The organism is Streptomyces sp. NPDC051913, from assembly GCF_044593635.1.
Classification (GTDB): Bacteria; Actinomycetota; Actinomycetes; order Streptomycetales; family Streptomycetaceae; genus Streptomyces.
On record NZ_JBIUCI010000004.1, the window covers coordinates 424,974 to 482,204 of the forward strand.

Consider the following 57,231-nt stretch of genomic DNA (forward strand, 5'->3'; position numbering starts at 1 on the left):
CGTGCCGAGCGCCTGGACGACGTCGTCGTGTGCTGTCCCGTCTTCCTCGGTCAGTACCCCCAACAAGGAGTCCATGGCCAGCGAGCCGTCGAGTTGTGCCAGCAGCAGCGACGCCTCGCGCCGGACGTCTGCGTGCCGGTGTCGGCTCGCCCGGACGACGGGCTCCAGAGTCTGGGGAAACAAGGCAAGGTACTTCTTGCCGATCTCCAGCCGGGCATCCCGGTCGGCCGAGGTGTAGGCGTCCATCATGGCCGGGGCCATCTCGTCGCGCCGTGGCACCTGGATGTGGTCGAAGCACCACAACAGAAACACGACGGCCTGGGGAGGAAGCCGTTTCGAGGCCACGGCATCGGCCAGATCCACGAGTTCGCCGGTCGTCGGCTCCCACGCCGAGGACTTCTTGCCCCACCCAAGGGCCCACGCTGCCGCAATGGCCTCGCAAGGGCCCCTGGACAGGGTGGACGTGAGTTTCGAGGTCAGATCGGGGACCAGGACGAGTCTTCGGGTGTAGGCGATCTCCATGAGGGCCAGCGAGGCTTCGACGACCACCTCGGGCTCGGGCTCATCGAGGAGTGCGACCTGGTTCCGGACCCAGCCGTGCAGAGCCTCCTCGTCGATCGGTGCCGACTGGCCCAGGACCGTCGCGGCGGGGCCGGCGAGGCGGTGGTGCTGGGAGGGATCACGCAACCACTCGGCGACGATCCTCCGGCTGAGAACGGCGGCCCAACTGGAGCCCCCCACCTCTTCGAGAGTGAGGTCGGCAACGGTGTCCGCGGGGCCGGTTCCGTCATGCTCGGTCAGCTCGGCGACGAACCGGGTGAAGATGTCGGCCGCGACCTCCTCGCTGACATTGGGCTCATCGGCGAGGCACGCGCACGCGAGCGCGGCCCGCGCCCGTGCCGTCCTGGCCGCGTCCTCCCCGGGCAGCGGCGTCGCGATGGCCCGCAGAACGCCGTCCACGTCGTCGTCGTTGCAGATCATCACGGTCAGCCGGATGGCCTCCCGCCAGTTCTCCGCGATCGCGGCCTCCATGTGATCCATCGACGTCTCGACGGGGGAGGTCTCCGCGGTGAGCGCGCCGATCTGCTCCGCGAGGGACACCTGCCGATCGCGTCCCGGATATCTCCGCGCGACAAGGGCCAGGCCCGCCAGATACTCCTGAAAGGTCAGATGCCGGAACTCGTAGACAGGGATCAGATCGCCGTCATGGCCGACGTGCCCGGATTCGACGAGGATTCCGGTCTGCCGTTCCAGCCGGCGCAGGAACTCGACCGCGGAACGCCGCTGGACCGGGCGAACGGCGGGGAACTCCCTGCGCATCCGCTCCAGGATCTCGATGACCTTGTCCTGCCGGATCTGCTGGCTTCCGGACGCGCACATGGAATACGCGAGGTACTGCAACTGCGGGAGCGCCTCATGGGGATCCATGCGCTCGTCCACGTCACTGCGCCAGTGCAGCAGCACGTCGACGGCCTCCCGGTAGAGGTCCGCCCGGCGGCTCGGCAGCTTCCCGACCTTCTTCTTCACCAGCGCCATGGTCGTGAGCAGCATGGGGCTGCCGGTCAGGCGCTCGATCCGGTCGGTGCTGTGGATGTCGCTGATGAGTTCCCGGGCCGCGGACTCACGCCGGGCCGGCGGCTCTGTCACCACACACCAACGGCGGGCGAAGTCGTCCTTGTCCTGGGGCGTCAGCTCCTGGACCGTGACGTGCTCGAAGCCCCGGGTGATCCGCAGCCTCATCTCCCGGTATCCGACGATCCTGGAAGTGACGACGACGGGGGCCTCGGGGAAGGCGAGGTGTATTTTCTCGACCTTGCGGCAGAACCGGGCCCGCAGACCGGGTTCCGAGATCTCGTCCAGGCCGTCGATGAGCAGCAGCACCCTGCCCTCCCGCATGCGGCGCAGCAGCAGCGGGGTCAGTTCGGCGGCCTCCTCGCTGGAGAACTCCGCGTCGCACAGGTGATGCTGGATCATTTCCTCCAGCGACCCCGTGATCCTCCTCGTGTCGAGGTCGCGGCAGCGGATGAGAAGGGGGAGCCAGTCGGCGTCGGGCAGGGTGTCGACGTCCGGGAGCTGGCTCCAGTCGGGATCGGCCTTCATACGCAGCAGATACGCCGTCGCGATCCACCGCAGCATGGTGCTCTTCCCGGCGCCCGGGTCGCCCAGGACCACCAGGTGCTTGGACTGGGCGAGCCGCTCCCCGACCGAGAAGCGCGATCCGGTTTCCTGTTCCTCCTCGTCGAGGTCCTCGTCCTGTGCCTCGCCCTGCTCCTTGCGCCGCGCTTCGAGATCCTGGAGCTTCCGGTCGAGGTCGTGCGCGTCCATGCCCGGCGGAATGTCGACCGTGACGCGCAGGGACACGTACAGACTGCGCAGCAGCAGATCCCTGGTGATGAGTTCGCGGTCCCCGATGGGGAAGTTCGCCAGATCGACGATGTCGCAGGTTTCCAGGGCGAGTTCTCGATAACGCTGTTCGAGCTCGTCCAGCCGCTGTTCGGCGCCGGTCGGTTTCCGGGTCGGGTAGTGCTCCGACAGCGCCGCCAGGAGTTCGGTGATCGCTCTGGCGGGATCCTGCCAGTACCGGGCGATCCGGCCGTCGAGCGTCAGAAAGTCGAGATAGGCGTTCTCTTCCATCTGGAGCGCGAAGACGCGCGCCTCCTGATGTCGTCTGGCCGCGTTGACGAGGAAGTTGGCCCAGCCGGTTCCGATCGCCCTGACGGTCCCGCACAGCACCACCGGGCTGCCCTGCGCGATCGCCTGTGACGCCTTCTGCACGAGGGAGTCGCCGACGAACAGGCTGCCGTGATGCACGACTTCGTACCCGGCGTCCTCCAGCGGCTTCGCGACCTCGGCGGCCACCGCCTCGTCGCCGTCGGCGTGTGCGAGCAGGATCTGGACCATCGAGCCCCCCGAAGCGTTCAGCGAATGGCCTTCAAGAGCTGCCCGAATCCCGTGTCCCAGTCCTGAGAGAGATCCGCGTAGCGGAGATCGGCCAGAATCGCCGGGGCGGAGCCACCGAACTTCACCGGCAGGATGCGGACCCCGCAGCCGTCCAACTGGCGGTGGAGGGCCGACATCCATTCCCGGGAGATCCACGGGCTCATGACGCCGGCCGCCGAATAGCAGAGCACCAGATAGGACGTTCCTTCGAGCCCGGTGGTGATGCGGTCCACGATGGAATCCCCGATTCCGATCTCCCACTCGTCGAACCACACCTGGTGCCCGGCGGCGGAGACGCCCTCGGCGAGTCGCTCGGCTTCGGACACATCGACCTTGCGATGACTGATGAAGACGTTCGCCATTGCCATCCCAGGTCGACGGTCGCGTGCGATGAGATCCCGCGAACAGCGTTGATTCCCACGGCTCATGTGATGCCGTCACATGCTACCCGGCGGGTGGTCGTGACGGGCCGCCGCCTTCAGTCGGCGGCCGGAGCCCAGCCGGCGGCGGCGATCCGAGCGGAGTCACCCGGTCGTGACCCGTCGAAGAGGACGACGTCGGCGGTCCCGACGCGCAGACCGTCGACGTACGCTCCGCGTCCCACGTACAGCCGGTCCGTGGTGTAGCGCCAGCGCAGGGTCAGCTGCCGGTGAGCGGGGAGCGCGGCCGTCAGGCGGTGCCATGTCCGGCCCGACCAGCCGGTGACCGTACCCGCGGGGTGGTCCTCGTCGCCGGTGGTGAACGGCACCGGCTGCCACGTCGTACCGCCGTCCGTCGTGGCCTCCAGGGCCAGGACGTCCGCCTGTGGTTCGGTGTCCCACCACAGGGCGCAGCGCAGACGGGAGGCGCCGGTGGAGGTGTCGAGGGCGGGGAGCGTGAGGGTGGCCGTCGTGGCGCTCGCCATGCCGGAGAACCAGGCGGTACGGCCGTGACGGGGGCGGACCGGAACGGCACGGGCCAGGTTGTTGGCGGCGGCGACCCTGGGTGCGGAGCCCGATCGCCAACTACGCACCGGGTGGACCGAGTTGCCAAGGACGACGAGGAAGGAGTCGGTCGTCGGGTCGAGGACCAGTGAGGTGCCGGTGAATCCGGTGTGGCCCGCGGTGCGCGGGGTCGCCATCGCGCCCATGTACCAGTGCTGGTACAGCTCGAAGCCGAGGCCGTGTTCGTCACCGGGGAAGGCGGAGTTGAAGTCGGTGAACATCAGCTCCACGGAGTCGGGCCGCAGGATCCGACTCCGGCCGTACGCGCCGCCGTTCAGCAGGGTCCTGCCGAGCACCGCCAGGTCCCACGCGCAGGAGAAGACCCCCGCGTGGCCCGCGACACCACCCAGGCTGTACGCGTTCTCGTCGTGCACCTCGCCCCACACCAGACCCCGGTCCAGACCCGACCAGGGCTTACGGGCGTCCTCCGTCGCCGCGATCCCCGGCTTCCAGGCGGCGGGCGGGTTGTAGCGGGTGCGGTGCAGACCGAGCGGGGCGGTGATCTCCTCGTGGAGCAGGACGTCCAGGGTGCGACCGGTCAGCTTCTCCAGGACGAGCTGGAGCGAGATCAGATTGAGGTCGGAGTAGAGGTACTTGGTGCCCGGCGGATCGAGCGGCGCCTCGTTCCAGATGAGCCGGAGCTTCTCCTCGTACGTCGGCGCGTTGTACAGCGGGATCCAGGACCGGAAGCCCGAGGTGTGGGTGAGGAGTTGGCGGATCGTCACGTCCTGCTTGCCCGCGGCGCCGAACTCCGGGAGGTAGGAGGCGACGGTCGCCTCCAGCTCAAGGCCGCCCCGCTCGATCTGCTGCACGGCGAGGATCGAGGTGAACAGCTTGGAGACCGACGCCAGGTCGAAGACGGTGTCCTCGTTCATCGGGATCTGCTCGGCGGGCGGGAACTCGACGCCCGTGTCGGTCTTCTCGTCGTACGCCGAGTAGCGCACCGCCGTCCCGATCGGCTGGTGCAGGGCCACCGTGTCGCCCCGTCCGGCGAGGAGGACGGCGCCCGCGTACCAGGGGTGCTTGGGGGAGGGGCCGAGGAACGCCTGGGCATCGGTGACGAGTTGGGCGAGGTGTGCTGGGAGGAGGCCGGCGCGTTCCGGGGAGCCGTGGCGGAGTGTACGGCTCCCGCCGGCCTCGGTCGCCGCGGCGGGGCCGGCGGGGAACGGGGCGATCGCGAGAGCGCCCCCGAGCGCGAGGGCTCTTCGGGTGAGCTGACGGCGGGACAGTCCGGTGTGCGCCTCATCAGTCATCGGGAAACTCTAACCGCGTGCCGAAACTCCGGACCCGGACCTGAATCTGACGGAGCATCAGAAAACCCCTTCCGTCCTCCGGAGGACTGCGGCATCCTGCGCCCATGCAGACGGAGCTGAGCAAGAAACTGGGAGTCGAGCACGCCATCTTCGGCTTCACGCCGTTCCCCGCCGTCGCTGCCGCCATCAGCCGGGCCGGGGGGTTCGGGGTGCTCGGCGCGGTCCGCTACACCGCCCCCGACGACCTCAAACGCGACCTCGACTGGATCGAGGGGAATGTGGACGGCAAGCCGTACGGCCTGGACGTCGTCATGCCCGCCAAGAAGGTCGAAGGCGTCACCGAGGCCGACGTCGAGGCGATGATCCCCGAGGGACACCGGCAGTTCGTCCGGGACACCCTCGCCAAGTACGGGGTGCCCGAGCTGGCCGAGGGCGAGGCTTCGGGGTGGCGCATCACCGGGTGGATGGAGCAGGTCGCCCGCACCCAGCTCGACGTCGCCTTCGACTACCCGATCAAGCTGCTCGCCAACGCCCTCGGCTCACCGCCCGCCGACGTCGTGGCACGCGCCCACGAGAAGGGCGTGCTCGTCGCCGCGCTTGCCGGCAGTGCCCGGCACGCCGTGAAACACCAGGAGGGCGGCATCGACATCGTCGTCGCCCAGGGCTACGAGGCCGGCGGGCACACCGGCGAGATCGCGTCCATGGTGCTGACCCCGGAGGTCGTGGACGCCGTGGACCCGCTGCCGGTGCTGGCCGCGGGCGGCATCGGCAGCGGACAGCAGGTGGCGGCCGCGCTGGCCCTGGGCGCCCAGGGAGTGTGGCTGGGCTCGCTGTGGCTCACCTGCACCGAGGCCGACATGTCCTCGCCCGCGGTCACCCGCAAGCTCCTCGCCGCGGGCTCCTCCGACACCGTCCGCTCCCGTGCCCTGACCGGCAAGCCCGCCCGCCAGTTGCGCACCGAGTGGACCGACGCCTGGGACGACCCGAACGGCCCCGGCACGCTCCCCATGCCGCTCCAGGGACTCCTCGTCGCCGACGCCCTGACCCGCATCCAGAAGTACGAGGTCGAGCCCCTGCTCGGCACCCCCGTGGGACAGATCGTCGGCCGGATGAACCGCGAACGCAGCGTCCAGGACGTCTTCGACGACCTCACCCGCGGCTTCGAGCGAGCCGTCGACCGCGTCAACCGCATCGCCGGAAGGACCGGAGGCAGCGGCCAGTGATGAGCGCAACGAGCCAACCCCCCGTCGGAAGGAGCGGCCAGTGACCAGCACTACGAGTACACCCCCCGCCGGATTCTGGGCCCAGGCCGGCGTCGACCCCGAGCGGACCGTCCTCGTCGCTCCCGACGGCGAGGAGTGGACCGCGGGCCGGCTGCACGCCGCCGCCAACCGTCTCGTCCACGGGCTGCGCGCGGCCGGGCTGCGGCGCGGGGACGCCTTCGCCGTCGTCCTGCCCAACGGCGTCGAGTTCTTCACCGCCCATCTGGCCGCCACCCAGGCCGGGTTCTACCTCGTCCCGATCAACCACCACTTCGTGGGCCCCGAGATCGCCTGGATCGTCGCCGACTCCGGCGCCAAGGTCTTCCTCGCCCACGAGCGCTTCGCCGCCCCCGCCCGCCAGGCCGCCGACGAGGCCGGGCTCCCGGCCACCCACCGGTACTCCGTCGGCGAGGTCGAGGGTTTCCGGCCGTACGCCGAACTCCTCGAAGGACAACCGGAGTCGGTGCCCGCCGACCGTGAGCTCGGCTGGGTCATGAACTACACCTCGGGCACCACGGGCCGCCCCCGCGGCATCCGCCGCCCGCTGCCCGGCAAGCTCCCCGAAGAGGCCTACCTCGGCGGCTTCCTCGGCATCTTCGGCATCAAGCCGTACGACGACAACGTCCACCTCGTCTGCTCGCCGCTCTACCACACGGCCGTGCTCCAGTTCGCGAGCGCGTCCCTGCACATCGGCCACCGCCTGGTCCTGATGGACAAGTGGACACCGGAGGAGATGCTGCGCCTGATCGAGGCCCACCGGTGCACGCACACCCACATGGTCCCGACCCAGTTCCACCGTCTGCTGGCCCTGCCCGAGGACGTCCGCGCCCGGTACGACGTCTCCTCGATGCGGCACGCCATCCATGGCGCCGCCCCCTGCCCGGACCACGTCAAACGGGCGATGCTCGACTGGTGGGGGCCGTGCGTGGAGGAGTACTACGCGGCCAGCGAGGGCGGCGGCGCCTTCGCCACCGCGGAGGACTGGCTGAAGAAACCCGGCACGGTCGGAAAGGCCTGGCCCATCAGCGAGTTGGCGATCTTCGACGACGAGGGCAACCGACTGCCGGCGGGTGAACTCGGCACCGTCTACCTGAAGATGAACACCGGCGGCTTCTCGTACCACAAGGACGAGACCAAGACGCGGAAGAACCGCATCGGCGACTTCTTCACCGTCGGCGACCTCGGCTACCTCGACGAGGACGGCTATCTCTTCCTCCGCGACCGCAAGATCGACATGATCATCTCCGGCGGCGTCAACATCTACCCCGCAGAGACAGAGTCCGCCCTCCTCGCTCATCCCGCCGTCGCCGACGCCGCCGCCTTCGGCATCCCGCACGACGACTGGGGCGAGGAGGTCAAGGCCGTCGTCGAACCGGCCCCGGGTCAGGAACCCGGACCGGAACTGGCCGCCGCCCTCCTCGCCCACTGCGCCGAGCACCTGGCCGGCTACAAGTGCCCGAAGACCGTCGACTTCATCACCGAGATGCCCCGCGACCCCAACGGCAAGCTGTACAAGCGCCGTCTGCGGGACCCGTACTGGGAGGGGCGTACCCGGCCGGTCTGAGTCACGAGCGCACCCGCACCACCCGCAGCGAGGGCGACGACAGGATGTCCTTCTCGCAGAACCGGGACGTCACCCAGCGTTCCTGCGAGAAGAGGCGGGTCTGGTCGCTGTAGTGCGGCGAGTCGGGGTTGGAGGACTGGGAGTACGTCAGGAGGGTGCGGGCCACCGGGCAGCGGCTGCCGTCCCAGCCGACGGCCTGGATGTAGCTGGAGCCGGTAGAGACCTCGGTGTAGCCGCCCTTCGCGGCGTCCCACACGGGCTCGACCTTGTTCCAGACACCGAGGGACTCCGTGCCGCCCGGGACGGGGATGCGCTTGCCGTCGCGGACCACGAACTGATGCTCTCCCAGAGGTGAGTTGAGCGCGATGCCCGCCGCGCGCAGCTCGGTGACCGTGTCCGCGAGCGCGGTGGTGAACGCCGTGGTGCCGGTGTTGAGGGTGTTCGGGGTGCCGACCGGGTCGGACGCGGAGAACGGGACCTGCCACAGCTGGGCCGCGGGGAGGCGGCGCCACAACCGGTCGAAGAGCAGGGCGCCCCGACTGGCCGTGTTCGCCGTGCGGTCCCACGCCGCCAGTACGCCGCACGCCTCGGACACGTCAACGGCCTTGCCGTCAGCGCCGGTTGCCGTGCCGCCGGGCAGCGCGGCACAGGCCTTCGCCGCGTCGGCCGCGATCAGGTCGCCGGCCGGCACCCGGTTGGCGAACTGTTGCCGCTGAAGGTCCCGCACGGTGAGATCGCCGCGCCGCGCCAGCGCCGCCACGTCCTCGATCGCCCCGCGCGTCCGCATCGACCGCTGCGTGCCGGTCGTACCGAAGATCCGCTCGTACCCGGTCAGCGGCTGCTCGGCGTTGGCCAGCCAGGCGCTGTCGTTGGAGTTCTCCGCGTACGGCGCGTCCGTGAGGGTCGGCATCTTCGCCGGGCCGAAGATCCCGGGCTGTACGGCGTCGGCGTCGCTGCCGGGCGCGCAGTCGCCGCGCGAGCCGTCGAGGACCGCCAGACCGGCGGACGGGTAGGTGACCCTGCCGAGCGGGGTGGAGCAGCGCTGGGCCAGCTCGTCGGTGATGCGGGGGAGCACCTGGGACTGCGTGAACAGCGAGTGACCGGCCGCGTCGGCGGCGATCGTGTTCACCCATGGCAGCCCCTGCGTCCGCTGGAGGGACTTCAGCACGTCCGCCGTGCCGCGCGCCTTGCTGAAGCCGAGCGCGGTGTCCGAGGCGCGCAGGTTCGCCGCGTTGGGGTCGTTGAGGGCGTACGCCGTCGTGGTCGTCCAGGGCAGCGGGACGGACGCGCCGAGCGAGGTGACGACCGGGCCGTACCGGGTCCACCACTGGGTGCGGGTCACCGGGACGCCGTCCTTCACCTCGACCGTGACCGTGCGCTTGGTCATCCGCTCGGACGTGCCGTCCACGAGGTAGGCCGTCGGGTCGGCCGGGTCGAGGGTCAGCTGATGGAGGTTGAGGGGTACGCCGGTGGCGACGGTGTGACTCCACGCCACCCGGGCGTTGTGGCCTATGGAGACCGTCGCGGATCCCAGCAACGAGCCCCCGGAGACGTTCAGTTCACCCGGGATCGTCTGCTGCGACTGCCAGAAGCGGCGACCGCCCTGCCAGGGGTAGTGCGGGTTGCCCAGCAGCAGTCCACGGCCGTTCGCGGTCGTGGCGCCGCTGAAGGCGACGGCGTTGGAGCCCATGTCGGCGGAGTCGGCGGCGAGGAGCTCGTGGGCCGCGCGGGCGGTGTCCTGGGCGGAGGGAGTTTCGGGGGCGGCCGTCGTCGTAGGTGGCTGGGCGGCCGTGATGCCGTCCACGCCCCGCCCCTGGCCGCCGAGCACGGCGAGCGCGAAACCGCGGGCAGCCACGTCGAGTTCGGTCACCGGCCGGACCCAGGCGGCACCCTCGCAGGACGGGTCGGTGATCCGGTTCTGCCGCAGCCAGGCGTTGTATCCGGCCGCGAAGCCCCGCATCAGGTCCTTGGCCTGCCGGCTCGGCCCGGCCGGCGCCGGGGTCGCGAGCAGCTTCTCCACCGTGCCGGACTCCCTGACGCCCTTGAAATAGAGGTCGCTGGAGAGGTTCTTGGCAGCCGAGGAGAGCGAGCCGTCCGGAGCGGCGTCCGGCCCGAAGTAACGGGACCGCTCACCCCGCACGGTCACGAAACCGTCGGCGAGCGTGCACACCTGGTCGGCGGCCTGCGCCCAGCCGGTGCCGAAGCCGAGGTCCGCGTAGTTTTTGGCGACGATGTGCGGAATGCCGTACTCGGTATAGCGGATGGTGGCGGACAGACCGCCGTGCGAGGGGTGCTGCTGCCGGTCCCGGCCCTGAGCCGCGGCGGCCGGCAGGGCGGTGGTGGCGGTGAGCAGGGCGACGGCCGCGACGACGGCGCGTCTGAGGCGGGTGCGCATGGTGCCTCCCAACGTCATTGAGGGAAGGAGCGGTTGAGCGTACCAACGGGTAGGTTGTCCTGTATGACGTCTGGACACGGCAGCACGGTTGACGGGGTGCTGCGACGCACCGCCCGGCGCACCCCGGCGCGGGTCGCGGTGGAGTACGGCGACCGCTCCTGGACGTACGAGGAACTCGACGACGCCGTCTCGCGGGCGGCGAGCCTGCTGCTCGGTGAGGGACTCTCGCGCGGCGACCGGGTCGGCGCCTACGGCCACAACTCCGACGCCTACCTCATCGCCTTCCTCGCCTGCGCCCGCGCCGGCCTCGTACACGTCCCGGTCAACCAGAACCTGACCGGCGACGACCTCGCGTACATCGTCGGCCAGTCGGGCAGCACGCTGGTGCTCACGGATCCCGACCTCGCCGACCGACTCCCCGACGGGGTACGGCCGCTGCCCCTGCGCGACGCCGACGACTCCCTGCTCGCGCGCCTTCCCTCGTCCCCCGCGTACGACGGCCCGGAGCCGCGCAGCGAGGACCTCGTCCAACTGCTCTACACCTCGGGGACGACCGCCCTGCCCAAGGGCGCGATGATGACCCACCGCGCCCTGGTGCACGAGTACCTCAGCGCGATCACCGCCCTCGACCTGAGCGCCGGCGACCGCCCCGTGCACGCGCTCCCGCTCTACCACTCGGCCCAGATGCACGTGTTCCTGCTGCCCTACCTCGCGGTCGGCGCGACGAACATCATCCTCGACGCCCCCGACGGCGACCGCCTCCTCGACCTGATCGAGGCGGACCGCGCGGACAGTCTCTTCGCGCCACCCACCGTGTGGATCGCCCTGTCCAACCGCCCCGACTTCACCACCCGCGACCTCGGCGGACTCCGCAAGGCCTACTACGGCGCCTCGATCATGCCGGTGCCGGTCCTGGAGCGCCTGCGCGAACGCCTCCCGAAGCTCGCCTTCTACAACTGCTTCGGCCAGAGCGAGATCGGCCCGCTGGCGACCGTCCTCGCCCCCGACGAACACAAGGGCCGGATGGACTCCTGCGGCCGCCCGGTCCTCTTCGTGGACGCGCGGGTCGTGGACGAGGACGGCAAGGAGGTCCCCGACGGCACCCCCGGTGAGATCGTCTACAGATCACCGCAGTTGTGCGAGGGCTACTGGGACAAGCCCGAGGAGACGGCCGACGCCTTCCGCGACGGCTGGTTCCACTCCGGCGACCTCGCGGTCCGCGACGCGCACGGCTACTTCACCATCGTCGACCGGGTGAAGGACGTCATCAACTCCGGTGGCGTACTGGTCGCCTCACGCCAGGTCGAGGACGCGCTCTACAGCCACGAGGGCGTCGCCGAGGTCGCCGTCATCGGGTTGCCCGACGAGCGCTGGATCGAGGCGGTGACGGCGGTGGTCGTGCCGCGCGGCGAGGTCACGGAGGAGGCGCTGATCGCCCACGCCCGGGAGCGGCTCGCCCACTTCAAGGCGCCGAAGCGGGTGGTGTTCGTGGACGAGCTGCCGCGCAACGCGAGCGGGAAGATCCTGAAGCGGGAGCTGCGCGACAGGCTCGCCTAACGAGCGTCCCGGAGATCGACGATCCGCCGGATCTTGCCCACCGACCGCTCCAGCGACTCGGGTGCGACGACCTCGACGGTGACCGACACGCCGATGCCGTCCTTCACGGCGGCGGCGATGGACCGTACCGCGGCCTCCCGCTCCTCCGCAGTGGCGTCGGGCCGGGCCTCCGCCCGTACGGTGAGGGCGTCGAGCCGACCCTCCCGGGTCAGCCGCAGCTGGAAGTGGGGCGCGACACCCGGGGTGCGCAGCACGATCTCCTCGATCTGCGTGGGGAAGAGATTGACGCCCCGCAGGATCACCATGTCGTCACTGCGCCCGGTGACCTTCTCCATACGCCGGAAGACGCGAGCGGTACCCGGCAGCAGGCGGGTGAGGTCCCGGGTGCGGTAGCGGATGACGGGCATGGCCTCTTTGGTGAGCGAGGTGAACACCAGCTCCCCCTTCTCACCCTCGGGCAGCACCTCACCGGTGACCGGGTCGACGATCTCGGGGTAGAAGTGGTCCTCCCACACATGCAGCCCGTCCTTGGTCTCCACGCACTCCTGCGCCACGCCCGGGCCGATCACCTCCGACAGCCCGTAGATGTCGACCGCGTCGATCGCGAACCGCTCCTCGATCTCCCGGCGCATCTGCTCGGTCCACGGCTCGGCACCGAAGACGCCGACCTCCAGGGAGGTGCCGCGCGGGTCCACGCCCTGCCGCTCGAACTCGTCGAGGATCGTCAGCATGTACGACGGCGTCACCATGATCACGCGTGGTTCGAGGTCCTGGATCAGCTGGACCTGGCGGGCGGTCATGCCGCCGGACGCGGGGACGACCGTACAGCCGAGCCGTTCGGCACCGTAGTGCGCGCCGAGTCCGCCGGTGAACAGCCCGTATCCGTACGCCACATGGACCGTGTCGCCGGGCCGCGCGCCCGCGGCCCGGAGGGAGCGGGCCACCATGTCCGACCACAGGGAGAGGTCACCGTCGGTGTAGCCGACGACGGTCGGACGGCCGGTCGTCCCGCTGGAGGCGTGAACGCGCCGAACGCGATCCCGGGGCACGGCGAACATCCCGTACGGGTAGTTCTCGCGCAGGTCGCCCTTCGTGGTGAAGGGAAACCGGGCGAGGTCGGCGAGCGACCGGCAGTCATCCGGGTGGACGCCCGCCTTGTCGAAGGACTCCCGGTAGAACGGCACATGCTCATACGCCAGCCGCAGCGACACCCGCAGCCGCTCCAGCTGAAGCGCCCGCAGCGCCGCCCCGTCCAGCCGTTCCCCCGAGTCCAGCAGCTCCACCGCATCCGCCATCGGGACGCCTCCCTCACCAACCACACCAATCCGGGCGACCGATCATTCGGTCGATCTCTCCGGGATCAGTAATCCAGTCCGGGGCTGATCAAGCAAGAGGGGGTGAGACTTTTCGACGAAATCCGTTGCGCCGACGCCGGTCGATCATGAGGATCGGCGACATGCCCGCCTTGACCCCGTCCGACGGAACCACAGCTGGGGCTGGAGCGGATGGATGTGCTCGCGCACTCGGCCGGTGGCAGTCTCGCCATGCTGTACGCGGCCCGGTATCCGCAGCGGGTGCGGAGGCTGGTGCTGGTCACCGCCAACCCGTGGGCCCTTGGGACGACGGCCACGGTCGGGGACCGGCTGGCCGCGGCGCGGCTGCGGCAGCACGAACCGTGGTTCGCGGTGGCGTTCGCGGCGTACGAGGCGTGGCTGAGTGGGGCGGGCGATGACGACGCCGCCTTCGCGCCCTTCTTCTACGGCCGCTGGGACAAGGTCGCCGAGGAACATCACGCCCGCGGCGACGAGGAGTTCAACGACGCGGCCGGTGCGGTGTACGGCTCCGAGGGGGCCTACGATCCGCTCGCCACCCGCGCCGCGCTCACCCGGCTGCCCGCCCCCGTTCTCGTCCTCGCCGGTGAACTCGACGGAGCTCCCAGGCCCGAGCCGGCCCGCCGCACCGCCGACCTGTTCCCGCACGCCGAGTTCGCCGTCCAGCCCGGCGCCGCGCACTACCCGTGGCTCGACGGTCCGGAGTGGTTCGTACGACGGGTCGCCGCGTTCCTCGGGCAACCCCTGCCCTCGGCAGAGTAGGGCCTGGCCCACCGCGGCCCCGGATACCGTCCCCGGCACGGACTCCGTCAAACCAACGGCATCACCCTCGCGTACCGGGCCCCGACCTGCTCGACGCGCTCGGCACGCTACTTCGCGTACGCCGTCATGAAGCGGTCCCGGAACGTGTCCATCCCCCACACCGGCGCGTTCCCGGCCGGCTTGAGGCCCTCGTTCCAGCCCCAGTCGGAGATCCGGTCCAGCACCTTCGGGTCGCGGGCCACGATCGTGATCGGCACGTCCTTGTTGGTGTCGCCGCCGGTGACGGTCGGGACGGGCTGGTGGTCGCCCAGGAAGACGAGGACCGTGTTGTCGTCGCCGTAGCGTTCGACCCACTCGGTGAGGCTCTGCAGGGAGTACTCGATGGCCTTGCGGTACTCGGTGCGCACCCGCTTGGCGCTCTTCCAGACCTCCTTCGGGTCCGTCCCCTCCTTCTTGATCTGCTCGAAGACCGAGCCGTCGCCGAGCTGATCCCAGTCGATCATGTGGGCGATGGGCGACCAGGGGTTGTGGCTGGAGGCCAGGATGATCTCCGCCATGATCGGGTCGCGGTTCTCCTTGCCGTGCTCAAGCCGCTCGAAGGACTCCAGGCTGAACTGGTCGGGCACCGGAGTCCAGCTGAAGTAGGGGCCGTTGTAGCCGAGGTGGGTGGAGTCGTAGATGTGGTCGAGGCCGAAGTACTTGCCCTCGGGCCACGCCTTGCGCACCCCCGGCACGATCCCGACCGTCCGCCAGGCACCGGTCTTCTGGAAGTAGCTGGTGAGGGTCGCGCGGTCGCCGGTGGTCAGACTCCGGTACCGCTGCTGGTTCTTCACCCACAGACCGGACAGGAACGTGGAGTGCGCGAGCCAGCTGCCCGCGCCGGTGACGGGCGAGCGGAGCCAGCCGCTGCGGGACTGGAAACCGGCCGCCTTGAGGCGGTTGTCGCCGTCCTGGAGCGCCGCGTCGATCTGCGGGGCCATCGCCGGGTCGTCGATCGCGATCCGGCCGTAGCTCTCGATGAAGGTGAACAGGACGTCCTTGCCGCGCAGCCCGGTGAGCAGCTGGTCGGGCGGCGTCTTCGCGAAGGCGTCGACCTTGGCCTGCTTCTCGAAGACCTTGGCGTCGACGAGCCCGTCGTGCACCTGCTGGACCCGGTTGGCGACGAACGTGATGTTGCCCTTGGTGGCGAAGGTGAGCCCGCTGAACTGAACGCCCATGGTGAAGCACAGGATCCAGACGGTGCCGAGGACGAGCGTCGTCCGGGCGGCCACCGCGCGGTGCCGGGCCATGAGGTTCGACAGCCGCACCACGGAGAGCGTGCACAGGGCGAGCACGGACACGAACAGCACGATCACCGCGGCGATCGCGAGCAGCTCTCCCGAACGACCGTACGACTCCCGGACGAAGTCCGCCGCGTCGTCCAGCAGGATCCAGTCGAAGACCAGGTCGAAGGGCCGGGCCAGGGTCTGCCGGAAGCCCATGTCGAGGAACTTGACGACCGTGAACAGCCCCACGATCACACCCGAGACGACGGCCGTGATCCGGCGCGCCCGCCCGGGCAGCGCGAGGAGCAGCCCCGCGAGGAGGATCGCCTCGACGGGGAGCCGCAGGAAGGACTCGAACCTGATCCAGTCGAGGCGGTTGGGCACGAGCAGCGCCCCGAGGACCAGCAGGGCCGCCAGCACGGTCGTAGCGATGGTCACGCCGCGTGCGGTACGGGGGTAGCGGTGGCGCCAGCCGAACCAGCCGGGTTTTCCCGGCTGCGTCGGCTCCTGCGGCTCTTGTGTCGCTTCCGTCTCAGCCGGTTCCTCGCTCTCGGTGACGTCCGACGATGTGGTGCTGTCCGACGACTGACGAGAGCGAGGTGTGAAGAGCGACACCCGGCGGTCCTTCCGTACGGTCTTGCGATGGCATCACGAACAGAGCCCTATGAGCGAGCCTGCCATCACCAGTACGTCCGTGCGTCACCAACGGTTCAACGGAGGCGAGCGGAATTCACCCGTCCGCCCGCGCCGCGACCTCCCGCGCCCACCGGTAGTCCGCCTTGCCGCTCGGGGAGCGCCGGATGGCCTCCGCGATCACCAGCTGCCGGGGGATCTTGTATCCGGCGAGCTGGGTCCGGCAGTGGGTCTGGATGTCGTCGAGCGACGGCTGGGACGCGCCGTCCCGCAGTTGTACGACCGCCGCCACATGGTGGCCCCACTGCGCGTCCGGCACCCCCGCGACCAGCGCGTCGTACACGTCGGGATGGGACTTGAGCGCCTGCTCGACCTCCTCGGGGTACACCTTCTCGCCGCCGGTGTTGATGCACTGGGAGCCCCGCCCGAGGACGACGACGACTCCGTCCTCGTCGACGGTGGCCATGTCGCCGAGCAGCACCCAGCGCTCGCCGTCCTTCTCGAAGAAGGTCTCGGCCGTTTTCCGCGGGTCGTTGTAGTAGCCCAGCGGTACATGGCCGCACTGGGCGACGCGGCCCACCTCGCCCGGTGCGATCGGCTCGTGGGTGGCGGGATCGACCACCTGGGTACGGGAGTTGACCCGGACGCGGAAGCCCCGTTCGGGGCCGGAGTCGTCCGTGGCCGTGCCGTTGAAGCCGGACTCCGAGGAACCGAAGTTGTTGAGCAGCATCACGTTCGGGACGAGGGCCTGGAACTGCCGGCGCACCGTGTCCGACATGATCGCCCCCGACGACGACACGCTGAACATCGACGACATGTCCGTGCCCTTCATGGGCCCTTCGAGGGCGTCGATCAACGGGCGCAGCATCGCGTCGCCGACCAGGGACATGCTGGTGACGCGCTCCTTCTCGACGGTGCGCAGCACCTCCTCGGGCATGAACTTGCGGTGGATCACGATCCGTTGGCCGAAGTTGAAGCCGATGAAGGCGGTGAGGGTGGAGGTGCCGTGCATCAGCGGGGGAGTGGGGAAGAAGGTGATCCCCGAACCGCCCGCGGCGACCCGCTCGGCGAGTTCCTCGGGCTTCTTGACCGGCTCACCGGTCGGCGCGCCGCCGCCCATCCCCGAGAAGAACAGGTCCTCCTGACGCCACATCACCCCCTTCGGCATCCCCGTGGTGCCGCCGGTGTAGATGATGAACTGGTCGTCGGGCGAGCGCCGCGGGAAACCGCGCTCGGGCGACCCGGCGGCCTCGGCGTCCGCGAACGCCACGGCGTCCACCGCCGATGGATCCCCGTCACCGACCCGCACCAGATGCCGCAACTTCTCCGCCCTCGGAAGCGCCGCCGCGACCCGCTCGCCGAACTCGGCGTCGTAGAACAGCCCCACCAGGTCGGCGTCCCGGTACAGGTAGACCAACTCGTCCTCGACGTAGCGGTAGTTGACGTTCACCGGGACGGCCCGGGCCTTGAGACAGCCGAGCGCGGCCTGGAGGTACTCGACGCCGTTGTACATGTGCAGGCCGACGTGCTCGCCGGGCCGTATCCCGCTGTCGATCAGATGGTGACCGATGCGGTTGGCCGCCGCGTCCAGTTCCGCGTACGTCAGCCGGCGCTCCGCACCCGTTCCGGGGATGTCGATGTACACCAGCGCCTCGCGGTCCGGGACCACGTCGACGACCGACTCGAACAGGTCGGCAAGGTTGTACTCCACCGCTCCTCCTGACCTAGCTCCGCACCGGTTGCCGGTCATCAGAGCAAAGGGCGACCCAACTGTGAAGGCTCCGCGCGAATAAATCTGACTGTCTGTCAGAAAACTCTTGAAGAGCCCGGGCGGCTACTGCAACCTGTTCTCGTTCTTTCAGAGGGGAGACGGTTCATGGGTGGGACGGAACACCTCACCGTGCGGCGCGAGGGCGCCACACTGGTGCTCACGCTCAACCGGCCGGAGGCCAAGAACGCGCTCTCGCCGGCGATGCTCGTCGGCCTGTACGACGGCTGGCTGGAAGCCGACGCGGACGACACGATCCGCTCGATCGTGTTCACCGGCGCGGGCGGCTCGTTCTGCGCCGGCATGGACCTCAAGGCCCTGGCGGGAAAGGGCATGGAGGGCGAGCGGTACCGGGACCGCCTCAAAGCCGACCCCGACCTGCACTGGAAGGCGATGCTCCGCCACCACCGGCCCCGCAAGCCGGTGATCGCCGCCGTAGAGGGCTACTGCGTCGCCGGCGGCACCGAGATGCTCCAGGGCACCGACATCCGCGTCGCAGGGGAGTCCGCGACCTTCGGCCTGTTCGAGGTCAGACGCGGTCTTTTCCCGATCGGCGGCTCCACGGTCCGCCTCCAGCGACAGATCCCGCGCACCCACGCCCTGGAGATGCTCCTCACCGGCCGCCCCTACACCGCCCGCGAGGCCGCCGGCATCGGACTGATCGGCCATGTCGTCCCGGACGGCACGGCCCTGTCCAAGGCCCTGGAGATCGCCGAACAGATCAACTCCTGCGCCCCGCTGGCCGTCGAGGCCGTCAAGGCGTCCGTCTACGAGACCGCCGAACTCACCGAGACCGACGGCCTCGCCGCCGAACTCAAGCGCGGCTGGCCGGTGTTCGACACCGCCGACGCCAAGGAAGGCGCCCGCGCCTTCGCGGAGAAGCGCCCGCCCGTCTACAAGCGCCACTGAAGGAGGCCGGCGATGCCGGAAGTCCTGAAAGCCCCGCTGGTCGTCGAGTTCCCCTTCACCCGTTCCCTCGGCCCCGTCCAGAGCGCCTTCCTGACCGGCCTGCGCGACCGCGTCCTGCTCGGCGTACGCACCGGCGACGACCGCACCCTCGTCCCGCCCGTGGAGTACGACCCCGTGACCGCGGAGGAGATCCGCGACCTGGTCGAGGTGGCCCCCACCGGTACGGTCACCACCTGGGCCTGGAACCACGAGCCGCGCCGCGGCCAGCCGTTGGACACTCCCTTCGCCTGGGTCCTCGTCCGCCTCGACGGCGCCGACACCGCCCTCCTCCACGCCCTCGACGCTCCGGGCCCCGATGCCGTGCACACCGGCCTGCGGGTCCGCGTCCGCTGGGCCGAGGACCGCGTCGGCGCGATCACCGACATCGCCTGCTTCGAACCGTACGACGGAGAGGCGGCCCGACCGGCCGGCCACAGTGGCGAGTTCGAGGACCCGGTCACCGGCATCGTCGCCGCCGCCCGCCTCGACTACACCTACTCGCCCGGCCGCGCCCAGACCGACTACATCAACGCCCTCGCCGACCACCGGGCCGTGGGCGAACGCTGCCCGTCCTGCCGCAAGGTGTACGTGCCCCCGAGGGGCGCCTGCCCCACCTGCGGCGTCGCCACCTCGGAGCAGGTCGAGGTGGGGCCGGGCGGCACGGTCACCACCTTCTGCATCGTCAACATCAAGGCGAGGAACCTCGACATCGAAGTCCCCTACGTCTACGCCCACATCGCCCTCGACGGCGCCGACCTCGCCCTGCACGGACGCATCGGCGGCATCCCGTACGACCAGGTGCGGATGGGGCTCCGGGTCGAACCGGTGTGGACGCAAGGGGGCCGCTACCCCGACCACTACCGGCCCACCGGCGAACCCGACGCGGACTACGAGACCTACAAGGAGCTGCTGTGACAGCCGTGACCAGGGACATCGCCGTCGTCGCCTTCGCCCAGTCCGACGTCCTGCGCTCCACCGCGGAACAGTCCGAGGTGGAGATGCTCATGCCGGTGCTGCACGACGTCCTCGACCGGACCGGCCTGAAGACCGCCGACATCGGCTTCACCTGCTCCGGCTCCTGCGACTACCTCGCCGGCCGCGCCTTCTCCTTCACCCTCGCCCTCGACGGCGTGGGCGCCTGGCCGCCGATCTCCGAGTCGCACGTGGAGATGGACGGCGCGTGGGCGCTGTACGAGGCCTGGACCAAACTCCTTTCCGGGGACGCCGACACCGCGCTGGTGTACTCGTACGGAAAGTCCTCGCCCGGTTCCGTCCGCGACGTACTGACCCGGCAGCTCGACCCGTACTACGTGGCCCCCCTGTGGCCCGACTCCGTCGCCCTCGCCGCCCTCCAGGCGCAGGCGCTCATCGACGCGGGCGACACCGACGAGCCCGCGTTGGCGGGGATCAGCGCCCGCAGCCGCTCGGTGGACAACCCGCGCGCTCAACTCAAGGGGCCCGTGCCACAAGGGGATTACGTCGTACGACCCCTGCGCACCGGAGACTGCCCACCCGTCGGCGACGGCGCCGCCGCCGTGATCCTCGCGGCGGGGGAGCGAGCCCGCGACCTGTGCCCACGCCCCGCCTGGATCCGCGGCATCGACCACCGCATCGAGGCGCACGGCCTCGGTGTCCGCGATCTCACCGACTCACCCTCCACCCGGCTGGCCGCCGAGAAGGCGGGCGCCTTCGAACGGCCGGTCGACACAGCCGAGTTGCACGCACCGTTCAGCTCCCAGGAGGTCGTCCTGCGCAAGGCGCTCGGGCTGGACGAGAAGGTGCGGGTCAATCCGTCCGGCGGCGCCCTCGCCGCCAACCCCATGATGGCCGCGGGGCTGATCCGCGTCGGGGAGGCCGCCTCGCACATCCACCGCGGTGAGTCCGACCGGGCCCTCGCCCACGCCACCTCCGGCCCCTGTCTGCAACAGAACCTGGTCGCCGTACTCGAAGGGGATCCGCGATGAGCAAGGAGCCCGTGGCCGTCGTAGGCATCGGCCAGACCAAGCATGTCGCCGCGCGCCGGGACGTGTCGATCGCCGGGCTCGTCCGGGAAGCGGCCCGACGTGCCCTCGACGACGCCGAGTTGACCTGGGCCGACATCGACGCCGTCGTCATCGGCAAGGCGCCCGACTTCTTCGAGGGCGTCATGATGCCCGAGCTGTACCTCGCCGACGCGCTGGGCGCGGTGGGCAAGCCGATGCTGCGGGTGCACACGGCCGGCTCGGTCGGCGGCTCGACCGCGCTGGTCGCGGCCAACCTGGTGGCGGCCCGCGTCCACGGGACCGTGCTCACCCTCGCCTTCGAGAAGCAGTCCGAGTCCAACGCCATGTGGGGGCTGTCCCTGCCGATCCCCTTCCAGCAGCCCCTGCTGGCCGGGGCGGGCGGGTTCTTCGCGCCGCACGTGCGCGCGTACATGCGCCGCACCGGCGCGCCCGACACGGTCGGCTCCCTGGTCGCCTACAAGGACCGGCGCAACGCGCTCAAGAACCCGTACGCCCACCTCCACGAGCACGACATCACCCTGGAGAAGGTCCAGGCCTCGCCCATGCTCTGGGACCCCATCCGCTACTCCGAGACCTGCCCCTCGTCCGACGGCGCCTGCGCGATGGTGCTCACCGACCGGGCCGGAGCCGCCCGCGCGCCCCGCCCGGCGGCCTGGATGCTCGGCGGCGCGATGCGCAGCGAACCCACCCTCTTCGCGGGCAAGGACGCGGTGTCCCCGCAGGCCGGCAAGGACTGCGCGGCCGACGTGTACCGGCAGGCCGGCATCGCCGACCCGCGCCGGGACATCGACGCGGTCGAGATGTACGTGCCGTTCTCCTGGTACGAGCCCATGTGGCTGGAGAACCTGGGCTTCGCCGACGAGGGCGAGGGCTGGAAGCTCACCGAGTCCGGTGTGACCGAACTCGACGGCGACCTGCCCGTCAACATGTCCGGCGGTGTCCTGTCCACCAACCCCATCGGCGCCTCCGGCATGATCCGCTTCGCGGAGGCGGCGCTCCAGGTGCGCGGACAGGCCGGGGAACACCAGGTGGACGGCGCCCGCAAGGTGCTCGGGCACGCCTACGGCGGCGGATCGCAGTTCTTCTCGATGTGGCTCGTGGGGTCCGAACCCCCTGATGCGTGAAACCCCTCCCGACAGGTCGCTGAAAGGTCCCCCTCACGTGGCCTGTCGGCGGTCGGGGACGATCGCTAGGCTGGCCCGCGGACGACGCAATCGGGAGGAGCACGGACGTGGCCGAGACCACCATCCAGCAGCAGCCGCTCATGGGCTGGGACAAGCCCGAGCTGGACCTCACCACCGCCGAATGGCAGTCCAGCAGCCGTGGCCGGGGGGATGTCCAGATCGCCTTTGTCGAGGGATTCATCGCGATGCGCAACAGTGGCCGCCCGGAGAGCCCTTCCCTGATCTTCACACCCGCCGAATGGGGCGCGTTCGTGTCGGGCGCGCGGGAAGGGGAGTTCGACCTCACGTGAGGTGACATGCGGCTCGACGCGAGCCGCTGAACCGGGGGTGTTCCACCCGTTTTTCCGGACACGCGACCGTGAGCACACCCCTGGGTCGACAGCCTGAGCCAGGCTGGCCCCCGGGGGACGGTCGTATCCCGGAGGTGAGGAACCCATGAGCACCCTGCCGGTCATCGCGGCGGTCGACGGCTCCGACGACAGCCTGCGCGCCCTCGACTGGGCGCTCGACGCCGCCCGCGGGCGGCGGGCCCCGCTGCGGGTGGTCCATGTACGGCAGTACGCCGCCTGGGCCCAGCCCGACGTCCTGGTCGCCGGGCCGCCCGCTCCGGACGACGATCCGGTGCTCGACGAGGTGCGCGACCGCCTCGCGGACATCGCCGACCGGCCGGTCACGGAGTACCTCGCGGTGGAGGGCGCGCCGAGCGCGGTCCTGCCCGAACTGGGCTCCACCGCCCAGCTGTTGGTGCTCGGTTCCCGGGGGCGCGGCGGTTTCGCCAGTCTGCTGCTCGGCTCCAACGGCATGGCCGCGGCGCGCGACGCGGAGTGCCCGGTGGTCGTGGTGCCCCGCCCGGGCCGCGAGGTGCACGAGGACGTGCCCGTGGAGCCCGGACCGCGGGTGGTCGTCGGCCTCCAGGTCGACGCCCCCGACGAGGCGGCGCTGGCCTTCGCCCACACCGAGGCCGCCCTGCGCGGCGCCCGCCTCCAGGTCGTCGCCGCCTACCAGTGGCCGCTCCAGGCCTGGGCCGTCCCCGGCGAGATGGTCCCGCCGGTCATCGACCAGGACGCCGTCGAGGGCGAGACCCGCACCCTCGCCGAGGGCTTCCTGGCGCCGCACCACAAGCGCCACCCGGACGTGCGGGTCTCCGTTCACGCGGTCCCGGGAGACGCGGCCGGCCATCTCGTCGCCGCGTCGAAGGACGCCGAGCTGGTAGTGGTCGGCCGCCACCGGCGCAGACTCCTGGCGCCGATCCGCATGATCGGGTCGGTGACACAGGCGGTGCTGCTCCACGCGGCGAGCCCGGTGGCGGTGGTGCCGCCGACGGCGGCTAATGGGTGATGGTGCCCTCTATCATTAGCTCTATGCAGGACCCGACGAACGACGACGCCCGCCTCGCCCTCGACCTCGCCCTCACCATCCGCCACGACGGCCACGGCGGCGTCGCCGACGACCTGACCGACCCCGCCGGACTCACCACCTGGGCCCAGGCCCACGTGGCGCCCGGCTTCGTGGCCGGGGACGCGGAACTGGCCGCCGTACGCGAACTGCGCGCGGCGATCCGCGCCCTGTTCGCCCGCGCGGTACGCCCGGGAGAGCCGAGCCCCGCCGATGCGGCCCGCCTGATGCCGGTACGGGATGCGCTGGACGTGTTGAACACGGCGGCCGCCCGGACGCCCACGGTTCCGGTGCTGCACTGGGCGGAGGACGCCGAACCCGTCGTAGAACACACAGCGCCGAGCGACGACCTGGTGGCGGTCCTTGCACGGGCCACGATCACCTTCCTCACCGGCCCCGACCGCCAACGGCTGCGCGCCTGTCACGCACCGCGGTGTGTGCGGTACTTCCTCAAAGACCATCCGCGGCAGGAGTGGTGCAAGCCGGCGTGTGGGAACCGGGCTCGCGTGGCTCGACATCATGAGCGGCATCGGCAGGGGGCGGGGTCATGAGCAGGGGGAGACGTCCCAGAAGGCGATCGAGCCGTCCTTCTTGAGCATCGCCAGGCTTTTGTCGTCGTAGCCGATTTTCGATGTGGCTGCCTGTCCGGTACCGGCGAGGGTGGAGACGGTCCTATGGCTCGTCAGATTCCAGAGCTGCACCTTGTCCTCCGGTACCCAGACGGCCATGACCTTCCCGTTGGGGCTGAATCCGAGGGCAGCCACGTTGTTGCCCACGGTCGTGCTGAACTTGTGTTCGCGGACGTCCCAGAGACGGAGGCCTCCGCCAGGGGTATGAGCGGCGAGGACCGTGCCGGTGGGGCTGAACACGCCGGTATTGATCCCGCTCAGGGTTTCGTCGACATTGCCGGTTGCCGCATCGATGAGGCGCGTTGGTCCGGTTCTCTCACTGTGACCTCGAACCCCGCGATGTCGGGGTCCCGGAGCACCGAGGCGAGCGACTCGGCGTCATGGGCGGGGGCGGTCAACTGCCGCAGCCCGCTGTCCTGGTGCTCGTACGTGGCGACGAGCAGCGCCAGCCGGCGTCCCACGGCCGGTCAGTCCTCCGTGTGGCGGCGGACGTACGCCTCGACGAGCGCCCGTCGTTCCTCGGTGGTGGCGTGTTCGAGGTCGATCGTGTCGCCGTCGATCGTCAGCGACACCCGGTGCCGCGCCGCCGAGCGCCCCAGCCAGTCCCGCACCGTCTCCACGAGCGAGGTGAACACCCCGCCCGACGCGCTGAGCGCCACCACGACCGCGCCGATCGTCAGCGCGTCGGCCCCCTTCGCCCCATCGGGAGCCGCACCGCCGACCGGGACACGCACCGACTCGACGTCCAACTCGGACAGTTCGGAGCGGAGTTGCCGTGCGGCCCGTTCCCCCGCCTCAGGGCCGTACTCGGGATCGGCCGTGAGGTCCACCCGTACGTCGAGCACTCGGCCGGTGGCCGCCGTTGCCTCGTCACCCATGCTGTCCCCGGCTTTCCCCCGACGCTGATGGCCTGCTCCACCCTCCTCACAGTGTGGCGTCCCGGGACCCCGCACGGCAGTCACTTGCCGCACCCGACCGATCCGGCAGCCGAGGCCTGCGGACCTCGGTCGCTCATGCCCGAACCCGGGTCGCGCGGCCCCCGGCAGGCGTACGCTGAGGTGCCTGTAGGTCACGGTGCGCGCCCGCTCCCCGCGCGGACGTACCGCCGCGGCAGGGGGTGTGCCATGGGGTGGCGCAGCATGCGCAGCGATCGCACGCTCTTCGAGCGTGAGAGTGAACTCGCCGCTGTCGACGAGGCGTTGGGAGAGCTGACCGGGTTACGCGCGGACGGCGCGGAACCGGCAGGGCAGCCCCGCGGCGCGCTCCTCGCCTTCGCCGGACCCGCCGGACTCGGCAAGACGACCCTGATGGCCGAGGTCCGCCGCCGCGCCGCCGCCCGTGGCTGCACCGTCCTGTCCGCCCGCGGCGGCGACCAGGAACAGCGCGTCGCCTTCCATGTCGCCCGCCAACTGCTGCAACCCCGGTTCGCCGGCGCTGCCGAGGCCGACCTCCGGGACCAGCTGGGCAGTTGGTACGACATCGTCGGCCCCGCCCTCGGCCTGTGCGCCCCGACCGACGGCGCCCCACCCGACCCGCAGGGCCTGCGCGACGGCCTCGACTGGGTGCTCACCCATCTCGCCGTGCAGCGCGCCCCGATGGTCCTCGCCCTCGACGACGCGCACTGGGCGGACCCCGAATCCCTGCGCTGGCTCGCCGCGTTCGCGCCCCGCGCCGAGGAACTGCCGCTGCTCGTCGTCGTCGCCTACCGACCCGACGAACTCCCCGATCACGCCGAGTCGTTCAGGGGGCTGCCGGGGCGCGCGGGCGGCCGTCCCATCGACCTCGAACCGCTCAGCGCCGCCGCGGTCGCCGGTCTTGTCCGTGAGGCCCTCGGCACCCACGCCGACGACGCGTTCTGCCGCGAGTGCTGGGCCGTCACCGCCGGCAACCCCTTCGAGACGGTCGAGCTCACCGCCAAGGTCCACGACCGCGGCCTCAACCCGACCGAGGCCGGCGCCCATCTGCTGCGCGACCTCGCCGCCGCCGTCAAGGGCAGCGGGCTGATCGCCCGCCTCGAACGCCTCGGCACCTCCAGCGTCCGCTTCGCCTGGGCCTGCGCCGTCCTCGGCACCGAGATCCACCCCCTGCTCGCCGCCGCCGTCGCGGGCCTCGGCCATGAGGAGGCCGCCGACGCCGCCGACGCCCTGCGCGGCGCCCGCGTCCTCACCGGCGCCGAGACCCTGGAGTTCGTCCACCCCCTCATCGCCACCGCCGTCTACCGCGCCATCCCCGCCGGCGTCCGCGTCGCCCTGCACGGCCAGGCCGCCTGGTGCCTCATCAACGACGGGCAGGGTCCCTCCGCCGCCGCCCGCCACCTCCTGGAGACCCACCCCGACGGCGACTCCTGGGTCGTCCAGCAGCTCCGCGCCGCCGCCGGCGAGACCCTCCGCTCCGGTGCCCCCGACGCCGCCCGCAGCTACCTCGCCCGCGCCCTGCGCGAACCGCCGCCCTCCGAGGACCGAGCCACCGTCCTCTACGAACTCGGCAGCGCCTCCCTGCTCACCGAACCGGCCACCACCGTCAACCACCTGCGCGCCGCCCTCGACGAACCGATCGCCGAGCCCGGCCTGCGCCACCACATCGTCTACCGGCTCTCCCAGGTCCTCGCCCACAGCGACCACCTCGCCGAGGCCTCCGACACCCTCGCCCGCGAGATCCGCGTCACCGAGGACGCCCGCGTCAAGCTGCGCATGCTCTCCGAACAGTTCATGTGGGACGCCTTCCGCGCCGACGAACCCGACCACCCCTCCCGTTCCCGCCGCCTCGCCAAACTCGCCGACCGCCTCAAGGGCCGCGACCTCACCGAGCGGTACATCATCGGCCTGCGCACCTGGGACGCCGTCCTGCGCGGCGAGCCCGCCCACATCGCCCTCCAGCACGCCGAACGCGCCCTCGCCGGCGGCCTCGGCTGGGCCGAGCCCGACCGTGGCTTCGAGGTACCCGTCCTGGTCGCGCTGGCCTTCATGTACGCCGACCGCCCCGGCCGCACCGAGGAGCTCTTCGCCGCCGGGATCGCCGACTTCGAACGCCAGGGCTGGCGCGGCGCCCACCTCTCCTTCGGCTACACCCTCCTCGCCTACGTCCGCTACCGCCGCGGGCGGCTCGCCGAGGCCGAGGACTTCGTCCGCGCGGGACTGCGGCTGGCCGAACGGGTCGGCCCCGGCACTCCCGCCCACTGGTACGCCGTCGGCATCCTCATCGAGGTCCTCCTCGCCCGCGGCCGGATCACGGAGGCCGCGCAGACCGCCGAGGACCACGCCTTCAGCGAGCCCTTCCCGGCCGCCGTCGTCTTCCCCGACGCCCAGACCGTCTACGGCGAACTGCTCCTCGCCCGCGGCCTCACCAAGGACGCCGCGGGGCAGCTGGCCTCCGCGGGCCGCCGCCTCGACCCACGCGGTATCCGCAACCCCGCCTGGTGCCCCTGGCAGCTCCACCTCGCCCGCGCCGAGAGCCACGACACCCCCGAACGCGCGGTCACCACCGCCCTCGAAGCCCTCTCCCGCGCCCGCCAGTTCGGCACCCCCTCCGCCATCGGCCAGGCGCTGCGCACGGCGGCGGAGGTCTCGTCGGGTTCAGCGCGGGTGAAGTACCTGGAGGAGGCCGTCGCCCACCTGGAGTGCTCCCCGGCCGGGTACGAGCTGGCGTGTGCGCTGGTGGCCCTGGGCACCGAGCTGCGGCGTACGGGGCGGGCGGCGGAGGCCGCCGAGTACCTGTACCGGGGGTTGGACGCGGCAGTGCAGTGCGGCGCCGACGGCTTGGTGGAGGCGGCCCGGGACGAGCTGGCGGCGGCAGGGCTCCGACCGAGGCGTCTGCACAGTACGGAGACCGACACCCTCACCACCCGGGAGCGCCAGGCAGCCAACCTGACGGTGGAGGGCCTGGGCAGGCGGGAGATCGCGAGGGAGTTGCACATTGACGAGCAGACAGTCATACGTCTGATGTCGGCGGTGTACCGAAAGATGGGCACGGATCGGACGGGACTGGCGGCGGCTCTGAAACCAACGTGACCATGACGCCCTCAGGGGCGCGGGGAACTGCGCGAACAACCCCCACGCACCCGCAGCCGCCCCACCACCTCAAGGCCCCGTACGATAGGCACATGTCGTTCCTCCGCCGCCGCAGCGCGACTCCCGCCGGCCCAGACTTCGACGTACTGGCCATGGACCCGGGCGACTGGCCCGGCAACCTCGGCGCCGGCCTGCTCCCCGCCCCCGACGGCACCTGCCAGGGCGTCTTCCTGCGCTACGACCTCTTCGGCGGCCGAGGCCCCGCGATGATCATCGGCAACCTCCCGGAGGGCTCCCCGGCCCGGGACCTGGCCGAGGGCGAGGTCCCCTTCGAGGTGGCCCAGCTGCTGATCGCGCTGGAGAACGACGAGGAGGTGACGGTCACCGAGACCGAGGACATGCCCGTGATGCAGGGCGACAACCTCATGATCGTGCGGCGTCTCAAGCTCTCCGAGAGCCGGATCTCCTGCGTGCAGTTCGACCGCAGTGACAACGTCCTGGTGACCATCGCGGCCTGGGACCGCCCCATCACGGACGACCTGTACGCCCTGCTGAAACCGCTCCCGGCGGAGCTGTTCCAACAGGGCTGAAGACGGCGTCCCTACCGAGACGGCTGCACGTCCACGTCGGCCGCCCGCACGAACGCGACCCGGTGGCCGTACTGGATCTCGTAGTACAGATCCTTGCCGACCACGACCTTGTGCGAGTCCGTCGTGAACGTGACCGCGTAGTAGTACTCGCCGGGCACCTTGTCGCCGACCACGTACTTCTGCTTCTCCAGCAGGGTGTACGGCAGTGGCGACACCGCCTGCGCGGGCACTCCCGCCGGGTAGGCGGAGGCCTCGGGATAGGCGCGGCCGTACACCGGCACGGAGGTGCGGCCCGCCTTGGGCGTCACCACCAGGCCGCTGGTGGGCACGGCGGTCGGGTCCTTCGCGGGGTTCTCGAACCAGGCCTTCTGGCCCAGGTACCAGATCGCCGTCCAGCGGCCCTCGCGGTCGGCGACCGCGTACTGCTGACCGGTGGAGACCCGTGAGGAGATGTCGTTGACCCCGGTGCCCGGCGTCGTACCGAGGCCGATGTCCTTGATCAGGGGATATTCCTCGCCGGGCCCGGAGTACAGCCGTACCTCGCTCGATCCGTGCGCCGCGCAGGGCTCGCCCTTGGTGACGCAGCCCGTGTACTCGGGCTGGTTCGTCGCGTAGTCCGGCAGGATCGTCACCACGCCGTGGCCCCGCTTCGCGGCCTCGAAGGGGCGGCCGAGCAGCTCGAAGTAGTGCCGCCAGTCCCAGTACGGGCCGGGATCGGTGTGCATCCCGGGGACGGTCCCCGTCGTCGGGCCCGGCACGTTGTCGTGGCCCAGGACGTGCTGCCGGTCCAGCGGGATGTCGTACTTCTTCGCGAGGTACTTCACCAGCCGGGCCGACGACCGGTACATCGCCTCCGTGTACCAGGCGTCCGGGTTCGCCAGGAAACCCTCGTGCTCCAGGCCGATCGACTTGGCGTTGACGTACCAGTTGCCCGCGTGCCACGCCACGTCCTTGGCCTTCACATGCTGGGCGATGTGGCCGTCGGTGGAGCGCAGGGTGTAGTTCCACGACACATAGGTGGGGTCCTGGACCAGGTTGAGGACGCCGTCCCAGGCACCCTCCGTGTCGTGGATGACGAGGTACTTGATGCTCTGCGAGGCCGGGCGGTCGCCCAGGTCGTGGTTGCCGTAGTCGTTGTCGCCGAACTCCTCGTACGGCGCCGGGATCCACTCGCAGGACACCGACCTCGGGCACTCGGTGTCACCCGTGCCGAGCGTGCGCAGACCCGTCTCCGCGAGCTGCGCGGTGGCGGGGGAGAGACCGGGCCGGGCGGCCAGGGCGACCTGCTGGCCCGCGTCCGTGGTGCGTTCCTCGCCGGTGCGGATCACGTCGTACACGTCGTTCGCGTACGCCGCCGCCGTCGCCGTGTCGTCCGCGCCGGAGAAGCGGGCCACCGCCCCGTACCAGTCCGCCGGGTCGTCGCTGAGCGGCTCGCCCAGCTTCTTCTGGGCGTCGGCGAGCAGTGCGGCGCCACCGGAGACGTTCGCCGCGGGGTCGGTGCGCAGCTCCGCCGCGCTCAGGCCCGTCAGCTCCGCCGCCTTCGGCAGCGTCGTCAGCCGGGCCGGGAGCTCGGTCGGCGCCGGTGCCTGCGCCGAGGGGAGCAGGGCGGCGCGGGCGCTGTCGCCGCGCGCGTCCTCCGTGCCCTCGCTGTGATGGGTGGCGCCGGCGAGTGCCGTGCGGGCGTCGGTGAGATGCATCGGGCCGTAGCCGCCGGTCACGCTCGGCGCACCGGCGTGCGCGTCCCAACGGGACTGGAGGTAGGAGACGCCGAGCAGGACGCTCTGCGGCACCTGGTACTCGGCGGCGGCCGAGGCGAACGCCAGCTGGAGGCTGTTCGCCGACGACTGCGCGTCGGCCGAGGGGGCCGCGCCGAGCAGAGGGAGCAGCAGGGCCGCCGTCGCGACGGTGGTGCGCGTGCGTCTGTGCCCGGAGGCACTGTGGGCTGGGACTCGCAAAGCAGCCTCCTGGGACGGTCGGGCGCGATGAGCCGTGCGGGGCCGGGCGTGCGTCAGTGGTACCGGCTTGCCGACGATCCGTCAATCATGCCCAGCCAAGGGTGAATTCCCTTGTCAACCAGGGGGTGCGGGAGTTTCGTGGCGGCGGCTTCCGTGCCTGCGGGGCGTCAGTGGCTTACACCAATGGACATGCGACCGCGGGTCCGTGGAGGGACATACGAAGGTCCGCGGTGCGCCGCTGTCCCTGGCGCACCGCGGACCGACGTCCCCGTCAGCGAGTGCCGACCGCCGCGCGTACGGCCCGTCGGGCCAGCTGGCAGTCGTCGTGCAGCCGCCTGAGCAGCAGCCGCTGTTCCTCGCCGGACGGCGCAGCACCCGGGTGGGCCGCTCCCGGTGCCGCCGGGGTCGTGTCGTGCATCGACCGCTGCACGGCTGTCTCGTAGGTACGGATCTCACGGGTCAGGACGAGCATCAGGTTCACCAGGAACGCGTCACGCGAGGCCGGGCCCGCCGACTGCGCGATCTGGCTGATCTGACGACGGGCCACCGGCGCGTCCCCGAGCACCGACCACAGCGTCGCCAGGTCATAGCCCGGCAGATACCAGCCCGCGTGCTCCCAGTCCACCAGCACTGGACCGGCCGGTGACAGAAGGATGTTCGAGAGCAGTGCGTCGCCGTGGCAGAACTGGCCCATGCCCTGCCGGCCCGCGGTCGTCGCGATGCCGTGCAGCAGCTTCTGGAGGTCACCCATGTCGCGGTCGGTGAGCAGCCCCAGCTCGTGGAAGCGGTTGATGCGGTCCGCGTAGTTCAGCGGGGCGTCGAAGGTGCCCGCCGGTGGCCGCCAGGCGTTGAGCCGGCAGATCGCGCCGAGTGCCGCCCTGATGTCCGCCCGCGGCGGCGCCTCCGCCGGGTGCCGGTGCAGGGCCGCCACCCGTCCGGGCATCCGCTCGATCACCAGGGTGCAGTTGTCCGGGTCCGCCGCGATCAGCCGGGGCACCCGCACGGGCGGGCGGTGCCGGACGAACGAGCGGTATGCCGCTATTTCGTGGCGGATCCGCTCGGCCCAGATGGGGGAGTGGTCCAGTAAACACTTCGCGACGGCCGTGCTGCGCCCGGTCGTCCCCACCAGGAGGACGGAGCGTCCGCTGCGGCGCAGCACCTGCACCGGAGCGAACTCCGGACAGATCCGGTGCACCGACGCGATAGCCGTACGCAGCTGTGCGCCCTGAGGGCCGGACAAGTCGAGTCTCCCGCTGAGCGGTTGGGTACCGATCCCCGGTACGCGCCGCGTCCGGCCGGCACCGAGCACGGGAGCCGCCGGGCGGGCGGGGTCGAGGTAGGGGCCGCTGCCCGCCGGGCGGGGGTGAAGCGACCGGGGCGGGGCGGACACGGAGGACGATGCTGCGTACATGGGCGAGACAGATCCCTTCGTGTGCCAGCAGTGCAGGTATGCCTGCGCGAACGGGTCACGTCCGCGCAATCGCGCTACCCGGCCCGGCCCCTGGGAGCACCCTGGGGAATGCACCCGTCATATGTAGGAGACCGGGTCGGGGTGGCGCGTTCCTACCTGACACCCGATGCCCAGTGGCACACCATCTGGCGCACCCTGGCGAACCCTGGCGAATAGTCGCCCGGCACCTCCCACCGGGCTACTGTCAACTCAGCCGAGAACCTGGGGGCTTGACGTGAGCGGACAACCCAACACCCGTCTTTCGGATCTGTTCGGCCTGGCCGGCTGGTCCAAGGGCGAACTCGCGCGGCTGGTCAACCGGCAGGCGGCGGCCATGGGCCACCCCCAGCTCTCGACCGACACCTCGCGGGTGCGGCGTTGGATCGACATGGGAGAGATCCCGCGCGATCCGGTGCCCCGGGTGCTGGCTGCCCTGTTCACCGAGCGTCTCGGCCGTGTCGTGACCATCGAGGACCTCGGTCTGGTCCGGCACGGGCGTACGGGGAAACGGCAGGGCGACGGGAGCGCTGAACATCCCGACGGCATGCCGTGGGCGCCCGACCGAACCGCTGCGGTCCTCACCGAATTCACGGGAATGGACCTCATGCTCAACCGACGCGGCTTGGTGGGTGCGGGTGCCGCGCTCACCGCGGGATCCGTACTCAGCAGTGCCATGCACGACTGGCTGCACACCGACCCGGCCCTCACCGCCGATGCCCCCCAGTTCGACGACCCCCTGCACGCCGACCCCGCTGGGTTCGACCGTTACGAGGCCGCCCCCATCGGGTCGCAGGAGATCGAGGAACTGGAGCGCTCGGTCGAGGTGTTCCGGGCCTGGGACGCGGCCCGCGGTGGCGGGCTGCAACGCAAGGCGGTCGTAGGCCAACTCAACGAGGTGGGTGGCATGCTCGCCTACCGCCACCCCGAACACCTCCAGCGGCGCCTGTGGGGCGTCGCCGCCAACCTCGCCGTCCTCGCGGGCTGGATGTCGCACGACGTCGGCCTGGAACCCACGGCCCAGAAGTACTTCGTCATCGCCGCCCACGCGGCCCGTGAGGGCGGTGACCGGCCGCGCGCCGGGGAGGCGCTCTCCCGAGCGGCTCGCCAGATGGTGCACCTCGGCCGGCCCGACGACGCACTCGACCTGATGAAGCTCGCCCAGTCCGGTTCGGGCGACGAGGTGCTGCCGCGCACCATGGCGATGCTCTACACCGTGGAGGCCTGGGCACAGGCGTCCATGGGCAAGGGACAGGCGATGCGCCGCACCCTCGGCCGGGCGGAGGACCTCTTCGTCTCCGACCGCGGCGACGTGCCGCCGCCGAGCTGGATGCAGATGTTCAAGGAGGAGGACCTGTACGGCATGCAGGCCCTGGCCTACCGCACGCTGGCGGAGCACGAGCCGGGCGCGGCCGCGCACGCCCAGCACTACGCGGAGAAGGCCCTGGCCCTGCGGGTCGACGGACGGCAGCGGTCGAAGATCTTCGACTTCCTGTCGATGGCCTCCGCCTGCTTCATCGCGGACGACCCGGAACAGGGCGGTACGTACGCCCGCCTCGCCCTGGTGTCGATGGGCTCCAACTCCTCGCACCGCACCTGGGACCGGCTGCGCCAGATGTACCGGCTGACCGCCGAGTACTCCAGCTACCCGAAGATCCACGAACTGAGGGAGGAGATCAAGCTGGCCCTGCCGAAGCAGGCCAAGGGCGGCAACAGCGCACGGGCATAGGGGGTTTGTGCGCGGCAGTCGTCACTCTCAGCTGGTCACCCTGGCGATGAGCACGCAGGCGTCGTCCTCGCGCTCGGTCTCGCCGAACTCCTCCACGACCATCCGTACGCAGTCCTGTGCGGTGCGCGCCCCGGCGAAGCGCGGAGCCAGGTCGAGGAGGCGGTTCTCGGTCGCTGTGCTGTCGTGCCCCGGCGCCAGTCCGTCGGTGTGCAGCACCAGCAGGTCGCCGGCTTCGAGGGTCTCTTCGGCCTGTTCGTAGACGGCACCGGAGGTCGCACCGAGCAGAACGCCGTCCGGTGCGCTCAGCCTGCGCCCCGTCCCGTCGCGGAACAGCAGCGGGGCGGGGTGTCCGGCCTGCGCCCAGGTGAGGGCTCGGGTCCCGGGCCGGTAGCGGCAGCAGACCGTGCCGCCGAGGGCCGGTTGGGCCGTGGCGTGGAGTAACTGGTTGAGCCAGGACAGCAGTTGCGCCGGTGCGGTGCCCGCCATCGCCATGCCGCGGACGGCACCGAGCAGCGTCGCCATGCCGGACGTCACGGCGACGCCGTGCCCGGTGAGATCGCCGACGCTGAGCAGCGTGTCGCCGTCGGCGAGTTGAAGGGCGTCGTACCAGTTACCGCCGATCCGCGCGCCGGCCGAGGAGGGCAGCCGGCGGGCGGCCAGATCGAGGGATTCCGAACCCCTCTCCGGGCCTCCCTCCGCAGCCTGTTGCGGCAGCCGCAGGGAGCCGCGCCACGGCGGCAGCACGGCCTCCTGGAGCTCGACCGCGAGCCGGTGCTCCGTCTGCGCGTGATGCCGGTGGCGCTGCAACGAGTCCCGGGTCTCGCTCACCACGCTCTGGCTGCGGCGCAGTTCGCTGACGTCCCGCAGTACGGCCCACATCGAGGCGGTGCTGCCGTCGGTGTCGAGCACGGGCTCACCCATCATGTGCACCGTGCGGACGGCGCCGTCCGGGCGCAGCACTCGGAACTCGCCGTCGATGGGCTTGGCGTCGACAAGGCAGTCCGTGACCATCGACGTGAGCTTCGGCCGGTCCTCGTCGAGGACCACGGCGGGCAGTTCGTCGAGGGTGAGCGGGGGAGCGGCCGGGTCGCGGCCCAGGATCTGGTACAGCTCGCCGGACCAACTCGCCTCGTCCGTCAGCAGGTTCCACTCCGCGCTGCCCACCCGGCTGAGCAGGGAGCCGCGCCGGGGAGCGGTCGGCACGGACTGCTCGGTGGGTGCGGGCGCGGCGGGCGCGAGATCGGCGGGGCCGTCCCGCAACTGGGCCAAGTGCTCGTCCAGATCGCTGAGTTGGTGCAGAGCCAGGTCGTAGAGCGCGCGCTGCCAGCGTCCCTGCGGGTCCGATCCGTCGTCCTGCGCGTCCCGTCGTACTGCGTCCACGTCGCCCTTGAGCCGTCGCGCCTGCGATATCAGCGCGTCGACCGAGCCGCGACCGGGCGGCTGGGGGGCGGGGCGGTCCGCAGAGAGATGGGACGGCATGACGCACTCCGATGCGGGACGGTACGACCAAGGCGGGCGGAGGGACCGTTACGACTGTGGCACAGCCCGCGACGCCCTGTAAGGGATTCGGCAACACACGATACGGTGGTGCTTCTGACATATGCCACAGTCTCCACGGAGGGGTTTCCCCGTGTGAATGCTGTACGCCGCCCGGTGGGGTAAGTCGTAGTCAGCGTACGTGAGTTGACGGATCGTCGGGGGCTTCGGACGCGCATTCAACTGTGTGTTCGACGGCTGGGTGTTCTAAGGGTTGTAGCAGATCTGCACAAGGCTGCGCCGCGCGCGGATCCATGGCGGTGCGGGGATGCCTTGCGGGTGACGCAGGTCACAGTAATTGATAGGGGCTTCCGCGTAATGCAAACCGCGTCTGCGAGGTCGTAAAGACACGTCGGCGATACGGCCGACCTCCGACGCGCAGGGGGACCGAGCATGGACATCACCATCGAGCAGCCCGCCCAGGGCCGCCTGATCACGGCCGACGAGCAGGAGCTGCCCGCCGCCGCGACCTTCCGCTACACGTCCGCGGACCCGCTCGCGGTGCACATCGACTTCCCGCCCGAGATCGCGCTCGACGGCGACCTGGTCACCTGGACCTTCGCGCGCGCTCTGCTGGAGGCGGGCCTGCGCGGTCCGGCGGGCGGCGGGGACGTGCACCTGTGGCCGTGCGGCCGGGCCCGCACGGTCCTGGAGCTGCACTCGCCGTACGGGCTGGCCCTGCTCCAGTTCGACACCTCCGCGCTGCGCCGCTTCCTGCTGCACACGTACGCGGTCGTGGCGGCCGGTCAGGAGGACGTCGGCGCGGAGGTCGAGCGCGGGCTGACCGCGCTGTTCGGGACCGTGTGAGGGCGTGGCGGAGGGGGCGTTCCGCGCTCTCAGGGCTGCCGGTCGTCCACCGCGGCGGCTCTGGCCAGGGTCCAGACGGCGACGATGTCGAGGGTCATCACGCTGATCGACCACAGGGGGTAAAAGGGGATGAACATGAACTGCGTGATCAGGCTGATCGCGCCCAGCGCGGCGCCGGCTCCCGTGCCCCAGCTCTTGCCGAGCAGGACGCCCAGGCCGGCGGCGACGAGCCCGATGCCCACGACGACATGGATCCAGCCCCAGGCCGTCAGGCTGAACTCGTAGGTGTAGTCGGGCGAGCTGAAAAGGGTGTCGCTCGTGACGCCGACTACACCGAGGAGGATGCTGAGCGTCCCGCTCAGCTCCAGTGCCCAGCCGGCGAAGAGGGTGAGGCCTCCGCCCAGGGGTCGTGCGCTCATGTCGGGGCGTCGGACCCCGCCGGATGTCTGCGCCATGTCAGGACCTTTCCGTGCCGTGCGGTCATCCCCGAGCTCGGCGTCAGTACCTCAGCACCCCCGCGATCCCGTGGGAGTCGCCCAGGGTGCCGTCCGGGACGAAGCGCACGTCGGCGCCCGTCTCCAGGCACTGCTCGACGATCTCGTCCACGATGTCCTCGCGAGCGTCGAGGTCGCCGCTCGCCGCGGGGGTCAGGTGGTCGCCGTCGGTGTCGCGCACGGTGATCCGGTAGTTCTCCTCGACGGCGAGCAGCCGGACCCGGCCCTCCCGGGCGTTCTGCCAGACCTCGTCGACACCTGCCGCGAAGGCGCGGCGACCGCGTGCCGTCTCCAGTTCACGGGCCACCGCGGCGGTGTTCTTGCGGGTCCCGGCCTCGTGCAGCGGCCGTACCGCGTGCCACACCGCGTCCGGCGTGCCGTGCGCGAGCCCGCCGTGCGGGACGTGCACCGCGTCCTTGGTGACGCTGCCGACCTCGTCCAGGACGGAGAGTGCGGCCTGCTCGCCGGTGACGTAGAGCGGGCGCGGCTGATCCCTGAGGATCTTGGCCATCGCGGTGTCGGCGTCGCGCAGGAAGTGACGTGTGCTCTCGTCCCGGAAGGTGCTCGGCATGTCGCCGATCCGCTCCTGGCGCTCGGCGTCGAAGTTCTCGCGGTGGTCCCTGGTGAGGGGGAAGCCGGCCAGCCGGTCCTCGACGACGCGGTCGGTGCCGCCGCTCCAGAGGGTGGCGCGGTCGGGGGCGACCGACAGGACCCAGAAGGGGCGTTCGGAGGCCTGCGCGGAGACGAGGTTGCGGGTGAGGAAGGTGTCCGACAGCACGACGCGTTCGGGCACGCTGCGGGCGAGCGACCACACCTGGTGCTCACCCGGTGCGGCGAAGATGACCAGGCCGTCCTCGGCGTGGGCCAGGTCGACCTCGGCGAGGGCCTGGTCGAGCTGGCGGGCGACGTCGAGGCGCCGCTCCCGGGGGACCGCGGGATCGGCTTCCAACTGCTTCTTGGCCTCGGCCACGACATTGCGCAGCCGGACCGGGTCCTGGGCGTTGTCGGGCTCGCGGCGGTGTGTCGGAGTCAGCACGGACACCGCTGGATAGGGGCGCGGGCGCCGGAGCTCGGAGAGGGTCGTGGGACTGAGTGCGTGCTCCATATGAGCACGATAGGACTGATTTGCGGACGGGGCATCAGGGGCGGGAGGGCCTGGTCGGCCCGGACCAGTAAGACGGGCAAACGGAACATTTCGCTGTTAGCGTCGCTTGAGTCGCCGGAACCGAGGACGCCCATGACCCAGGCCGACACCAAGACCCAGTCGCCGCCCGCCGCGAAGCTGTCCCTGCCGACGCTCACCACCATGGTGGTCGGCTCGATGGTCGGCGCCGGTGTGTTCTCCCTGCCGCGCAGGTTCGCGCAGGAGACCGGTGTGGCCGGTGCGCTCATCGCCTGGGCGGTGGCCGGCACCGGCATGCTGATGCTCGCCTTCGTCTTCCAGACACTCGCCGTGCGCCGGCCCGATCTCGACGCGGGTGTGTACGCGTACGCCAAGGCTGGTTTCGGTGAATACCTGGGCTTCTTCTCGGCGTTCGGCTACTGGGCGAGCGCCTGCGTCGGCAACGTGACGTACTGGGTGCTGATCATGTCGACGATCGGCGCGATCGCGCCCGCGCTCGGCGACGGCGACACCGTGCTCGCGGTGGTGCTCTCCTCGGTGGGCCTGTGGCTGTTCTTCGCGCTGATCAGCCGCGGGGTGAAGGAGGCGGCGGCGATCAACCGGATCGTCACGGTCGCCAAGGTCGTACCGATCATCGTCTTCGTCATCCTCGCGCTCTTCTGTCTCAAGCCGAGCGTCTTCGCCGACAACTTCGCCGGCGCGGACTACGCCGGCTCCCTCTTCAACCAGGTCAAGGGCACCATGCTGGCCACGGTGTTCGTGTTCCTCGGCGTCGAGGGCGCGAGCGTCTACTCCCGGCACGCACGGCGCCGCGAGGACGTCGGCCGGGCCACGATCCTCGGTTTCGTCAGCGTCTTCGCGATCTTCGCGTCGGTCACGATCGTGTCGTACGGCATCATGCCGATGGCCGAGATCGCCGAACTGCGCCAGCCCTCCATGGCCGAGGTGCTGGAGCACGCGGTCGGCACCTGGGGCAAGGTCTTCGTCAGCGTCGGCCTGATCGTCTCCGTCCTCGGCGCCTATCTGGCCTGGACGTTGATGGCGGCCGAGGTGCTCTACGTGGCCGCCAAGGACGACGACATGCCGCGCTTCCTCAAGCGCGCCACGGCCGCCGACGTGCCCGTGCCGGCGCTCGTGATGTCCACGGTGCTCAGCCAGATCGTCCTCGTCGTCACCCTGTTCTCCGACGACGCCTTCAACTTCGCCCTCGACCTGACCAGCGCCCTGACGCTGATCCCGTTCCTGCTGGCCGCGGCCTTCGCCGTGAAGATCGGCTGGGGCGGACCGCGGGGGCAGTTGGCGATCGCCTCGCTCGCCACCGTCTACACCGCGTTCCTCATCTACGCGGCGGGCCTCAAGTTCGTCCTCGTCTCCTTCATCATCTACGCCCCCGCCACCGTGCTGTTCGTGATGGCCCGCAAGGAGCAGGGCCGGCGCCTGTTCGCACCGCGCGAGTTGGTCATCCTCGCCGCGTCGGTGGCCGGCGCGGTCCTCGGTGTCGTGGCCCTGGCAGTGGGCTGGATCAGCCTGTGAAGCCCCGGAAGGTGCACCGTGACCAGTAGTCAAGACACCCGTCCCGCGTACGGCGTCCACTCCGAGGTCGGCAGACTCCGCAAGGTGCTGGTCTGCGCCCCCGGGCTCGCCCATCGCAGACTCACCCCCACCAACTCCGACGACCTGCTCTTCGACGACGTCATGTGGGTGGAGAACGCCCAGCGCGACCACGCCGACTTCGTCAACAAGCTGCGCGAACGGGACGTCGAGGTCGTCGAGTTGCACGATCTGCTGGCCCAGACGATGGCGGTGCCGGGCGCCCGGGACTGGCTCCTCGACCGGAAGATCGTCGCCAACGAGGTCGGCCTCGGCCTCGTCGACCGGACGCGCGCGTACCTGGAGTCCCTCGAACCCGAACGCCTCGCCAAGTACCTGATCGGCGGCCTCGCCACCACCGACCTCCCCGACGACTTCCGCTCCGGCTATCTCGAACTCGCCCGTGAATCCACCGGCGTACGCGAGTACTTGATGCCGCCGCTGCCCAACACCCTCTACACCCGCGACACCACGTGCTGGCTCTACGGCGGCCTCACGCTCAACCCGCTGTACTGGCCCGCCCGGCACGACGAGACGCTGCTGATGAAGGCGGTCTACAGCTTCCACCCGGACTACGTGGGCTCCACCGTCTGGTGGGGCGACCCCGAACTCGACTGGGGGCAGGCCACGTTCGAGGGCGGCGACATCATGCCGGTCGGCAACGGAGTCGTCCTGATGGGCATGAGTGAGCGCACCTCACGCCAGGCCATCACACAGGTGGCCGCGGCCCTGTTCAAGAACGGCGCCGCCGAGCATGTGATCGTCGCGGGCATGCCGAAGCTGCGCTCCGCCATGCACCTCGACACCGTCTTCACCTTCGCCGACCGCGACCTGGTCACCCTCTACCCGAGCATCATGGACGGCGTCCACACCTTCTCCCTGCGGCCCAGCGACAAGGCGCCCGGTATCGAGCTGATCGACGAGGGCTCGACGCCGTTCGTCGACGTCGTCGCCAAGGCGCTCGGCCTGCCCGGGCTGCGGGTCGTGGAGACCGGCGGCGACGTCTACGCCTCCGAGCGCCAGCAGTGGGACAGCGGCAACAACGCGGTCGCCCTGGAACCCGGCGTGGTCTTCACCTACGACCGCAACACCCAGACCAACACGCTGCTGCGCAAGGCCGGCATCGAGGTCGTCACCATCGTGGGCGCGGAACTCGGCCGCGGCCGGGGCGGTGGGCACTGCATGACCTGCCCGATCGTGCGGGACCCGGTGGACTTCTGAACTACCGCTTCTCGCCCGGCCCTTCGAGCACGGCGATGTTCCCCTGCGCCACCGCGCACAGGATCTCCGCGCCGGCGTCGTCGACCGTGAGGACGTCGCAGCGGGTCACGACCCGGGTGCGGCCGGCCCGCACCACCTCGGCGTGCGCGCGCAGGACCGTGCCCGTCGCCGGACGCAGATAGTCGATGGTGAACCCGGACGTGATCAGGCCCGGACCCACGACGGTCGCCGCGGCGAGCGTGAGGGTGTTGTCGGCCGCGTAGGAGAGCACGCCGCCGTGGACGAAACCGTACTGCTGGAGCAGTTCCTCGCGGATGTCCAGTTCCAGGGTCGCCTCGCCGTTTCCGAAGGCCGTCACCCGCGCGCCCAGCAGCCTGCTGAAGGGCTGTTCCGCGAGGACCTTCCCGGCCAGTTCCAGATCCATCGTGCCGCTCACCCCGCCACTCTCACTTCATCAGTGAAGTGAGAGTGGCGCGAACCGGTGTCCTCTGTCAACATCGCCCCATGCCCGCCGAGCCCGATCAGCGCTTCTACTTTCTGCTCCAGCGGTCCGCGCACCGGCTGCGCACCTCCGCGGACCGGCGCTGCCTGGCCGCCGCCGGGGTCACCACGGCCCAGATCGGCGCGCTGTTCGCGGTGCGCGACGAGCCGGGCCTGAGCCAGCAGCAGCTCGCCCGCACGCTCGGACTGCGCGAGTCGGCCGTCACCGCGCTCGTCGCCCGGCTCACCGCCGCGGGGCTCCTCGACAAGTCGGCGCACCCGCGCGAGCACCGGGCCGTGGTCCTGGAACTGACCGAGTCCGGAGCCGCGGCGCTGATCGCCGCCCAGCCCGCGATCGACCGCTTCAACGCCGAGCTGCGCGGCCTGCTCGGCGACGACGGTTTCATGGCGACGGCCGGTGCTCTGGAGCGTCTCGCGCACTGGGAAGGCTGACCGCTCGGGGCAACGATCCAGGCCGACGCTTCAGACGAACGAGTCCGGGTCCGCCGCCCGCCAGTCCGCGTCCCAGGAGGCGGGCGGCTCCCGCAGCAGCTCGCCCGGGGCGAGCCACTCGTAGAGGTCGGCGTACGGGGCGATCGTCGTCGGATCGAGGCGCCGCACCAGCATCCCGGTGGTCAGTTCGCGAGGATCGCTCACCCCCATCGCGGCCATGATCTGCACCGCGCTCTTGACGGTCGCCCGCTGGAACCGGTGCACGCGTGCCGACTTGTCGGCCACGTCCAGCGCGCGGACCCGGCGTGGGTCCTGGGTCGTCACGCCGACGGGGCAGGTGTTGGTGTGACAGCGCTGGGCCTGGATGCAGCCGACCGCGAACATCATGGCCCGGGCCGCGTTCGTGTAGTCGGCGCCCTGGATCAGCCGCTTGACGATGTCCGTGCCGGTGGCCACCTTGCCGCTCGCGCCGATCCGCACCCGGTCCTTGAGGCCGGTGCCGACCAGGGCGTTGCGCACGGTGACCAGCCCTTCGGTGAGTGGCATCCCGAGATGGTCGGCGAACTCCAGCGGCGCCGCGCCCGTGCCGCCCTCGGCGCCGTCCACCACGATGAAGTCGGGCGTCACCCCCTCCGCGAGCATCGCCTTGCACACGGCCAGGAACTGCCGCCGCGACCCCACGCACAGCTTGAACCCGGTCGGCTTGCCACCCGCCAGCTCCCGCATCAGAGCGATGAACCTGACCAGCTCGCGCGGTGTGCCGAACACCTGGTGGTACGGCGGCGACACCACCGTCTCGCCCTCCGGCACATCCCTGGCCCGCGCGATCTCGGCATTCACCTTGGCGCCCGGCAGCACTCCGCCGATCCCCGGCTTGGCGCCCTGGGAGAGCTTCAGCGACACGCACTTCACCTCGGGCAGCGCCGCCTTGTCCGCGAACTCCCGCCCGTCGAAACGGCCTTCGGGTGTACGGCAGCCGAAGTACCCGGTCCCGATCTCCCAGATGAGATCGCCGCCGCCCCGCAGGTGGTACTCGGACAGGCCGCCCTCGCCGGTGTCGTGCGCGAAACCCCCGAGCGCGGCACCCCGGTTGAGGGCGAGGATCGCGTGCGAGGAGAGCGAGCCGAAGCTCATCGCGGAGACGTTCAGCAGCGCCATGTCGTACGGCACCCGGCAGTCCGGCCCGCCGACCCGTACCGTCGGCACCTCCTGCGGCACCCGGACCGGCCGCATCGACGGCACCAGGAACTCGTAGCCGTCCACGTACACGTCCCGCTCGGTGCCGAACGGCTCCTCGGCGTCGACGCCCTTGGCGCGCTCGTACACGATGCTGCGCACATCGCGGTCGAAGGGCCGGCCGTCGAAGTTCCGCTCGACGAAGTACTGCTGCATCTCCGGCCGCAGCGTCTCCAACAGGAAGCGCAGATGCCCGAGCAGGGGGTAGTTCCGCAGTACCGAGTGGCGGGCCTGCACGAGATCCCAGGCGCCGACCGCGGACAGGGCGAGCAGCGGCCCCGCCGCACACCACCACCAGGGAGACAGGGCGAGGGACAGGGCCAGGGCCCCGGCCGCACCGAGGATGACGGTCACCAGCAACAGGAAGCGACGCACACCACGAGTCAAACGCAGGTCGCGGCAGACGGCGAAAGCTGAAGGGCGGACGGGTTCACCGGACGCCGAGAGCCCTGTCGGCGGCGGTCGCCGATGGCTGCCACCAGCTCGTCACGGGCTCCCACACCTGGATCGTGTCCCCGGTCCCGAGCCCGGCCGCCGTGAAGGCGCGGCCCCAGTGGGAGGGGTCCGCGGAGACGGCCAGCGCGTCCACCCGGCGGGCCTGGGCGTCGGCCGGGTCGGCGACCGTACGGACGGTCGCGTACGCCGTGTCGTCCGGCGCGAGCCGATAGCGCCCGGTGGGGCCCGCGGGCACCGGCTGGGCCGAGCCGTCGAGGTCCTGGAAGGTCACGGTGGGGATGCGGGCCACCGTGCAGGCGCGAGCGCCGTGGTGGGTGACGCTGACGCGCACCACACCGGGGTCGGTCGCCGACGCCTGCGCCCGCAGCGTGAGCCTGCGCTCCGGGCAGACGGGGGAGGCGTCGGCGCTCGCCGGAGCGGCCGTGAACAGGGCGGCGGTCAGGGTGAGGGCGGTCAGGGGGATCAACGGTCGTCCTCCTCCGAGCCGCAGGAGCTGCCGCTGGGGGGCAGGGTGCCGTAGAGCAGGAAGGTGTCGACCTTGCGCTGGACGCACTTCGAGGAGCCGTACCCGGTGTGGCCGTCGCCCTTGTTGTCGAGCACCACGGCCGCGTCGCCCAGGCGCTTCGCGGTCTCCACGGTCCACCGGTAGGGAGTCGCCGGGTCGCCGCGGGTGCCGACGAGGAGCATCTTCGGGCCGTCGACGTCCCGAACGTCCTCGCGGATGTAGTCGGTGCCCTTGGGACGGCCGTAGCACATCAGCACCTCGGTGAGGCGGTAGCGGCCGAAGACGGGGGAGGCCTCCTCGTACTCGGCGCGCAGCCGGCCGAGATTCCGGGTGATCGCGTCGGCGGTGGGGCGGTCCGGGTCGTCGGCGCAGTTGATCGCCATCAGCGCCGCCGGCAGGTTGTCCAGCGGGACGTCCTCCTCGTCGGCGAGCTCGCCGTCCTTCTCCCCGTCGCCGTCCGCCCGGCCCGGCAGCGCGTAGCCGCCGCCCGAGAAGCTGAGCACACCCCGCGTGTCACCGTCCTCGACGAGCTGGGCGACGGCCCGCTCCAGGGAGGGCCACAGCTCCCTGCTGTAGAGGGCCTGCGAGAGGGCGCCCACGAGGTCCTGGCCGGAGAAGGCCTCGCCCCAGTCGGTCGGCACCGGGTCCTCGTCCAGCGAGTCGACCAGCCGTACGACCTGCTCCCGGGCGGAGCGGGTGTCCTGGCCGAAGGGACAGGCGATGTCGTCGGCGCACCAGTCGATGAAGTCGTCCAGCGCCTTCTGCTGGCCCTCGGCGCCCACGAGCGCCTGCTCGGTCATGGGCTCGGTCAGCGTGTCCACGCCGTCGAGCACCAACCGGCCCACCTTCTTCGGGAACTGGGCCGCGTACACGGCGCCGAGGCGCGTTCCGTAGGAGAACCCCAGGTAGTTGAGCTTCTTGTCGCCGAGCGCCTCGCGCATCACGTCGAGGTCCCGGGCCGCGTTCACGGTGCCGATGTGGGGGAGGACGGGGCCGGAGTGCTCGGCGCACGCGGTGGCGGCCTTCCTCAACCGGCCCAGCACGGCCCGGGGATCGTCGCTCACCTCGGAGCCGTCGTCCAACGCCAGCAGCGCGTCCTCGGTGCCGTCCCCGCAACTGACCGGTGAGGACCGGCCGACGCCGCGCGGATCGAAGGACACCACGTCGTAGCCCTTGGTCAGCCCCATGAACTCATCGCCCCCGGCCGCGAGTTCACTGACCCCCGCGCCACCGGGGCCGCCGAAGTTGAGCAGCACCGACCCTCGTGACTCTCCGGTCGCCCGATAGCGGGCCAGGGCCAGCTCCAGCGTGCCGGACGTGGGCCGGGAGTAGTCGAGGGGCACGGTGACCTTGCCGCAGCGCAGGTCCTTGGGCGCCTCCAGCCCCTCGCACTTGGACCACGTGACCTTCTGGTCGTAGAACCGCGACAGATCCGGCTTGTCCTCGTCGCGGTGTGCGGCCGTCGGCAGCGCCGCACCCAGCAGTGCCAGTCCGACCGCAGAGGTGAGGGCGCAGCGCCTGACCCGGGGCCGCGTACACAGCTTGGCCAGCATCAATGCCTCCAGGGGCGCCCACAGCGGACCGGGGAACGGCACCCAGGATCACGATAAGCGGCCCCCTGGAGGGTCGCCTCCCGGCGGGCGGGATCATATGAAGTGCCTTACCCTGCGCCCCTCCATGCGTATTCGACGGCTTTACGGCTAGTTCGACAACCGTGCCGCTCGATGGGGTGAAAGGCCGATAAGCCATAACTCGGATGGTTCGTCTGCGTTTTATCCGGTGCGGGTGACCGCCCGCGACCCATGTCTGGAAGGCAGGGAACCTATGAAACGGGTTACCCGAAACGGTGTGATCGCCGTCGCCGCGCTGTCCGGCGCCATGGCTGTGTCGATGCCTGCGTTCGCCGACTCGTCGGCGGACGGTGCCGCGGCCGACTCTCCCGGGGTGATCTCCGGCAACACGATCCAGCTGCCGGTGCACGTGCCGGTCAACGTGTGCGGCAACACCGTGAACGTGGTCGGGCTCCTCAACCCGGCGGCGGGCAACAGCTGCGTCAACGAGGGCGGGGCAGGCTCCTCCGCACCGGCGGGCGCCGCGGCCCGGGGCGACGAGAAGGACTCGCCCGGGGTGATCTCCGGAAACGGGGTCCAGCTCCCCGTCCACCTCCCCGTGAACGTCACCGGCAACGGCGTGAACGTGGTCGGCGTCGGCAACCCGGCCACGGGCAACACCTCCGGCAACACCTCAGGCGGCCGGCCCCCGAAGACCCCGGCGCACCCGGCCCCGAAGCCGGCCGCCCCGCCCGAGGCACACCCGGGCCCGAAGAGCCCCCAGCCCGGACCCCGGCAGCCCGTGGCCTCCCTCGCCCACACCGGCAGCGACCTCACCGTCCCGGCCGCGGCGGGCAGCGCCGCGCTGCTGCTCGGCGGAGCGGCGCTGTACCGGCGCTTCCGCCCCGGGGCGCAGCGCTGAACGCAGCGCTTTCCAGGACGACGGAAGACCCTGCCGGAATGGCGACCGGCGGGGCCTCCGCCGTGTTCACGAAGGCGCCACGGTGGCTGTCAGCAGGACCATCCCCGAGTCCCCGTAATCCGGCAGCGTCGGATCGGAGTCGATGTGATGGACCGTCAACTCACTGGTGAGCGGGGCGAAAACGGACCTCACCGTCTCGGGCTCCACAGGGCACCCCGGCCACCTCGACGCCGGCCCGATCCGGTACGTCGGCATGTTCTCCATGAACGCCGCCACCAGATGCCCGCCCGGCGCCACACAGCGTACGAACGCCCGGCAGAACTCCGTGAACTCCGCGCGGTCCTCGGTGGCGCCCTCCGCGACGAAGTGCATGGACGCGAGCCCGTACCCGCCCCGTTCGAGGTCACGGACGTCCTGATGGACGACGTGCACCCGCGCCAGCGACCTGGCCAGCGTCGAGGGCAGTTCGGGGTTCAGTCGCCGGCACAGGGCGTGGAAGGGCAGCCAGCTCGCCTCGGGCCCGCACAGGATCTGCCGCTCCAGATAGGCGATGTTGCCGGCCCCCGCCTCCACGGCCTCGATCCGACGGCTCGCGGCCGACGCGAGGATCAGCGGGTAGAGGTTGGGGCCCGCCCCGAACTCCACCGACCGTGAGACCTCGCCCGGTGCGAACCGGCGGTAGAACGCCGAGTGGTGCGCGATGACCGCCGCGTCCGCGGGGTGCAGCTCGCGGTAGTTCTCCGCGAGGTAGTCGGCGACCGGCCAGCGGTCCCAGTCCACGTCGTCGTTGTGCGTCGCCATCAACTCCTCACTCCTCACTCCTTGGACCGCAGCCGGAACCGCGCGGCCAGCCGTGACAGGGTCGCGGTGAGCCGCTCGATGTCCTCGTCGGAGTTGAGAGCCGTGATCTGGACCCGGAAGCCCACCCGGTCACGCGGTACGAGGGGATACGCCGCGAGCGTGACATAGATGCCCTCCTCCCACAGGAACGCGCCGACCGCGTCGAGGTCGGAGGGGTCCGCCAGCGGAATCTCCAGGATCGGCAGCCGGTCCGTGTTGAGGGTGCGCACCTCCAGGTCGTCGAGATGGTCGAGGACCCGGACCGTCTTGCGGTACAACTCGGCCCGGATGTCGTCACCGCGACGCTCGTTGACGTCCAGACCGGCGAGCACGGTCGCGAGGGACGCGGTCGGTGACGGGCCGGAGTAGAGGTAGGGGGCGGCGGCCGTCTTCAGCCGGCCCTTCAGCTCCGTCGGCAGGGCGAGGAACGCCAGCAGCGACGAGTACGCCTTGGAGAAACCGGCGGCGAGCACGATCCCGTCGTACGACTCCCCGGTGTGCCGCACCACACCGTTGCCGCGCGCACCGTACGGGCAGGACTCGTCGGGGACGCGCTCCCCGATCACCCCGAACCCGTGCGCGTCGTCGATGTAGAGCGTCGCGCCCCGGGCCCGGCACACCGCCGCCAGGGCGGGCAGGTCGGGCACGTTGCCGCTCATGCTGTTGACGCCGTCCAGGCAGACCAGGCGGGGCCCGCTGCCGGGCACCGCGGCCAGCAAACCGTCCAGTTCCTCGGGGCGTTCGGCGTGGAAGCGGCGCAGGGTGGCGCCCTGGCCGCGGGCGACGACACACCCGTCGTAGACGGTCCGGTGCGCGGTCGCCTCGACGAAGACATGACCGCCGTCGGCGAGGACCGGGATCACCGAGGAGTGGATGAGCGTCAGCGTCGGCAGCAGCAACGTGTCGGGCGCGCCCAGGAGTTCGGCCAGCCGCTCCTCGATCTCCGGATACGGCCGAGGGCTGCCGATGAGCCGCGACCAGCTCGGGTGGGTCCCCCAGCGGCGCACCATGGGCTCGATCCGCGCCGAGATCTCCGGGTCCCAGTCGAAGCCCAGGTAGTTGCAGGAGGCGAAGTCGATCAGCCAGTGGCCGCGGCTGCGGATGTGCCGGCCCCGTACCTCGTCGAGGACGGCGTCGGTCATGAGGCTGGTGCGCCGCAGATGCTCCAGGTCGGCCCAGCGCACCGCCCGCTCGCCGCGCACCGGCGCCCTGTGGGGGGCGGGGGCTCCGTCGGTGACCGTCGCGCGCCGCACCCCGTCCCGCTCCCGCAGCACCCGCTCGCTCTGCTGCACCGTCATCGGCCGGGCGAACAGATAGCCCTGACCGAACCGGCACCCCATGCCCAGCAGCAGGTCCCGCTGCCCGGGCTCCTCGATCCCCTCCGCGATCACCTGCATCCCGAGGGTGTCGGCGATGCGCACGATGCCCTCCACCAGGGCGACCTGCTGGGGGTCGTGCGTGATGTCGTCGATGAACGTCTTGTCGATCTTCAGTACGTCGATCGGGAAGTCCCGCAGATAGCGCAGCGAGGAGAAACCGGTGCCGAAGTCGTCCACGGCGATGTGCACGCCCAGCTCCTTGAGCGCCTGCAGCACGCCCTGGATCTGGATGTCGTGGCGCAGCAACAACGTCTCGGTGAGCTCCAGTTGCAGCGATCCCGGTGCCAGTCCCGGCGTCCTGAGCGCCTCGCCGACCTGGTCGACGAAACCGGCGTCGCGGAACTGCCGGGCCGAGACGTTGACACTGACGTACGGCGGCTCGCCCGGCGCCGGCAGCTTCTGCAGCGCCGCGATGTCCTGGACCGCGTTCTCCAGCACCCAGGAGCCCAGCACCGCGATGTGCCCGGTCTCCTCGGCCAGCGAGATGAACTGCTCCGGCGACACCGGCCGGCGGCGCGGAGAGGGCCAGCGCACCAGCGCCTCGAAGCCGACCACCTCGCCCGCGGTGATGTCCACGACGGGCTGGTAGCGCAGCGCGAATTCCTTCCCCTCGACCGCCTGGGCGAGCCGGCTCTGCAGATCGTGCCGCTCGACCATGCGCGTGTGCAGCAGCGGCTGGAAACGCCGCCACTGCCGCTTGCCCGCCGCCTTCGCCGCGTACAGCGCGAGGTCCGCGTGGCCGAGCAGCTCCTCCGCGTCCGTGCTGTCCCGGGCCGTGGCCACCCCGACGCTCGCGGACACCGTCACCGACTCCTCGCCCAGCACGAACGGCCGGGTCAGCGTCTGGATCACCTGTGCGGCGAGCAGCTCCGCGTCCAGCGGCTCGCGGGCGTCCTCCATCAGCACGGCGAACTCGTCGCCGCCCAGGCGGGCCGCCGTGTCGGTGCGCCGCAGCGCCTTGGCCAGCCGGCTGCCGACGGCCATCAGCAGATGGTCGCCCGCGGAGTGCCCGAGAGTGTCGTTGACCTGCTTGAAGTCGTCGAGGTCGATGAAGAGCAGACAGGTCAGGGAGGACTCGCGGCGGCCGCGCAGCAGGGCCCGCTCGACGCGCTCCAGGAGCAGCGTCCGGTTGGGCAGGCCGGTGAGGGAGTCGTGGAAGGCCCGCTGGGTCAGTTCGTGCTCCAGGCGCCGCTGCTCGGTGACGTCCCGCAGGGTGACCACGAGGCCGGCGACGGTGCGCTCGTCCCGGAAGTCGCTGCACCGCACCTCCACCTCGACCCGGCCCTCCCGGTGCCGCACCCACCAGTGGTCGTGGGCGGCCCGCGGGCCGCCCACGCGCACGCCCTGGAGCTCCCGGGCCGCGCGGTTGCGGTCGCGGGGATCGACCAGGTCGGGCAGGGACGCCCCGACGAGTTCCGTGCCGCCGAAGACGGAGGCGGCGGACGGGCTGGCGTACCGGACGGTGTTGTCGTCCTCGACGATCAGGATGACGTCGGAGGCGTTGTGCACGAGGGTGCGGAAGTAGGCCTCGCTCTCCCGGCGGATGATTTCCTGGCGCAGCGCGACCCGCTCGACGGCCAGGCCCGCGTGCGAGGCGAGGATCTCCAGCGAGGCGCGGGTCTCGTGCAGCGGCTGGGGCGGCCCCGCGACCAGCAGGACCCCCGGGATCTGCGCGGCCGGACGGTCGGGCGGCGTCATCGGGCAGGCCAGGACGGCGGGCAGGCCCGCGAAGCCTACGGCGACGTCGGGGGCGAGCTCGCCGCGGGCCACCATGCGGCTGCCGCCGGGTACGAACTCCGCGGCCCGCTCGGCCGGCAGCAGCACGGTGCGGTGCCGGACCGCGGGGCCGAGCAGGGTGTCGACGGCCGTCTCGCAGGACCGGGCGACCTCCTCCTGCCGGACCGCCGAGACCAGCGAGGCCCCCGCCCGGCGCAGCGCCAGTTCCCGCGCCACGGCCTTGCGGTGGACCACGACGATGCCCGCGAGACGCAGGATGACCAGCAGGAACAGCACGCTGGAGAAGGCGGCGATGACGGAGGCGTGGTGAGGCGAGCCGCTCAGGCCCTCGTAGAGGAGGATGCCCGGCGCGATGAGCGTGGCCACGGCCAGCACGACCAGGCGGCGCGGCCGGGGGAGCAGCGACACCTTCTGCGGTACGGCCGAGGACAGCTCCACCATCGAGGGATGCAGCGCGGCCAGACCCCACGCCGTGTAGAAGACGATCCACCCGGTGTCCAGCAGGGTGCCGGTCTCCCACATCGCGTTGAGCTGGAGGAAGCCGTACGCGATGTCGAAGCTGAGCAGCGTGGCGGTGCCGACGACCAGCAGCTGGACCGACCGGTTGGGGCCGTGGACCGGGCTCGGTGTCAGCAGCCGGGCCAGCAGGGCGAGGACGAGCACGTCACCGAGGGGGTAGGCGACGCTGATCGCCCGCTGCTCCCAGGTCAGCCCCTCCACCTCGGTGAGCGGCTGCACCAGATACACCCACACCGGCAGCGCGAGACCGCAGGTCAGGATCAGGGCGTCCAGCAGACTCGGCAGGTCGTGCCCCGACCACCGGTAGCGGACCAGCCCGGACAGACCGATCGCGAAGAGTGGATAGGTGGCGAGATAGCAGGCGTCCGCGGGGGAGGGGAACGGGTTGGAGGCGTCGAAGTAGTCCTCCAGCACGTTGTAGTACGTGTCGCCCGCGATGAAGGTCAGCAGACCGGCGGCGAGCACCCACCAGGGCCAGCGGTGCTCGGGACGGTTCAAACGGCTACCGGTGAGTACGGCCGCGACACCGCCGAGCCCGATGACGGCCCACAGCGGCGTGCGCGCGCTGGGAACCGTCAGATAGACGGTGGTGGCGACGGCGACCGCCATGGTGTAGGCCGTCATCAGCCGGTGTGCCGGCAGCAAAGGCAAGCGCCTCCCCCGGTGGAGGAGACCGGGCCGTCCTACCTGGTCCGGGATCCTTACCGATCGTAGGCAGCTCACCCGTACGGCTGCATCCCGAGGCGCCGGGGCGTCACCGAAGGTGGAAGCGGCGGTGCAGCGCGTGCACCTCCTCCGCCAGCTCGGGCACCGGCCCGTCCACCACCACGTCCGGCGCCACCTCCCGCACCGGCAGGGGCCGCACCGGCGCCGAGGGAACGCCCAACTCCGTCAGCCAGCCGACCAGTTGCTCGGTGGAGGCCACGTACACGATGCGGCCGAGGCCCACCCAGGCATGCGCGGCCGCGCACATCGGGCAGTGCTCGCCGGAGGTGTACACGGTGGCCGCCGCCCGCTCCTCGGGCGTCATATGGGCCGCGGACCAGCGCGCCAGTTCGAACTCGGGATGCCGGGTGCGGTCCCCGGAGGCCACCCGGTTGTGATCCTCCGCGAGCACCGCCCCGTCCCCGCCCACGAGCACCGACCCGAACGGCTCGTCGCCGGCCTCCAGCGCCTCGGCGGCCAGCTCCACGCAGCGGCGCAGAAACGCCAGCTCCCCGTCCTTCACGACCATGGCGTACGGCCCTCCTCGACCGGGCGTCCCGGTGACGCACCCGCACCATCATGGCCCGTAAAGGTGTTGCCCCGGGTGCCTCCTGGTGCTGGAGTGAACCCATGGATCATGCCGCGGTGCTCGCCCTGTACGACCGGGACATGCGCGAGGGTGCACAGCCGGACAGCCCGGAGTCCCGGATCGAGCGGTCGGGGAAGGTGGTCCGGCAGGTCTCCACCGCGCAGGGCTGGAACGGCGTGGTCTGGTCCGATCTCGACGACGGCGGCGCCGACGCGGCCATCGCCGAACAGATCGCCTATTTCACCGGGCTCGGCCACGCGTTCGAATGGAAGCTCTACGGGCACGACCTGCCCGTGGACCTCGGGCAGCGGCTCCGCACGGCCGGGTTCACCCCGCAGCCCGAGGAGACCCTGATGATCGGCGAGGTCAACGACCTCACCCTGGACGCCGAGCCACCCGAGGGCATCCGGATCCTGCCGGTCACCGACCGGGCGGGCGTCGACCTCGTGGCCGACGTGCACGAGGCCGCCTTCGGCACCGACGGCACCCGGCTGCGTCACCAGCTGCTCGCCCAGCTCACCGCCGACCCGGACACCGTGGTCGCCGTCGTCGCCCTGGCCGGGGACACGCCCGTCAGCGCCGCCCGGATGGAGCTGGTGCCCGGCACCCGGTTTGCCGGGCTGTGGGGCGGCGGCACCGTCGAGGCCTGGCGCGGGCGCGGCATCTACCGCGCCCTGGTCGCCGTACGGGCCCGCGAGGCCGTGGAGCGCGGCTACCGCTACCTCCAGGTCGACGCCATGAGCACCAGCCGCCCCATCCTGGAGCGCCTCGGCTTCGAGCCCCTGACGACCACCACGCCCTACCTCTACACGCCGTGACCCAGCGCACATGAGCGGGGATGTCACATCCGCGCCGCCCCGATCCGTCGCAGAGACATGACGACGAACCAGAGCGACCACAGCGGCCGGAGCCAGAGCATCCTCCTCGCGGGCGCCGGCGGTGTCCTCGGCCGGCACATCACCCACGCGCTCACCGAGGCGGGCCACAAGGTCACCGGGCTCGGCCGCGGCCGGGACAACGGGGTGCGGGCCGACCTCATGGACCGCGACGCCGTGCTCCGCGCCGTCGACGGCCACCACTTCGACACGGTGATCCACGCGGTGACGGCCCTGAGCAAGGCGCCCCTGCGCCACCGCGACATGTACGCCACCAACGCCCTGCGCATCGAGGGCACCGCCCATCTGATCGAGGCCGCGCAGGCCACCGGCGCCCGCCGCTTCGTCGCGGAGTCGATGGTCTTCGGCTACGGCTACGGCGACCACGGCGACCGGGAACTCACCGAGGACGACACCTTCGGCCCGCGCGGCACGAACCCGGAGTTCGAACGGCACCTGGCCGGCATGCGCACCAAGGAGCAGCTGACCTTCGACGCCCCCGGCCTCGACGGCGTGGCCCTGCGCTACGGCGCCTTCTACGGCCCCGGCGGCACCGAGAACCTGCTGCCCATGCTGCGCAAGCGGCAACTGCCCGCCCCCGCGGACCACGGCCACGTAGTGCCCTGGATCGAGCTGGGTGACGCGGGCCGGGCGATGGCCGCCGCCGTCGAGCACGGCCGCCCCGGCCAGGCGTACAACGTCGCCGACCGCACGCCCCTCGGGTTCCGGGCCCATCTCCTCGCCGTGGCCGAGGAGTTCGGGGTGCCGAAGCCGATGAACGTACCGCTGTGGACGATGCGGCCGATGTCCTACGCGCACGCCATCATGGCGTCGACGCTGCGGGTGTCCATCGCGAAGGCCGAGCGGGAACTGGGCTGGACGCCGGTGTACCCGTCGGCCCGCGAGGGTCTCGCCGCGATGCGGGCGGGCCGGCGCTGACTCAGAGGTCCAGCTGGTACTCCACCGCCTGGTGCGTGGGCACGTATCCGAGGGCCGCGTTGACGGCGAGCATGGGTGCGTTGCTGTCCGCGGTGTCGGTGAGCAGGCCGGCGAGATCCGGGTGCCGCTCCCGGGCCCGGCGGACGGACGCCGCCTTCATCCAGCGGGCCAGTCCGCGGCCACGGTGTTCCGGCAGGACGGCGGTTCCGTAGTGCTGGCCGTCGCCGAGCCCGTCGCCCGGCACGACCAGCTCGGAGAAGCCGACGATCGTTCCGTCGGTGACGTCCACGGCGGCGACGGTGTGCAGCAGGTCCCCACGCCGGGCGACGGCCGCGGCGGCGGCGACCACGCGCTCCACGTCCCAGACCACCGTGCCGTAGTCGGTGCCCTCCATGGGCATGTCGTCCATGGCCCGGCGCGAGTCGGCGTAGGACTGGGCCAGTTCGGCGGGGACGGTGCCGTCCCACTCGGTCAACTCATAGCCGGGACGCGGCGGTTCGGTGATGGCGGCGAGGTCGACGTCCTTGAGCGTGAGCCTGGCGTACGTGAGAGCCAGCACCCGGCGAAAACCTCGCGCGGCGAGGAACTCGTCGGCGGCGGAGCCCTGTTCGGCCTGGGCGATCACTGACCGTCGCCCCTCGTCCCGGGCCACGGCGACCGCGGCGTCCAGCAGCCGGGTGCCGACACCTTGCCGTCGCTCGGTGGCGTGCACGGCGATCTCCAGCTCCGCGAGGTGCTCCTGGCCCTCCTTCGTGAACAGCCGTAGGAAGGCGGACCCGACCGGTGCCCCGTCGGCGGCGGAGGCGAGCCAGGCCAGACGGCGGCTCGACGCACCGGAGGCGGGGTCGGCCAGCGGGACGATACGCAGGGTCAACGGAACTCCGTCACGGTCGGGTTCGGGCGGCGAGCCCGCCTGAGCCCTGCACGGGACGACGGACGTCCGTCCCCGTCCGGCTCGGGCGGCGAGCCAGCCGAAGCTAGCTGCCGCCCGACCGTGTCCGCAACGAGTTATCGACCGTTCGCCTCCGGTCAGTGGCGGGCCCTCGTCCGGTCCAGGGCGGCGACGCCGACCGCGGCGAGGCCGATCTGGATGAGCCACTCGATCCAGTCCACGCCGTCGGTGTCGGCCACGTCCAGCCCCGCCGCGATCGCCGAGCCCAGCAGGGCGGCCACGATGCCGACGAGGATGGTCAGCAGGATGCCGATGCGCTGCCGGCCCGGGATCACGAGCCGGCCCAGTATGCCGATGACGATGCCGATCACTATGGCGCTGATGACTCCTGAGATCTCCATCTCAGCCCCTCCTCTCAAGGCCCCCGCACTCGTTCGAATGCCCCCGGGAGCCGGGGACAGTCCGTGCCGTTTCAACCAACGGCCAACGCCGGGTCAAGCGTTGGCCCAGTGTTCGAAGTGACGTCTGTTCAGTGCCACGGCTGCCATGTACCTTTCAAATCAACGGTCGCAGGCAGTCGTGCGACCGCAGTTCTACGCGCGCAGAACTGCCCTGTGTCTACGCGTGTAGCCCGGCCCCGCACCCGCTTCTGCCCCAACCCCACACGGAGGTAAGCCGGATGCTCCAGCTGCCCAGGTCCCGCCACAGACTCACCACCGCCGTCACCGTGTTCGGCCTGCTGGCCACGGGCGCCGCCGTCCAGGTGGCCACCGTGACCCCGGCCGCCGCGGCCACCCCCCACCGCGTCCTGTTCGACAACGCCCACGCCGAGACGGCCGGCAACGCCGACTGGATCATCTCCACCAGCCAGCCCGACCCGCTGGGCCAGGACGCCTCACCGTCCGCCGAGACCGACTGGACCGGCGCGATCTCCTCCTGGGGCGTCGCGCTCCAGAAGACCGGCGACTACAGCCTGAAGACACTGCCGTCCGGCTCCAGCCTCACCTACGGCGGCTCCGGCGCCCAGGACCTGGCCAACTTCGACACGCTCGTGCTGCCGGAGCCGAACACGCTGTTCACGACCGCCGAGAAGACGGCGATCATGAACTTCGTGAAGAACGGCGGCGGTCTGTTCATGATCTCCGACCACACCGGCGCCGACCGCAACAACGACGGTGAGGACGCGGTCGAGATCCTCAACGACCTGATGACCGACAACAGCGTCGACTCCACCGACCCGTTCGGCTTCTCCATCGACTCGCTCAGCATCAGCTCCGACTACCCGAGCGCCATCAGCGACAGCACGAACGCGGTCCTGCACGGCTCCTTCGGCACGGTCACCAAGAGCCTGATCGCGAGCGGTACGACGGCCACGCTCAAGCCCGCCGACAACTCCTCGGTCAAGGGCCTGCTCTACCGCACGGGATACTCCGGCAACACCGGCGCGTTCTTCGCCACCAGCACCTTCGGCAGCGGCCGGGTCGCCTTCTGGGGTGACAGCTCACCCATCGACGACGACACGGGCCAGTCCGGCAACACGCTCTACGACGGCTGGAACGACTCCGGCGCCACCAACGCCGCCCTCGCCCTCAACGCCACCGAATGGCTCGCCGGCGGAAGCAGCAGCGGCGGCGGTGGCGGCGGCTCCACCTGCACCGCGGCCCAGCTTCTGGGCAACAACGGCTTCGAGTCGGGCAGCACCACCTGGAGCGCCAGCAGCGGTGTGATCACCAACTCCAGCAGTCAGTCGGCCCGTTCGGGCTCGTACTACGCCTGGCTGGACGGCTACGGCTCCGCCCGCACCGACACCCTCGCGCAGTCGGTGACCATCCCGTCGGCCTGCACCACCGCCACGCTCAGCTTCTATCTGCACGTCGACACCGCCGAGACCACCACCAGCACCGCCTACGACACCCTCAAGGTGCAGGTGCTCAACAGCTCGGGCACGGTCCTCGGCACCCTGGCCACCTACTCCAACCTCAACGCCGCGAGCGGCTACACCCAGCGCAGCTTCAGCCTGGCGAGCTACGCGGGGCAGACCGTGACCCTCAAGTTCACCGGCACGGAGGGCTCCACGCTCCAGACGTCGTTCGTCATCGACGACACGGCGCTCAACGTCAGCTGACCCTCGCCGCGGCCCATCCGGTCGAGGCCACCACCTCGGCCGCGATGTCGATCACCGTGCGCCCGTCGGTCACCACCCGCAGGGTGTCGGCGGGCGCACGCGCGTCCAGCAGCCGAGCCTTGCGGGCGCTGCCGAGCAGCTCCTGCTCCAACTCGGACCCCAACTCCCGCCCGGCCAGCCGCTGTCCGGCCGTCTCGTCGCTCGCGGTGAGAAGCACGCGTACGATCCGTACGTCGTCCCCCATGACCCGCCGCCACATGCCGGTGGCCTCGTCGAGGACGGACACGGTGTTCGTGTAGACGAGCCGCCGATATCCGAGCCCGGCGTAATTCGCCCATACCGCGGTGAGGTTGCGCTCGGCGACGAGGCTCCGGTGCGGATCGTCGGCGGGCGCGGGGTGCACCGCCCCCATGAAGTCCCCGTCGATCACGGCGTGCGCGACCTCCGCGCCCCGCAACCGCGCCGACACCTCCCAGCCCACGGTCGTCTTCCCGACCCCGGCCCGTCCGCCGATGAGCAGCACCTCGGAGTGATCCATGAGGGGAGCGTGCCAGGCGGTGCCGAGGGCCCGATACTTCTTTTCGTGGAGGAGACGCACCTGGAAGGCGGAGCCGTCAGCGGGGCGGTGCGGATCGGGTCGACCGTGCGCCGCACCCCG

Annotated in this window: 47 protein-coding genes and 1 pseudogene (1 of these 48 cut by a window edge); 23 read left to right on the plus strand and 25 right to left on the minus strand. The window is 71.1% G+C overall.

Translation table 11 applies throughout. The features are described 5' to 3' along the window. From ACIHIX_RS14500 to ACIHIX_RS14510, 3 genes are all read right to left on the minus strand, one after another. A partial coding sequence (locus tag ACIHIX_RS14500) for an NACHT domain-containing protein (protein ID WP_399954753.1) occupies positions 1–2,901 on the minus strand: 2,901 nt, incomplete at its 3' end. A gap of 17 nt (positions 2,902–2,918) precedes the next feature. Beyond that, the gene (locus ACIHIX_RS14505) at positions 2,919–3,302 is read right to left on the minus strand and encodes a toll/interleukin-1 receptor domain-containing protein (protein WP_399954756.1); all 384 of its coding nucleotides are present in this window, start codon (positions 3,300–3,302) and stop codon (positions 2,919–2,921) included. Between the two features lie 116 nt (positions 3,303–3,418). Beyond that, the gene (locus ACIHIX_RS14510; RefSeq protein ID WP_399954759.1) at positions 3,419–5,176 is read right to left on the minus strand and encodes a serine hydrolase; all 1,758 of its coding nucleotides are present in this window, start codon (positions 5,174–5,176) and stop codon (positions 3,419–3,421) included. Between the two features lie 104 nt (positions 5,177–5,280). Here ACIHIX_RS14510 and ACIHIX_RS14515 point away from each other — a divergent pair, with 104 nt between their 5' ends. Further along, positions 5,281–6,399, plus strand: a complete 1,119-nt coding sequence (locus tag ACIHIX_RS14515; RefSeq protein WP_399954762.1) for an NAD(P)H-dependent flavin oxidoreductase — start codon at positions 5,281–5,283, stop codon at positions 6,397–6,399. Between the two features lie 40 nt (positions 6,400–6,439). Beyond that, positions 6,440–8,002: an acyl-CoA synthetase gene (locus ACIHIX_RS14520; RefSeq protein WP_399954764.1), complete on the plus strand. Its 1,563-nt coding sequence runs from the start codon at positions 6,440–6,442 to the stop codon at positions 8,000–8,002. A 1-nt stretch (position 8,003) separates the two neighbouring features. Here ACIHIX_RS14520 and ACIHIX_RS14525 read toward each other — a convergent pair whose 3' ends face one another. After that, positions 8,004–10,397, minus strand: coding sequence for a penicillin acylase family protein (locus ACIHIX_RS14525; RefSeq protein WP_399954767.1), 2,394 nt, complete (start codon positions 10,395–10,397; stop codon positions 8,004–8,006). A 63-nt stretch (positions 10,398–10,460) separates the two neighbouring features. Here ACIHIX_RS14525 and ACIHIX_RS14530 point away from each other — a divergent pair, with 63 nt between their 5' ends. Next, positions 10,461–11,954 (plus strand): acyl-CoA synthetase, encoded by a 1,494-nt coding sequence (locus tag ACIHIX_RS14530; protein ID WP_399954770.1) that lies wholly within the window; start codon positions 10,461–10,463, stop codon positions 11,952–11,954. On the opposite strand, the gene paaK is transcribed toward ACIHIX_RS14530, so the two are convergent. Then, positions 11,951–13,249, minus strand: coding sequence for a phenylacetate--CoA ligase PaaK (gene paaK, locus ACIHIX_RS14535; protein WP_399954773.1), 1,299 nt, complete (start codon positions 13,247–13,249; stop codon positions 11,951–11,953). The two genes, ACIHIX_RS14530 and paaK, sit on opposite strands and share 4 nt — an antisense overlap. A gap of 195 nt (positions 13,250–13,444) precedes the next feature. Between paaK and ACIHIX_RS14540 the strand changes: the two are divergent. Next, positions 13,445–14,047: pseudogene (locus ACIHIX_RS14540) on the plus strand (alpha/beta fold hydrolase); the annotation flags it as partial. Positions 14,048–14,154: 107 nt separating this feature from the next. On the opposite strand, the gene ACIHIX_RS14545 reads toward ACIHIX_RS14540, so the two are convergent. Then, positions 14,155–15,927, minus strand: coding sequence for a sulfatase (locus tag ACIHIX_RS14545; protein WP_399954776.1), 1,773 nt, complete (start codon positions 15,925–15,927; stop codon positions 14,155–14,157). A gap of 115 nt (positions 15,928–16,042) precedes the next feature. Next, complete coding sequence (locus ACIHIX_RS14550) at positions 16,043–17,656, minus strand: acyl-CoA synthetase (protein ID WP_399954779.1); 1,614 nt, start codon at positions 17,654–17,656, stop codon at positions 16,043–16,045. A gap of 165 nt (positions 17,657–17,821) precedes the next feature. Here ACIHIX_RS14550 and ACIHIX_RS14555 point away from each other — a divergent pair, with 165 nt between their 5' ends. The 7 genes from ACIHIX_RS14555 (at position 17,822) to ACIHIX_RS14585 (ending at position 23,794) form a co-directional block, all read left to right on the plus strand. Then, positions 17,822–18,622: a crotonase/enoyl-CoA hydratase family protein gene (locus ACIHIX_RS14555; RefSeq protein ID WP_399954782.1), complete on the plus strand. Its 801-nt coding sequence runs from the start codon at positions 17,822–17,824 to the stop codon at positions 18,620–18,622. 12 nt (positions 18,623–18,634) lie between these two features. Next, entirely contained in the window at positions 18,635–19,576 is a 942-nt protein-coding gene (locus ACIHIX_RS14560) for a Zn-ribbon domain-containing OB-fold protein (RefSeq protein WP_399954784.1), read from the plus strand. A gap of 5 nt (positions 19,577–19,581) precedes the next feature. Beyond that, positions 19,582–20,625, plus strand: a complete 1,044-nt coding sequence (locus ACIHIX_RS14565; protein WP_399955600.1) for a thiolase domain-containing protein — start codon at positions 19,582–19,584, stop codon at positions 20,623–20,625. Then, positions 20,622–21,788, plus strand: a complete 1,167-nt coding sequence (locus ACIHIX_RS14570; protein ID WP_399954787.1) for a thiolase domain-containing protein — start codon at positions 20,622–20,624, stop codon at positions 21,786–21,788. Before ACIHIX_RS14565 ends, ACIHIX_RS14570 begins: the two co-directional genes overlap by 4 nt. Positions 21,789–21,895: 107 nt before the next feature. Next, entirely contained in the window at positions 21,896–22,138 is a 243-nt protein-coding gene (locus ACIHIX_RS14575; RefSeq protein WP_329332148.1) for a DUF397 domain-containing protein, read from the plus strand. A 145-nt stretch (positions 22,139–22,283) separates the two neighbouring features. Next, the gene (locus tag ACIHIX_RS14580; RefSeq protein ID WP_399954790.1) at positions 22,284–23,186 is read left to right on the plus strand and encodes a universal stress protein; all 903 of its coding nucleotides are present in this window, start codon (positions 22,284–22,286) and stop codon (positions 23,184–23,186) included. 23 nt (positions 23,187–23,209) lie between these two features. Beyond that, a complete protein-coding gene (locus tag ACIHIX_RS14585; RefSeq protein WP_399954793.1) occupies positions 23,210–23,794 on the plus strand; it encodes a CGNR zinc finger domain-containing protein in 585 nt (194 codons plus the stop codon). Here ACIHIX_RS14585 and ACIHIX_RS14590 read toward each other — a convergent pair. Genes ACIHIX_RS14590 through ACIHIX_RS14600 form a run of 3 tightly spaced genes read right to left on the minus strand, consistent with a single transcriptional unit; the run spans position 23,789 to position 24,750 of the window. Beyond that, a complete protein-coding gene (locus ACIHIX_RS14590; protein WP_399954796.1) occupies positions 23,789–24,112 on the minus strand; it encodes a WD40 repeat domain-containing protein in 324 nt (107 codons plus the stop codon). The two genes, ACIHIX_RS14585 and ACIHIX_RS14590, sit on opposite strands and share 6 nt — an antisense overlap. 17 nt (positions 24,113–24,129) lie before the next feature. Then, positions 24,130–24,333, minus strand: coding sequence for a hypothetical protein (locus tag ACIHIX_RS14595; RefSeq protein ID WP_399954799.1), 204 nt, complete (start codon positions 24,331–24,333; stop codon positions 24,130–24,132). A 6-nt stretch (positions 24,334–24,339) separates the two neighbouring features. Next, on the minus strand, positions 24,340–24,750 hold the full coding sequence (locus tag ACIHIX_RS14600; RefSeq protein WP_399954802.1) for a hypothetical protein: 411 nt from the start codon (positions 24,748–24,750) through the stop codon (positions 24,340–24,342). 261 nt (positions 24,751–25,011) lie between these two features. Between ACIHIX_RS14600 and ACIHIX_RS14605 the strand changes: the two genes are divergently transcribed. Both ACIHIX_RS14605 and ACIHIX_RS14610 read left to right on the plus strand, forming a co-directional pair. After that, entirely contained in the window at positions 25,012–27,879 is a 2,868-nt protein-coding gene (locus ACIHIX_RS14605; protein WP_399954805.1) for an ATP-binding protein, read from the plus strand. A 92-nt stretch (positions 27,880–27,971) separates the two neighbouring features. Further along, positions 27,972–28,469, plus strand: a complete 498-nt coding sequence (locus tag ACIHIX_RS14610; RefSeq protein ID WP_059197012.1) for a hypothetical protein — start codon at positions 27,972–27,974, stop codon at positions 28,467–28,469. Positions 28,470–28,480: 11 nt separating this feature from the next. Here the strand turns inward: ACIHIX_RS14610 and ACIHIX_RS14615 are convergent, their stop codons facing one another. After that, a complete protein-coding gene (locus ACIHIX_RS14615; RefSeq protein WP_399954809.1) occupies positions 28,481–30,424 on the minus strand; it encodes an N-acetylmuramoyl-L-alanine amidase in 1,944 nt (647 codons plus the stop codon). Between the two features lie 271 nt (positions 30,425–30,695). Then, entirely contained in the window at positions 30,696–31,835 is a 1,140-nt protein-coding gene (locus tag ACIHIX_RS14620) for an aminoglycoside phosphotransferase family protein (RefSeq protein WP_399954812.1), read from the minus strand. A gap of 274 nt (positions 31,836–32,109) precedes the next feature. Between ACIHIX_RS14620 and ACIHIX_RS14625 the strand changes: the two genes are divergently transcribed. After that, positions 32,110–33,600, plus strand: coding sequence for a hypothetical protein (locus ACIHIX_RS14625; protein WP_399954815.1), 1,491 nt, complete (start codon positions 32,110–32,112; stop codon positions 33,598–33,600). A gap of 27 nt (positions 33,601–33,627) precedes the next feature. Here ACIHIX_RS14625 and ACIHIX_RS14630 read toward each other — a convergent pair whose 3' ends face one another. After that, positions 33,628–35,079, minus strand: a complete 1,452-nt coding sequence (locus tag ACIHIX_RS14630) for a PP2C family protein-serine/threonine phosphatase (RefSeq protein ID WP_399954818.1) — start codon at positions 35,077–35,079, stop codon at positions 33,628–33,630. Between the two features lie 450 nt (positions 35,080–35,529). Between ACIHIX_RS14630 and ACIHIX_RS14635 the strand changes: the two genes are divergently transcribed. Then, the gene (locus ACIHIX_RS14635; RefSeq protein ID WP_399954821.1) at positions 35,530–35,943 is read left to right on the plus strand and encodes an SsgA family sporulation/cell division regulator; all 414 of its coding nucleotides are present in this window, start codon (positions 35,530–35,532) and stop codon (positions 35,941–35,943) included. 29 nt (positions 35,944–35,972) lie between these two features. Here the strand turns inward: ACIHIX_RS14635 and ACIHIX_RS14640 are convergent, their stop codons facing one another. Beyond that, positions 35,973–36,398 (minus strand): hypothetical protein, encoded by a 426-nt coding sequence (locus ACIHIX_RS14640; RefSeq protein WP_399954824.1) that lies wholly within the window; start codon positions 36,396–36,398, stop codon positions 35,973–35,975. Between the two features lie 43 nt (positions 36,399–36,441). Next, the gene (locus tag ACIHIX_RS14645; protein WP_399954827.1) at positions 36,442–37,542 is read right to left on the minus strand and encodes a chemotaxis protein; all 1,101 of its coding nucleotides are present in this window, start codon (positions 37,540–37,542) and stop codon (positions 36,442–36,444) included. A gap of 132 nt (positions 37,543–37,674) precedes the next feature. Here ACIHIX_RS14645 and ACIHIX_RS14650 point away from each other — a divergent pair, with 132 nt between their 5' ends. Further along, positions 37,675–39,093 carry a basic amino acid/polyamine antiporter gene (locus tag ACIHIX_RS14650; protein ID WP_399954830.1) on the plus strand — a complete coding sequence of 473 codons (1,419 nt, stop codon included), beginning with the start codon at positions 37,675–37,677 and terminating at the stop codon, positions 39,091–39,093. 18 nt (positions 39,094–39,111) lie between these two features. Further along, positions 39,112–40,371, plus strand: a complete 1,260-nt coding sequence (locus ACIHIX_RS14655) for an arginine deiminase (RefSeq protein WP_399954832.1) — start codon at positions 39,112–39,114, stop codon at positions 40,369–40,371. A gap of 1 nt (position 40,372) precedes the next feature. On the opposite strand, the gene ACIHIX_RS14660 is transcribed toward ACIHIX_RS14655, so the two are convergent. Beyond that, positions 40,373–40,795, minus strand: a complete 423-nt coding sequence (locus tag ACIHIX_RS14660; RefSeq protein ID WP_399955603.1) for a PaaI family thioesterase — start codon at positions 40,793–40,795, stop codon at positions 40,373–40,375. 80 nt (positions 40,796–40,875) lie between these two features. On the opposite strand from ACIHIX_RS14660, the gene ACIHIX_RS14665 reads away from it, so the two are divergent. Then, the gene (locus ACIHIX_RS14665) at positions 40,876–41,304 is read left to right on the plus strand and encodes a MarR family winged helix-turn-helix transcriptional regulator (RefSeq protein WP_399954839.1); all 429 of its coding nucleotides are present in this window, start codon (positions 40,876–40,878) and stop codon (positions 41,302–41,304) included. 30 nt (positions 41,305–41,334) lie between these two features. Here ACIHIX_RS14665 and ACIHIX_RS14670 read toward each other — a convergent pair whose 3' ends face one another. The 3 genes from ACIHIX_RS14670 to ACIHIX_RS14680 form a co-directional block, all read right to left on the minus strand. After that, positions 41,335–42,894 carry an FMN-binding glutamate synthase family protein gene (locus ACIHIX_RS14670; protein ID WP_399955606.1) on the minus strand — a complete coding sequence of 520 codons (1,560 nt, stop codon included), beginning with the start codon at positions 42,892–42,894 and terminating at the stop codon, positions 41,335–41,337. A 76-nt stretch (positions 42,895–42,970) separates the two neighbouring features. After that, complete coding sequence (locus ACIHIX_RS14675) at positions 42,971–43,462, minus strand: DUF4232 domain-containing protein (RefSeq protein ID WP_399954842.1); 492 nt, start codon at positions 43,460–43,462, stop codon at positions 42,971–42,973. Further along, positions 43,459–45,054, minus strand: coding sequence for an alpha/beta hydrolase (locus ACIHIX_RS14680; RefSeq protein ID WP_399955608.1), 1,596 nt, complete (start codon positions 45,052–45,054; stop codon positions 43,459–43,461). Before ACIHIX_RS14680 ends, ACIHIX_RS14675 begins: the two co-directional genes overlap by 4 nt. A gap of 271 nt (positions 45,055–45,325) precedes the next feature. Between ACIHIX_RS14680 and ACIHIX_RS14685 the strand changes: the two genes are divergently transcribed. Further along, a complete protein-coding gene (locus tag ACIHIX_RS14685; protein ID WP_399954845.1) occupies positions 45,326–45,973 on the plus strand; it encodes a chaplin family protein in 648 nt (215 codons plus the stop codon). A gap of 66 nt (positions 45,974–46,039) precedes the next feature. Here the strand turns inward: ACIHIX_RS14685 and ACIHIX_RS14690 are convergent, their stop codons facing one another. The 3 genes from ACIHIX_RS14690 to ACIHIX_RS14700 all read right to left on the minus strand — a co-directional run bounded on the left by ACIHIX_RS14690 (position 46,040) and on the right by ACIHIX_RS14700 (position 51,682). After that, the gene (locus ACIHIX_RS14690) at positions 46,040–46,774 is read right to left on the minus strand and encodes a class I SAM-dependent methyltransferase (protein WP_399954847.1); all 735 of its coding nucleotides are present in this window, start codon (positions 46,772–46,774) and stop codon (positions 46,040–46,042) included. 14 nt (positions 46,775–46,788) lie between these two features. Beyond that, on the minus strand, positions 46,789–51,072 hold the full coding sequence (locus ACIHIX_RS14695; protein WP_399955611.1) for an aminotransferase class I/II-fold pyridoxal phosphate-dependent enzyme: 4,284 nt from the start codon (positions 51,070–51,072) through the stop codon (positions 46,789–46,791). Positions 51,073–51,202: 130 nt separating this feature from the next. Beyond that, positions 51,203–51,682, minus strand: coding sequence for a nucleoside deaminase (locus tag ACIHIX_RS14700; RefSeq protein WP_399954850.1), 480 nt, complete (start codon positions 51,680–51,682; stop codon positions 51,203–51,205). A gap of 101 nt (positions 51,683–51,783) precedes the next feature. Between ACIHIX_RS14700 and ACIHIX_RS14705 the strand changes: the two genes are divergently transcribed. Continuing rightward, complete coding sequence (locus tag ACIHIX_RS14705) at positions 51,784–52,560, plus strand: GNAT family N-acetyltransferase (protein WP_399954853.1); 777 nt, start codon at positions 51,784–51,786, stop codon at positions 52,558–52,560. A gap of 57 nt (positions 52,561–52,617) precedes the next feature. Beyond that, on the plus strand, positions 52,618–53,556 hold the full coding sequence (locus tag ACIHIX_RS14710) for an NAD-dependent epimerase/dehydratase family protein (protein ID WP_399954856.1): 939 nt from the start codon (positions 52,618–52,620) through the stop codon (positions 53,554–53,556). A 1-nt stretch (position 53,557) separates the two neighbouring features. Here ACIHIX_RS14710 and ACIHIX_RS14715 read toward each other — a convergent pair whose 3' ends face one another. Together ACIHIX_RS14715 and ACIHIX_RS14720 are read right to left on the minus strand one after the other, a co-directional pair. After that, positions 53,558–54,430, minus strand: coding sequence for a GNAT family N-acetyltransferase (locus tag ACIHIX_RS14715; RefSeq protein ID WP_399954859.1), 873 nt, complete (start codon positions 54,428–54,430; stop codon positions 53,558–53,560). Between the two features lie 155 nt (positions 54,431–54,585). Continuing rightward, complete coding sequence (locus ACIHIX_RS14720; protein WP_399954862.1) at positions 54,586–54,849, minus strand: GlsB/YeaQ/YmgE family stress response membrane protein; 264 nt, start codon at positions 54,847–54,849, stop codon at positions 54,586–54,588. A gap of 278 nt (positions 54,850–55,127) precedes the next feature. On the opposite strand from ACIHIX_RS14720, the gene ACIHIX_RS14725 reads away from it, so the two are divergent. Then, entirely contained in the window at positions 55,128–56,573 is a 1,446-nt protein-coding gene (locus ACIHIX_RS14725; protein WP_399954864.1) for a hydrolase, read from the plus strand. Here ACIHIX_RS14725 and ACIHIX_RS14730 read toward each other — a convergent pair. Then, the gene (locus ACIHIX_RS14730) at positions 56,566–57,111 is read right to left on the minus strand and encodes a hypothetical protein (protein ID WP_399954867.1); all 546 of its coding nucleotides are present in this window, start codon (positions 57,109–57,111) and stop codon (positions 56,566–56,568) included. The genes ACIHIX_RS14725 and ACIHIX_RS14730 overlap by 8 nt on opposite strands. A 45-nt stretch (positions 57,112–57,156) precedes the next feature. On the opposite strand from ACIHIX_RS14730, the gene ACIHIX_RS14735 reads away from it, so the two are divergent. Further along, positions 57,157–57,231 carry the start of a phosphotransferase gene (locus ACIHIX_RS14735; RefSeq protein WP_399954869.1) on the plus strand. It continues 663 nt past the right edge of the window, so the window shows 75 of its 738 coding nt (coding positions 1–75); the start codon lies at positions 57,157–57,159; its stop codon lies beyond the right edge, outside the window.

What these genes read in the sequence shown, in the direction of transcription:
- ACIHIX_RS14505 (WP_399954756.1), bottom strand. Translation starts at nt 3,302, where the DNA reads ATGGCGAACGTCTTCATCAGTCATCGCAAGGTCGATGTGTCCGAAGCC.
- ACIHIX_RS14510 (WP_399954759.1), bottom strand. Translation starts at nt 5,176, where the DNA reads ATGACTGATGAGGCGCACACCGGACTGTCCCGCCGTCAGCTCACCCGA.
- ACIHIX_RS14515 (WP_399954762.1), top strand. Translation starts at nt 5,281, where the DNA reads ATGCAGACGGAGCTGAGCAAGAAACTGGGAGTCGAGCACGCCATCTTC.
- ACIHIX_RS14525 (WP_399954767.1), bottom strand. Translation starts at nt 10,397, where the DNA reads ATGCGCACCCGCCTCAGACGCGCCGTCGTCGCGGCCGTCGCCCTGCTC.
- ACIHIX_RS14530 (WP_399954770.1), top strand. Translation starts at nt 10,461, where the DNA reads ATGACGTCTGGACACGGCAGCACGGTTGACGGGGTGCTGCGACGCACC.
- paaK (WP_399954773.1), bottom strand. Translation starts at nt 13,249, where the DNA reads ATGGCGGATGCGGTGGAGCTGCTGGACTCGGGGGAACGGCTGGACGGG.
- ACIHIX_RS14555 (WP_399954782.1), top strand. Translation starts at nt 17,822, where the DNA reads ATGGGTGGGACGGAACACCTCACCGTGCGGCGCGAGGGCGCCACACTG.
- ACIHIX_RS14560 (WP_399954784.1), top strand. Translation starts at nt 18,635, where the DNA reads ATGCCGGAAGTCCTGAAAGCCCCGCTGGTCGTCGAGTTCCCCTTCACC.
- ACIHIX_RS14570 (WP_399954787.1), top strand. Translation starts at nt 20,622, where the DNA reads ATGAGCAAGGAGCCCGTGGCCGTCGTAGGCATCGGCCAGACCAAGCAT.
- ACIHIX_RS14580 (WP_399954790.1), top strand. Translation starts at nt 22,284, where the DNA reads ATGAGCACCCTGCCGGTCATCGCGGCGGTCGACGGCTCCGACGACAGC.
- ACIHIX_RS14585 (WP_399954793.1), top strand. Translation starts at nt 23,210, where the DNA reads ATGCAGGACCCGACGAACGACGACGCCCGCCTCGCCCTCGACCTCGCC.
- ACIHIX_RS14600 (WP_399954802.1), bottom strand. Translation starts at nt 24,750, where the DNA reads ATGGGTGACGAGGCAACGGCGGCCACCGGCCGAGTGCTCGACGTACGG.
- ACIHIX_RS14605 (WP_399954805.1), top strand. Translation starts at nt 25,012, where the DNA reads ATGCGCAGCGATCGCACGCTCTTCGAGCGTGAGAGTGAACTCGCCGCT.
- ACIHIX_RS14610 (WP_059197012.1), top strand. Translation starts at nt 27,972, where the DNA reads ATGTCGTTCCTCCGCCGCCGCAGCGCGACTCCCGCCGGCCCAGACTTC.
- ACIHIX_RS14620 (WP_399954812.1), bottom strand. Translation starts at nt 31,835, where the DNA reads ATGTACGCAGCATCGTCCTCCGTGTCCGCCCCGCCCCGGTCGCTTCAC.
- ACIHIX_RS14630 (WP_399954818.1), bottom strand. Translation starts at nt 35,079, where the DNA reads ATGCCGTCCCATCTCTCTGCGGACCGCCCCGCCCCCCAGCCGCCCGGT.
- ACIHIX_RS14635 (WP_399954821.1), top strand. Translation starts at nt 35,530, where the DNA reads ATGGACATCACCATCGAGCAGCCCGCCCAGGGCCGCCTGATCACGGCC.
- ACIHIX_RS14640 (WP_399954824.1), bottom strand. Translation starts at nt 36,398, where the DNA reads ATGGCGCAGACATCCGGCGGGGTCCGACGCCCCGACATGAGCGCACGA.
- ACIHIX_RS14645 (WP_399954827.1), bottom strand. Translation starts at nt 37,542, where the DNA reads ATGGAGCACGCACTCAGTCCCACGACCCTCTCCGAGCTCCGGCGCCCG.
- ACIHIX_RS14650 (WP_399954830.1), top strand. Translation starts at nt 37,675, where the DNA reads ATGACCCAGGCCGACACCAAGACCCAGTCGCCGCCCGCCGCGAAGCTG.
- ACIHIX_RS14660 (WP_399955603.1), bottom strand. Translation starts at nt 40,795, where the DNA reads ATGGATCTGGAACTGGCCGGGAAGGTCCTCGCGGAACAGCCCTTCAGC.
- ACIHIX_RS14665 (WP_399954839.1), top strand. Translation starts at nt 40,876, where the DNA reads ATGCCCGCCGAGCCCGATCAGCGCTTCTACTTTCTGCTCCAGCGGTCC.
- ACIHIX_RS14680 (WP_399955608.1), bottom strand. Translation starts at nt 45,054, where the DNA reads ATGCTGGCCAAGCTGTGTACGCGGCCCCGGGTCAGGCGCTGCGCCCTC.
- ACIHIX_RS14685 (WP_399954845.1), top strand. Translation starts at nt 45,326, where the DNA reads ATGAAACGGGTTACCCGAAACGGTGTGATCGCCGTCGCCGCGCTGTCC.
- ACIHIX_RS14690 (WP_399954847.1), bottom strand. Translation starts at nt 46,774, where the DNA reads ATGGCGACGCACAACGACGACGTGGACTGGGACCGCTGGCCGGTCGCC.
- ACIHIX_RS14695 (WP_399955611.1), bottom strand. Translation starts at nt 51,072, where the DNA reads ATGACGGCCTACACCATGGCGGTCGCCGTCGCCACCACCGTCTATCTG.
- ACIHIX_RS14700 (WP_399954850.1), bottom strand. Translation starts at nt 51,682, where the DNA reads ATGGTCGTGAAGGACGGGGAGCTGGCGTTTCTGCGCCGCTGCGTGGAG.
- ACIHIX_RS14705 (WP_399954853.1), top strand. Translation starts at nt 51,784, where the DNA reads ATGGATCATGCCGCGGTGCTCGCCCTGTACGACCGGGACATGCGCGAG.
- ACIHIX_RS14710 (WP_399954856.1), top strand. Translation starts at nt 52,618, where the DNA reads ATGACGACGAACCAGAGCGACCACAGCGGCCGGAGCCAGAGCATCCTC.
- ACIHIX_RS14720 (WP_399954862.1), bottom strand. Translation starts at nt 54,849, where the DNA reads ATGGAGATCTCAGGAGTCATCAGCGCCATAGTGATCGGCATCGTCATC.
- ACIHIX_RS14725 (WP_399954864.1), top strand. Translation starts at nt 55,128, where the DNA reads ATGCTCCAGCTGCCCAGGTCCCGCCACAGACTCACCACCGCCGTCACC.
- ACIHIX_RS14730 (WP_399954867.1), bottom strand. Translation starts at nt 57,111, where the DNA reads ATGGATCACTCCGAGGTGCTGCTCATCGGCGGACGGGCCGGGGTCGGG.